This window comes from Variovorax soli NBRC 106424 (genome assembly GCF_001591385.1).
Taxonomy (GTDB): Bacteria; Pseudomonadota; Gammaproteobacteria; order Burkholderiales; family Burkholderiaceae_C; genus Variovorax; species Variovorax soli.
The window spans coordinates 1-53,915 of sequence record NZ_BCUU01000023.1; the positions used below are offsets into that span (position 1 = coordinate 1).

Annotated in this window: 59 protein-coding genes and 1 tRNA gene (1 of these 60 running past the window's edge); 15 read left to right on the plus strand and 45 right to left on the minus strand. The window is 66.8% G+C overall.

What is annotated here, in order from left to right; genetic code table 11:
• Together VSO01S_RS09325 and VSO01S_RS09330 are read left to right on the plus strand one after the other, a co-directional pair.
• Positions 1-675, plus strand: a 675-nt coding sequence (locus VSO01S_RS09325) for a class I SAM-dependent methyltransferase (protein ID WP_068641651.1), incomplete at its 5' end; no start/stop codon positions are given.
• Positions 672-1,100, plus strand: coding sequence for a TfoX/Sxy family protein (locus tag VSO01S_RS09330; RefSeq protein WP_245684157.1), 429 nt, complete (start codon positions 672-674; stop codon positions 1,098-1,100). The genes VSO01S_RS09325 and VSO01S_RS09330, both read left to right, overlap by 4 nt.
• Positions 1,101-1,104: 4 nt before the next feature.
• On the opposite strand, the gene fusA is transcribed toward VSO01S_RS09330, so the two are convergent.
• From fusA to VSO01S_RS09345, 3 genes are all read right to left on the minus strand, one after another.
• Positions 1,105-3,165: an elongation factor G gene (gene fusA, locus VSO01S_RS09335; protein WP_068641653.1), complete on the minus strand. Its 2,061-nt coding sequence runs from the start codon at positions 3,163-3,165 to the stop codon at positions 1,105-1,107.
• 648 nt (positions 3,166-3,813) lie between these two features.
• A complete protein-coding gene (locus tag VSO01S_RS27085; RefSeq protein ID WP_153305192.1) occupies positions 3,814-4,248 on the minus strand; it encodes a hypothetical protein in 435 nt (144 codons plus the stop codon).
• Positions 4,245-5,297 carry a M35 family metalloendopeptidase gene (locus VSO01S_RS09345; RefSeq protein WP_068641656.1) on the minus strand — a complete coding sequence of 351 codons (1,053 nt, stop codon included), beginning with the start codon at positions 5,295-5,297 and terminating at the stop codon, positions 4,245-4,247. The genes VSO01S_RS27085 and VSO01S_RS09345 overlap by 4 nt, the downstream gene beginning before the upstream one ends.
• A gap of 209 nt (positions 5,298-5,506) precedes the next feature.
• On the opposite strand from VSO01S_RS09345, the gene VSO01S_RS09350 reads away from it, so the two are divergent.
• Positions 5,507-6,499, plus strand: a complete 993-nt coding sequence (locus tag VSO01S_RS09350) for a tripartite tricarboxylate transporter substrate-binding protein (RefSeq protein ID WP_068641658.1) — start codon at positions 5,507-5,509, stop codon at positions 6,497-6,499.
• 67 nt (positions 6,500-6,566) lie between these two features.
• Here VSO01S_RS09350 and VSO01S_RS09355 read toward each other — a convergent pair whose 3' ends face one another.
• The 7 genes from VSO01S_RS09355 to VSO01S_RS09385 form a co-directional block, all read right to left on the minus strand.
• On the minus strand, positions 6,567-7,679 hold the full coding sequence (locus VSO01S_RS09355) for an ROK family transcriptional regulator (protein ID WP_068641661.1): 1,113 nt from the start codon (positions 7,677-7,679) through the stop codon (positions 6,567-6,569).
• A gap of 7 nt (positions 7,680-7,686) precedes the next feature.
• A complete protein-coding gene (locus tag VSO01S_RS09360) occupies positions 7,687-8,454 on the minus strand; it encodes an ATP-binding cassette domain-containing protein (protein ID WP_068641663.1) in 768 nt (255 codons plus the stop codon).
• 4 nt (positions 8,455-8,458) lie between these two features.
• Positions 8,459-9,649: a sugar ABC transporter permease gene (locus VSO01S_RS09365; protein ID WP_068641665.1), complete on the minus strand. Its 1,191-nt coding sequence runs from the start codon at positions 9,647-9,649 to the stop codon at positions 8,459-8,461.
• A gap of 73 nt (positions 9,650-9,722) precedes the next feature.
• Positions 9,723-10,745, minus strand: coding sequence for a D-xylose ABC transporter substrate-binding protein (gene xylF, locus VSO01S_RS09370; protein ID WP_068641667.1), 1,023 nt, complete (start codon positions 10,743-10,745; stop codon positions 9,723-9,725).
• 120 nt (positions 10,746-10,865) lie between these two features.
• The gene (locus VSO01S_RS09375) at positions 10,866-11,444 is read right to left on the minus strand and encodes a PIN domain-containing protein (protein ID WP_245684158.1); all 579 of its coding nucleotides are present in this window, start codon (positions 11,442-11,444) and stop codon (positions 10,866-10,868) included.
• Between the two features lie 2 nt (positions 11,445-11,446).
• The gene (locus tag VSO01S_RS09380; RefSeq protein ID WP_245684159.1) at positions 11,447-11,911 is read right to left on the minus strand and encodes a helix-turn-helix domain-containing protein; all 465 of its coding nucleotides are present in this window, start codon (positions 11,909-11,911) and stop codon (positions 11,447-11,449) included.
• A gap of 241 nt (positions 11,912-12,152) precedes the next feature.
• On the minus strand, positions 12,153-14,267 hold the full coding sequence (locus tag VSO01S_RS09385; protein ID WP_068641669.1) for a PQQ-dependent dehydrogenase, methanol/ethanol family: 2,115 nt from the start codon (positions 14,265-14,267) through the stop codon (positions 12,153-12,155).
• Positions 14,268-14,404: 137 nt separating this feature from the next.
• On the opposite strand from VSO01S_RS09385, the gene VSO01S_RS09390 reads away from it, so the two are divergent.
• The 5 genes from VSO01S_RS09390 (at position 14,405) to VSO01S_RS09410 (ending at position 19,342) form a co-directional block, all read left to right on the plus strand.
• Positions 14,405-15,646: a helix-turn-helix domain-containing protein gene (locus VSO01S_RS09390; RefSeq protein ID WP_068641671.1), complete on the plus strand. Its 1,242-nt coding sequence runs from the start codon at positions 14,405-14,407 to the stop codon at positions 15,644-15,646.
• Positions 15,647-15,797: 151 nt separating this feature from the next.
• The gene (locus VSO01S_RS09395; RefSeq protein WP_174544720.1) at positions 15,798-16,769 is read left to right on the plus strand and encodes a thiamine pyrophosphate-dependent dehydrogenase E1 component subunit alpha; all 972 of its coding nucleotides are present in this window, start codon (positions 15,798-15,800) and stop codon (positions 16,767-16,769) included.
• Positions 16,760-17,767, plus strand: a complete 1,008-nt coding sequence (locus VSO01S_RS09400; RefSeq protein WP_245684160.1) for an alpha-ketoacid dehydrogenase subunit beta — start codon at positions 16,760-16,762, stop codon at positions 17,765-17,767. The genes VSO01S_RS09395 and VSO01S_RS09400 overlap by 10 nt, the downstream gene beginning before the upstream one ends.
• A gap of 6 nt (positions 17,768-17,773) precedes the next feature.
• Positions 17,774-18,208, plus strand: a complete 435-nt coding sequence (locus tag VSO01S_RS09405) for a MarR family winged helix-turn-helix transcriptional regulator (RefSeq protein WP_068641677.1) — start codon at positions 17,774-17,776, stop codon at positions 18,206-18,208.
• Between the two features lie 111 nt (positions 18,209-18,319).
• Positions 18,320-19,342, plus strand: a complete 1,023-nt coding sequence (locus VSO01S_RS09410; RefSeq protein WP_068641679.1) for a Bug family tripartite tricarboxylate transporter substrate binding protein — start codon at positions 18,320-18,322, stop codon at positions 19,340-19,342.
• 154 nt (positions 19,343-19,496) lie between these two features.
• Here VSO01S_RS09410 and VSO01S_RS09415 read toward each other — a convergent pair whose 3' ends face one another.
• Positions 19,497-19,820 carry a DUF1840 domain-containing protein gene (locus VSO01S_RS09415; RefSeq protein WP_068641681.1) on the minus strand — a complete coding sequence of 108 codons (324 nt, stop codon included), beginning with the start codon at positions 19,818-19,820 and terminating at the stop codon, positions 19,497-19,499.
• Between the two features lie 3 nt (positions 19,821-19,823).
• Entirely contained in the window at positions 19,824-21,095 is a 1,272-nt protein-coding gene (locus VSO01S_RS09420) for a class I SAM-dependent methyltransferase (RefSeq protein WP_068641683.1), read from the minus strand.
• A gap of 136 nt (positions 21,096-21,231) precedes the next feature.
• Here VSO01S_RS09420 and VSO01S_RS09425 point away from each other — a divergent pair, with 136 nt between their 5' ends.
• Positions 21,232-22,863: an AMP-binding protein gene (locus VSO01S_RS09425; protein ID WP_068641685.1), complete on the plus strand. Its 1,632-nt coding sequence runs from the start codon at positions 21,232-21,234 to the stop codon at positions 22,861-22,863.
• Between the two features lie 129 nt (positions 22,864-22,992).
• Here the strand turns inward: VSO01S_RS09425 and VSO01S_RS09430 are convergent.
• From VSO01S_RS09430 to rplN, 18 genes are all read right to left on the minus strand, one after another.
• Positions 22,993-23,069: transfer RNA gene (locus VSO01S_RS09430), tRNA-Met, on the minus strand.
• Between the two features lie 18 nt (positions 23,070-23,087).
• Positions 23,088-23,486, minus strand: a complete 399-nt coding sequence (rplQ, locus tag VSO01S_RS09435; RefSeq protein WP_068641687.1) for a 50S ribosomal protein L17 — start codon at positions 23,484-23,486, stop codon at positions 23,088-23,090.
• Between the two features lie 106 nt (positions 23,487-23,592).
• Positions 23,593-24,582, minus strand: a complete 990-nt coding sequence (locus tag VSO01S_RS09440) for a DNA-directed RNA polymerase subunit alpha (protein ID WP_068641689.1) — start codon at positions 24,580-24,582, stop codon at positions 23,593-23,595.
• Positions 24,583-24,713: 131 nt separating this feature from the next.
• On the minus strand, positions 24,714-25,337 hold the full coding sequence (rpsD, locus tag VSO01S_RS09445) for a 30S ribosomal protein S4 (protein WP_068641691.1): 624 nt from the start codon (positions 25,335-25,337) through the stop codon (positions 24,714-24,716).
• A 153-nt stretch (positions 25,338-25,490) separates the two neighbouring features.
• Positions 25,491-25,895, minus strand: a complete 405-nt coding sequence (gene rpsK / locus VSO01S_RS09450; RefSeq protein ID WP_068641693.1) for a 30S ribosomal protein S11 — start codon at positions 25,893-25,895, stop codon at positions 25,491-25,493.
• 12 nt (positions 25,896-25,907) lie between these two features.
• Complete coding sequence (gene rpsM, locus VSO01S_RS09455) at positions 25,908-26,273, minus strand: 30S ribosomal protein S13 (protein ID WP_068641695.1); 366 nt, start codon at positions 26,271-26,273, stop codon at positions 25,908-25,910.
• A 29-nt stretch (positions 26,274-26,302) separates the two neighbouring features.
• A complete protein-coding gene (rpmJ, locus tag VSO01S_RS09460) occupies positions 26,303-26,416 on the minus strand; it encodes a 50S ribosomal protein L36 (protein ID WP_068641696.1) in 114 nt (37 codons plus the stop codon).
• A 42-nt stretch (positions 26,417-26,458) separates the two neighbouring features.
• Positions 26,459-27,772, minus strand: a complete 1,314-nt coding sequence (secY, locus tag VSO01S_RS09465) for a preprotein translocase subunit SecY (RefSeq protein ID WP_068641699.1) — start codon at positions 27,770-27,772, stop codon at positions 26,459-26,461.
• Between the two features lie 22 nt (positions 27,773-27,794).
• A complete protein-coding gene (rplO, locus tag VSO01S_RS09470) occupies positions 27,795-28,226 on the minus strand; it encodes a 50S ribosomal protein L15 (protein ID WP_068641708.1) in 432 nt (143 codons plus the stop codon).
• A gap of 24 nt (positions 28,227-28,250) precedes the next feature.
• Positions 28,251-28,433: a 50S ribosomal protein L30 gene (gene rpmD, locus VSO01S_RS09475; RefSeq protein ID WP_068641710.1), complete on the minus strand. Its 183-nt coding sequence runs from the start codon at positions 28,431-28,433 to the stop codon at positions 28,251-28,253.
• Between the two features lie 16 nt (positions 28,434-28,449).
• Positions 28,450-28,971 (minus strand): 30S ribosomal protein S5, encoded by a 522-nt coding sequence (gene rpsE, locus VSO01S_RS09480; RefSeq protein WP_068641712.1) that lies wholly within the window; start codon positions 28,969-28,971, stop codon positions 28,450-28,452.
• Between the two features lie 18 nt (positions 28,972-28,989).
• Positions 28,990-29,355 carry a 50S ribosomal protein L18 gene (gene rplR, locus VSO01S_RS09485; protein ID WP_068641764.1) on the minus strand — a complete coding sequence of 122 codons (366 nt, stop codon included), beginning with the start codon at positions 29,353-29,355 and terminating at the stop codon, positions 28,990-28,992.
• Positions 29,356-29,369: 14 nt separating this feature from the next.
• Positions 29,370-29,903 (minus strand): 50S ribosomal protein L6, encoded by a 534-nt coding sequence (gene rplF / locus VSO01S_RS09490; protein WP_068641714.1) that lies wholly within the window; start codon positions 29,901-29,903, stop codon positions 29,370-29,372.
• 16 nt (positions 29,904-29,919) lie between these two features.
• Positions 29,920-30,315 (minus strand): 30S ribosomal protein S8, encoded by a 396-nt coding sequence (gene rpsH / locus VSO01S_RS09495; RefSeq protein ID WP_068641716.1) that lies wholly within the window; start codon positions 30,313-30,315, stop codon positions 29,920-29,922.
• A 20-nt stretch (positions 30,316-30,335) separates the two neighbouring features.
• Complete coding sequence (rpsN, locus tag VSO01S_RS09500) at positions 30,336-30,641, minus strand: 30S ribosomal protein S14 (RefSeq protein WP_068641717.1); 306 nt, start codon at positions 30,639-30,641, stop codon at positions 30,336-30,338.
• An 8-nt stretch (positions 30,642-30,649) separates the two neighbouring features.
• Positions 30,650-31,189, minus strand: a complete 540-nt coding sequence (rplE, locus tag VSO01S_RS09505; protein ID WP_068641721.1) for a 50S ribosomal protein L5 — start codon at positions 31,187-31,189, stop codon at positions 30,650-30,652.
• An 11-nt stretch (positions 31,190-31,200) separates the two neighbouring features.
• Positions 31,201-31,518: a 50S ribosomal protein L24 gene (gene rplX / locus VSO01S_RS09510; protein ID WP_068641722.1), complete on the minus strand. Its 318-nt coding sequence runs from the start codon at positions 31,516-31,518 to the stop codon at positions 31,201-31,203.
• Positions 31,519-31,531: 13 nt separating this feature from the next.
• Positions 31,532-31,900 carry a 50S ribosomal protein L14 gene (rplN, locus tag VSO01S_RS09515; RefSeq protein WP_068641723.1) on the minus strand — a complete coding sequence of 123 codons (369 nt, stop codon included), beginning with the start codon at positions 31,898-31,900 and terminating at the stop codon, positions 31,532-31,534.
• A gap of 348 nt (positions 31,901-32,248) precedes the next feature.
• Between rplN and proC the strand changes: the two genes are divergently transcribed.
• On the plus strand, positions 32,249-33,097 hold the full coding sequence (gene proC, locus VSO01S_RS09520) for a pyrroline-5-carboxylate reductase (RefSeq protein ID WP_068641725.1): 849 nt from the start codon (positions 32,249-32,251) through the stop codon (positions 33,095-33,097).
• Between the two features lie 35 nt (positions 33,098-33,132).
• Here the strand turns inward: proC and ubiA are convergent, their stop codons facing one another.
• From ubiA to recG, 4 genes are all read right to left on the minus strand, one after another.
• Positions 33,133-34,044, minus strand: a complete 912-nt coding sequence (ubiA, locus tag VSO01S_RS09525) for a 4-hydroxybenzoate octaprenyltransferase (protein WP_068641727.1) — start codon at positions 34,042-34,044, stop codon at positions 33,133-33,135.
• A gap of 15 nt (positions 34,045-34,059) precedes the next feature.
• The gene (locus tag VSO01S_RS09530) at positions 34,060-34,647 is read right to left on the minus strand and encodes a Dps family protein (RefSeq protein ID WP_084241772.1); all 588 of its coding nucleotides are present in this window, start codon (positions 34,645-34,647) and stop codon (positions 34,060-34,062) included.
• A gap of 122 nt (positions 34,648-34,769) precedes the next feature.
• A complete protein-coding gene (locus VSO01S_RS09535; RefSeq protein ID WP_068641729.1) occupies positions 34,770-35,738 on the minus strand; it encodes a LysR substrate-binding domain-containing protein in 969 nt (322 codons plus the stop codon).
• Between the two features lie 44 nt (positions 35,739-35,782).
• The gene (gene recG, locus VSO01S_RS09540) at positions 35,783-37,906 is read right to left on the minus strand and encodes an ATP-dependent DNA helicase RecG (protein ID WP_068641731.1); all 2,124 of its coding nucleotides are present in this window, start codon (positions 37,904-37,906) and stop codon (positions 35,783-35,785) included.
• A gap of 87 nt (positions 37,907-37,993) precedes the next feature.
• Here recG and queA point away from each other — a divergent pair, with 87 nt between their 5' ends.
• The gene (gene queA, locus VSO01S_RS09545; protein WP_068641733.1) at positions 37,994-39,049 is read left to right on the plus strand and encodes a tRNA preQ1(34) S-adenosylmethionine ribosyltransferase-isomerase QueA; all 1,056 of its coding nucleotides are present in this window, start codon (positions 37,994-37,996) and stop codon (positions 39,047-39,049) included.
• Between the two features lies 1 nt (position 39,050).
• The gene (gene tgt, locus VSO01S_RS09550; RefSeq protein ID WP_068641738.1) at positions 39,051-40,223 is read left to right on the plus strand and encodes a tRNA guanosine(34) transglycosylase Tgt; all 1,173 of its coding nucleotides are present in this window, start codon (positions 39,051-39,053) and stop codon (positions 40,221-40,223) included.
• On the opposite strand, the gene VSO01S_RS09555 is transcribed toward tgt, so the two are convergent.
• The 5 genes from VSO01S_RS09555 to VSO01S_RS09570 all read right to left on the minus strand — a co-directional run bounded on the left by VSO01S_RS09555 (position 40,220) and on the right by VSO01S_RS09570 (position 45,189).
• The gene (locus VSO01S_RS09555; protein ID WP_068641740.1) at positions 40,220-41,272 is read right to left on the minus strand and encodes a zinc ribbon domain-containing protein; all 1,053 of its coding nucleotides are present in this window, start codon (positions 41,270-41,272) and stop codon (positions 40,220-40,222) included. The genes tgt and VSO01S_RS09555 overlap by 4 nt on opposite strands.
• A gap of 24 nt (positions 41,273-41,296) precedes the next feature.
• Entirely contained in the window at positions 41,297-41,452 is a 156-nt protein-coding gene (locus tag VSO01S_RS27090) for a hypothetical protein (protein WP_153305193.1), read from the minus strand.
• Positions 41,453-41,598: 146 nt separating this feature from the next.
• Complete coding sequence (locus VSO01S_RS09560) at positions 41,599-42,303, minus strand: phosphatase PAP2 family protein (protein ID WP_068641741.1); 705 nt, start codon at positions 42,301-42,303, stop codon at positions 41,599-41,601.
• Between the two features lie 10 nt (positions 42,304-42,313).
• Positions 42,314-44,278: an MFS transporter gene (locus VSO01S_RS09565; protein ID WP_068641742.1), complete on the minus strand. Its 1,965-nt coding sequence runs from the start codon at positions 44,276-44,278 to the stop codon at positions 42,314-42,316.
• A 32-nt stretch (positions 44,279-44,310) separates the two neighbouring features.
• Entirely contained in the window at positions 44,311-45,189 is an 879-nt protein-coding gene (locus tag VSO01S_RS09570; protein WP_245684161.1) for a hypothetical protein, read from the minus strand.
• Positions 45,190-45,330: 141 nt separating this feature from the next.
• Here VSO01S_RS09570 and VSO01S_RS09575 point away from each other — a divergent pair, with 141 nt between their 5' ends.
• Positions 45,331-46,107: a helix-turn-helix domain-containing protein gene (locus VSO01S_RS09575; protein WP_068641743.1), complete on the plus strand. Its 777-nt coding sequence runs from the start codon at positions 45,331-45,333 to the stop codon at positions 46,105-46,107.
• A 22-nt stretch (positions 46,108-46,129) separates the two neighbouring features.
• Here VSO01S_RS09575 and VSO01S_RS09580 read toward each other — a convergent pair whose 3' ends face one another.
• The 5 genes from VSO01S_RS09580 to VSO01S_RS09600 all read right to left on the minus strand — a co-directional run bounded on the left by VSO01S_RS09580 (position 46,130) and on the right by VSO01S_RS09600 (position 51,937).
• Positions 46,130-47,416, minus strand: coding sequence for an FIST signal transduction protein (locus VSO01S_RS09580; protein WP_068641744.1), 1,287 nt, complete (start codon positions 47,414-47,416; stop codon positions 46,130-46,132).
• A gap of 39 nt (positions 47,417-47,455) precedes the next feature.
• Complete coding sequence (locus tag VSO01S_RS09585) at positions 47,456-48,157, minus strand: PhaM family polyhydroxyalkanoate granule multifunctional regulatory protein (protein ID WP_068641745.1); 702 nt, start codon at positions 48,155-48,157, stop codon at positions 47,456-47,458.
• A 69-nt stretch (positions 48,158-48,226) separates the two neighbouring features.
• On the minus strand, positions 48,227-49,132 hold the full coding sequence (locus VSO01S_RS09590) for a copper chaperone PCu(A)C domain-containing protein (protein WP_068641746.1): 906 nt from the start codon (positions 49,130-49,132) through the stop codon (positions 48,227-48,229).
• Positions 49,133-49,153: 21 nt separating this feature from the next.
• Positions 49,154-51,493, minus strand: a complete 2,340-nt coding sequence (locus tag VSO01S_RS09595) for a TonB-dependent receptor (protein WP_068641747.1) — start codon at positions 51,491-51,493, stop codon at positions 49,154-49,156.
• Between the two features lie 84 nt (positions 51,494-51,577).
• A complete protein-coding gene (locus tag VSO01S_RS09600) occupies positions 51,578-51,937 on the minus strand; it encodes a DUF2946 family protein (protein WP_068641748.1) in 360 nt (119 codons plus the stop codon).
• Between the two features lie 68 nt (positions 51,938-52,005).
• Here VSO01S_RS09600 and VSO01S_RS09605 point away from each other — a divergent pair, with 68 nt between their 5' ends.
• Both VSO01S_RS09605 and VSO01S_RS09610 read left to right on the plus strand, forming a co-directional pair.
• Positions 52,006-52,416, plus strand: coding sequence for a VOC family protein (locus tag VSO01S_RS09605; RefSeq protein WP_068641750.1), 411 nt, complete (start codon positions 52,006-52,008; stop codon positions 52,414-52,416).
• Between the two features lie 16 nt (positions 52,417-52,432).
• Complete coding sequence (locus tag VSO01S_RS09610) at positions 52,433-53,458, plus strand: toxin-antitoxin system YwqK family antitoxin (protein ID WP_084241773.1); 1,026 nt, start codon at positions 52,433-52,435, stop codon at positions 53,456-53,458.
• A gap of 60 nt (positions 53,459-53,518) precedes the next feature.
• Here the strand turns inward: VSO01S_RS09610 and VSO01S_RS09615 are convergent, their stop codons facing one another.
• On the minus strand, positions 53,519-53,915 hold the final stretch of the coding sequence (locus VSO01S_RS09615; protein ID WP_068641754.1) for a Bug family tripartite tricarboxylate transporter substrate binding protein. 581 nt of this gene lie beyond the right edge of the window; only the last 397 of its 978 coding nucleotides appear in the window; the start codon falls outside the window, past its right edge; it ends in the stop codon at positions 53,519-53,521.

Here is a 53,915-nt window from a genome sequence, read left to right on the forward strand (position 1 = left end):
GCCGGCCAGCGCCTGCTCGACGTGGGCTGCGGCACCGGCGTGGTGGCGCTCACCGCGGCGCGGGCCGGCGCGCAAGTCAGCGCGCTCGACCTGGCACCGGCGCTGATCGAGCATGGCCGCAAGCACGCCGCGCTGGCGCAGGTGGAGGTGGACTTCCGCGAAGGCGACGTCGAGGCCCTGCCCTACGACGACGCGGCCTTCGACGTGGTGACCAGCCAGTTCGGCCACATGTTCGCGCCGCGCCCCGAGGTGGCGGTGGCGCAGATGCTGCGCGTGCTCAAGCCGGGCGGCACCCTCGCCTTTTCGACCTGGCCGCCGGAACACTTCGTGGGCCAGATGTTCGCGCTGGTGGGCAAGTACGTGCCGCCGCCGGCCGGCGTGGCGCCGCCGCCGCAGTGGGGCGACCCGAACATCATCCGCCAGCGCCTGGGCGACGCGGTGACTGACATCCGCTTCGACCGCGGCGTCATGGTCTTCCCGACACTCAGCCCGCAGCACTACCGCAAGGGCATCGAGGAAACGCTGGGGCCCGTCGCCAAGCTGGTGGCGCAGCTGCAGGGCGAGCCGGACAAGCTCGCGAGCTTCCGCGCCGAGCTGGACGGCTTCCTTGGCCGCTACCTGGAAGACAACATGGTGCGCCAGCATTTCCTGATGACGCGGGCGACCAAGCGGTGACGCGCGCGAAAACGGCACCGAGCGGAGGACTGGCCGACGAACTGCCCGAGGTGTTCGAGCGCTTCGGCCGCATCGACGTGCGCCGCATGTTCGGCGGCTACGGGCTCTTTCATGAAGACCGCATGTTCGGCCTGGTGGCCGGCGGCCGCGTGTACCTGAAGACCGACGAGGAGAACAGGCCGCAGTTCGTGGACAAGCGGCTGGCGCCCTTCGAGTACGCGCGGCGCGGCGAGATGACCGCCACGTCGTACTACGAGGCGCCGGCCGAGATCTTCGAGGACCGCGACGAGGCCGCACGCTGGGCGCAGCTGGCCTGGGGCGCGGTGCTGCGCAAGGGCAGCGGCGGCAAGCGCAGGGCGGCCGCCGCCACCAAGAAAGCGGCCACCCGGAAGTCCATCCCGAAGGCCGCCGCAAAGAAGGCCTAGCGATTCACTCGTCGCCCTGCTGCTTGTGCTGCCCCATCAGGTTCTGCTGGATGGCCGGCGGCACCGCCTCGTAGTGCGACAGCTCCATGGTGTAGCGGCCCTGCCCGCTGGTGAGCGCGTTCAGCCGCGACTGGTAGCCCGAGAGTTCCGACAGCGGCACCTGCCCGCGGATCGTTCCGGTGCCGGCCGCGCCGCCCGTGGTGCCGCTGACCATGCCGCGCCGGCTCGACAGGTCGCCGGTGATGTCGCCGATGGCCTGCTCCGGCGCCTCGATGTCGATGCGCACCACCGGCTCCAGCACGATGGGGCGCGCCGCCTGGATGGCCGCCACGAAGGCCTTGCGCCCGGCGGTGGCGAAGGCGATGTCCTTGCTGTCCACGCTGTGGTGCTTGCCGTCGTACACCACCACGCGCACGTCCACCACCGGGTAGCCGGCGATGGCGCCGCGCTCCAGCACTTCGCGCACGCCCTTTTCCACCGCCGGAATGAACTGGCCCGGAATGGCGCCGCCGCGCACCTCGTCGACGAACTCGAAGCCGGCGCCGCGCGCCAGCGGCTCGATGCGCAGGAACACCTCGCCGAACTGGCCGGCGCCGCCGGTCTGCTTCTTGTGCCGGCAATGGCCCTCGGCGGGCGCCGTCACCGTCTCGCGATAAGCGATGCGCGGCGGCCGCGTGTTCACCTCGAACTTGTAGACCTCGCGCAGCCGCTCGAGCAGCACGCGCAGGTGCAGCTCGCCCAGGCCGTAGACAATGGTCTCGTTGGTCACGGCCGCATGCTCCAGCCGCAGGCACGGGTCCTCGTCCACCAGCTTGCCCAATATCTCCCACATGCGCTGCTCGTCGCCGTGGCGCTTGGGCTCGATGGCCAGGCCATGCACCGGCACCGGGAAGTTCAGCGGCGCCAGGTGGACCTGCTCGTCCTCGCCCGCGTCGTGCAGCACGGCGTCGAAATGCACTTCCTCCACCTTGGCCACGGCCGCGATGTCGCCGGGCAAGAGGCGCGACACCGACACATGCTCCTTGCCCTGCAGCATGAAGAGATTGCTCACCTTGAACGGCTTGCGGCTGCTGCCGATGCACAGCTGGCCGTCGCGCGCCAGCGTGCCCTGGTGCACGCGGAACACGCCCAGCTTGCCCACGTAAGGGTCCACCGTCACCTTGAACACATGGGCCAGCACATGCTTGCCGGCATCGGGCGCGACGGTCATCGGCCGCGCCGCTTCGCCTTCGCCCAGCAGGAACTGCGGCGGATTGGCCTCCGTGGGGTCGGGCAGCAGCTTCACGATGATGTCGAGCAGCTCGGCCACGCCGGCGCCGGTGCGCGCCGAGACGAAGCACACGGGAATCAGGTGCGCCTCGCGCAGCGCCTGCTCCAGCGGTGCATGCAGCTCGGAGGCGTCCACGTCGCCGTCGTTGAGGTAGCGGTCGACAAAGGCGGCATCCACCTCCACCACCTGCTCCACGAGCGCGCGGTGCGCGGCGTCCACCGGGCCCAGGTCCGATTCGCCCTCGCGGTTGAAGAAGCAGTCCACCACCCGCGCACCACCGTCGGCCGGCAGGTTCAGCGGCAGGCACTCGCGCCCGAAGGTGGCCTGGATGTCTTCCAGCAAGCGGCCCAGCTGCACGCCCTGGGCGTCGATCTTGTTGACGATGATGAGGCGGTCGAGCTGCCGCGCGGCGGCGTACTCCATCATGCGCACCGCCATCGGCTCGATGCCGGTGGCCGCGTTGATGACCACCGCGGCGGTTTCCACCGCCTCGAGCGCCGGCAGGCTCTGGCCCAGGAAGTCGGCGCTGCCCGGCGTGTCGATGAAATGGATGCGGGTGCCCTCGTGGGTGAGATGCATCACCGAGGCATTGAGCGAATGCTGCATCCGCCGCTCGATGGGGTCGTGGTCGCTGACGGTGCTGCCCTTTTCCACGCTGCCCGCCGCACCGATGGCGCCGGCCGCCAGCAGCATGGCCTCGGCCAGCGTGGTCTTGCCGCCGGCGGGCGGGCCGACAAGCGCCAAGGTACGCACCTTCTCCGTTTCGGCCGCGAGGCCGCTCGATCGGCTTGGCATGGGCGTCTCCTTTGCCCGGCGGGCGGGCTCCATGGCCGCACTATCCTCCGGCGGCTCGCGCATCGCAAGCCCGGGCGATTGCTGGGTCGGGCTCGGTGGGGTTTGCAGGGTTGGCGCGGTGCAGTTATGGGCTTTGATTCAGGGGGCGCGCCCAAGCTGACCTGATGTCATCGCTGGATCGGTCCTCCGCAACACGACTGCGTTTTTACGCACAGCGGCTGGGTTGTCACAACAACTGTCTTGTAGGCTTCCTCACGGGGGTAATCACACCAGTGACACGGCTTTCCACTGGAATCGAGTGCCCCTCGCTCAAAGAGCGAACCAGATCAACCACTGCGACCGTCCGCTGTCTGGTTTCCCGCTCGGAAGCAGCATCGCCTTTCCTCGATAGCGCGAACACCGTAACCTCCAAAACGCCCAACGAGCCGTCCCTTCGCTTCACGTACCAATCAACCAAGGAGCGGATTTCTGTCGCCGACAAGTTCACCTCGTGGCTTTGAAAAGCCACCTCATGCTCAAGTCCGACGAGAGAGCAAGCCATAGCGGGTGTTCCGATCCAAGAGAAGAGGAAAGCGAAAACACGCAGTGCTCTCAGGATTGTTGGTTCCATGATGTAAGTGACCAGAACGAGGTCCAAGATCCAGGTGGCTATTGACTCCCTTGAATCTCCAATGCGCAGCAAGACTTGGTCTTCAGACACATCGGCTGAGTGCCCGCTACCACCGTCGAGTAGGCTTCCGCCCGCGGCGTTGCAACGGCTTCGACATTGGCTCGCATAGGAATCGAGCGGCCCTCACTCATTGCTCTGATGAGATCGGCGACAGCCTTGACGCGTTCCTGCGTCAGCTTTGTCGAAACGGGGTCGTTCGGCCTTGAATACGCACTGACATAGGCCTCCAGAACCCCTTCTCGACCATCGCGCTTGTTTAGATACCAGTCGATCAAGGTGCGAATCTCCGATGCGGAGATCGTCGCGCTTCCTTCCTGAAAATTGACCTCATGTTCGAGCCCGTAGACCTTGCAGGCTGTTGCGAGAGGTGCAGCGGCCAGCAAGAAGCATGCAACCAGTATTCGAATCTTCATAGCTTCTGAACTCCAACGATGTACGCAGCAAGACTGTCTGCGTTGACACGCGCCTTCGCAATGTCACCAGTGTTCGCAACGCTTTCCCGCGAGTTCTTTGTTCCGTACCAGCCATCCGACGAATCGAACACGTCGCGGAAGTGCGTCACCTCGTGGACGAGTGTCAGGAGTTGCGAGTCGCCGTCGCGGATTCTCTCCGTGCCAAATACCTTGAAATCTCGAGGCAAATAGCAGAACTGAAGTGCGATAGCTATCGTGCGAGTCTCGGTGTCCGGCTTGCATACTTCAGCGTTCAGCCCAACGTCGGATCGGCTGTTAACGCAGCCTAGGTGCCTGTGCGCCGTCGTAGACCATCGCACAAAGTTCGCTGCTTTCAGACTTCGCAGGACTCGATCGCATGCCGTCAAACCATTTCGGAGATAGACCCGCGTCTCGTGCAAATGTGATCGCACCTGCAGAAGACCAGGACTCCCAAACCATGTGAGGATGCGCTCCTGCGCCCTGGCATCCCAGCGCTCCAGTTCGGCAAGTCGTTCCGTGACAAGAGCGACGGCCTCATCGCGCAGCGCCAAGACCAACTCGGCGAACTCCTCGTTGGCCATATTGGGGCAGATGGTTTCGCTAGGGGCTGTTTCAGCCGGGTGAACCACCTTTTCGTCCACCAGTTTCCGGCTCGCTGCCGTTTCTTCGGCGCTCCACTGCGGCAGGGCGTCCGGCACAAGCATGGTGGCCGCATTGAAGACCGCTGCACCGCCGGCTCCATCGTCATGCGTCGACATGCTCTGCAACGTCGACTTCAGCGGCTGGGGCTTGGGACACTGGCAGACGCAGACGTCGCCCTCCAAGGCAACCTCCGAAATGTAGACCGGTCTGCGCGGACCGCCTGCCTTGGCAATGACGCCAACGCTGTGGCAGCTTTCGCAGTAGACGCGGCCTCCAACCAGGGCCACCTGATGGCCGCCAATCTGAAAACTGAATGGGGGTGTGAACGGCAGGATGCGACCGCCGCAAATGGGCACATCGCCCACGACTAGATGTTTGCGTTGCACTTTCTTTTCTCCCTGATGTTCCTCATGTCGGGAACTCGCAAAAGGATAGCAGTGCCGCCTGGAGGGCTCACGCGATCGCGAAGGATTTGACGAAAGCACCGCTGTAGGACGCCGCGCTACGGGCAACTGCTATTCGAAAGGTCTTCGACAGCCGATAAGATCGCTGTCTCGTTTTGTTACGGTTCCTTGGAACATTGCTCGGAGACTTCATGAAGAAACTGTTCGCCCTGGCCGCCGTGGCCACCGCCGCTGTTGGCGTGCTGGGCACCACCGCCCACGCCCAGAACTACCCGGACGGCAAGCCCATCACCATCGTGGTGCCCTTTGCCGCCGGCGGCCCCACCGACCGCGTGGCCCGCGACCTGGCCGAGGCCCTGCGCAAGCCGCTGGATGGCGTGAGCATCGTCATCGACAACGCCGCCGGCGCCGGCTCCACCATCGGCAACGCCAAGGTCGCGCGCGCCAAGCCCGACGGCTACACCCTGCTGGTCACCCACGTGGGCATGGCCACCACCCCGGTGCTGTACCGCAAGCTCACCTACAACTACGAGACCGACTTCGAATACCTGGGCATGATCAACGACGTGCCCATGACGCTCATCGGCAAGCCGCAGCTCGAAGCCAACAACTTCAGGGAACTGCGCGAGTGGATCGCCAAGAGCGGCGGCAAGGTCAACCTGGGCAACGCCGGCATCGGCTCGGCTTCGCACCTGTGCGGCCTCTTGTTCCAGAGCGAGCTCAAGGCTGAAATGACAACGGTCCCGTACAAGGGCACGGCCCCGGCCATCGCCGACCTGATCGGCGGGCAGATCGACCTTTTGTGCGACCAGACCACCAACACCACGGGCCAGATCGAGGCCAAGAAGGTCAAGCCCTATGCGGTGACGACCATGAAGCAGCTGAACACGCCGGTGCTGAAGGACATTCCGACGCTGGACGAGTCGGGCCTGAAGAACTTCCAGGTGACCATCTGGCACGGCATGTACGCGCCCAAGGGCACGCCCGCGCCCATCCTGAAGAAGCTCAACGATGCGCTGAAGGTGGCGCTGAAGGACCCGGACTTCATCAAGAAGCAGGAAGGCCTGGGCGCGGTGGTGGTCAACGACAAGCGCGTGGAGCCGGCCGAGCACAAGAAGTTCGTGCAGGCGGAAGTGGCGCGCTTCGGGCCGGTCATCAAGGCGGCGGGCGTGTACGCCGACTGACGCTGGAGAGAACCTGGCTGAACAAGCCGCCGCGCCTTCGAGGGCCCGGCGGCTTTTTTCATGGCCCTCAGTTCATCGGCCGCAGGTAGTCGTGCAGCACGAAGGCCGCCGCCCCGACCGCCGGTGCCAGCGCACCGTAGCGCGCGGCACGCAGCAGCGGCGGCGGCATGGCTGCGGCGTCGGCGAATTTCTCGACCGTGCGCATCGCCTGCTCCAGCAACTCCGGATGGATGGCGCAGCTGTTGCCGCCCACCACGATCACGCGCGGATTGAAGGTCACCCACAGGTTCTGCAGGAGCACGCCGAGGAAGGTGCCCGCGCGCAGCGGATCGGCATCAGGCTGCGCCAGTGTCCGTTCGCCGAAGAAGGCTTCGGCGCAGCCGCGCCGCCCGCACGAGCAGCGCGGCCCGTCCACCTGCAGGATGGTGTGGCCGATCTCGCCGGCCATGCCTTGCGCGCCGATGAAGAGGCGGTCGTTGAGCACGATGCCGGCGCCCACGCCGTAGTCGCAGTTGACGAAGACCAGCGGGTCTTCGCCCGCACCGCCGGGCGCGAACTCGAACTCACCCAGCGCGGCCGCATCGGCCTCGTTCTGCAGCTGGGTCGGCACGTCCGGCACGCCGGCGGCGGCGAGCGATGCGGTCAGCAAGGGCAGCAGGTCCAGGTTGCGCCAGCCCAGGTTGGGGGCGAAGCGCACCAGGCCGCTCTGGTCGTCCACGGCGCCGGGCACGCCCACGCCGATGCCCGAGAGTGTCAGCCCGCGAAGCACCAGCTGCGCATGCGCCTGCGCTACCAGTGCTGCAGCCTGCCGGCAGGCGGCCTCGGGCGCCTTGTCGGCCAGCGGCTCGATGGCCGAGCTGAGCACCTCGCCGCCCAGCGAGACTGCCGCCACCCGCACCACCCGCACCGCGATCTCGACACCGATGAGCGCGCGCAGGCCGACGTTGATGGACAGCGGCGTGGAGGGCCGCCCCACGCCATCGCCGGGCGCGGTCACATCCGATTCGGACAACCAGCCGTCGTCGAGCAGCTCGCGCACCAGCAGGCTCACGGTGGACTTGGTCAGCCCGCTTTCCTGCGCCAGCCTGGCGCGGGACAGGCCGGGCTGCGCACGCAGCAGGCGCAGCAGCACGCTGCGGTTGATACGCTTGAGAAGCTGCTGGTCGCCGGTGGTCTTCATCCGGCGCTCATTCGTCCCGCACGGTCTGCGGCTTTCCTTCGGGCCGCTTGCCCGCGATGATCATCCCGAGCACTTCGTCCTCGGTCACGTCGGCCGTGCGGTAGGTGCCCACCAGCCTGCCGTTCTTCATCACCGCGAGCCGGTCCGACAGGCCGAACACATCGGGCATGTCGTGCGTGATCAGGAAGATGCCCACGCCATCGGCCTTGAGCTGGCGCACCAAGTCGCCCACCATCGCCGTCTCTTCGGGGCCGAGCGCCGCGCACGGCTCGTCCATGATCAGGATGCGCGCGTTGAAGTACAGCGCCCGCGAAATGGCCACCACCTGCCGCTGCCCGCCCGACAGGCGCCGCACCGGCACGCGGATGTTGGTGAAGTTCTTGTTCAGCCGCTGGAAGACCTTGCGCGCCTGCACTTCCATGAAGTGGTCGTCCAGGGTGCGCCAGGGCGTCATCTTCTCGCGTCCGAGAAAGAGGTTGGCCACCGAGTCGAGGTTGTCCGCCAGCGCCAGCGTCTGGTAGATGGTCTCGATGCCCTGGGCCTGCGCCTCCGAGGGCGTGCGGATCTGCACCTGCTGGCCCGCGATGATGGTGTCGCCCGAGTCGATGGGATAGGCGCCGGCCAGCATCTTCATCAGCGTGGACTTGCCCGCGCCGTTGTGGCCCAGCAGCGCCACCACTTCGCCCGGATGCAGGTTGACCGACACACCGTCAACCGCCTTGATGCCGCCGAAGGATTTGTGGATGTCGCGCAGTTGCACAAGTGGGGTGGCCATGGCTTCAGTTCTCCCCGAACTTGCGGCGGTACAACACGTCGAACACCACGGCCGCGATCAGCACCTGGCCGATGATGACCATGCGCCGCCCGATGGGCACGTCCAGCAGCAGCATGCCGCTGTCGAGCGACTGCATAATGAGCGCGCCCAGCACCGAGCCGAAGATGGAGCCGCTGCCGCCCGCGAGCGCCGTGCCGCCGATCACCGCGGCGGCGATCACGTACAGCTCCATGCCGGTACCCAGCGAGTTGGTGCCGGCATTCAGCCGTGCGATGGAGACGATGGCCGCCACCGTGACCAGCACCGCCAGCAGCGCGAACAGCATCAGCGTGACGCGCTTGACCGGAATGCCCACCAGCGCTGCCGCATCCGGGTTGCCGCCCATGGCGAACACGTAGCGGCCGAAGCGCGTGCGGTGCACGAGAAAGGACAGCACCACCGCCACCAGCGCCCAGATGAGCACCGGGATGGGCAGGCCCTGCGCCTCGTCCTTGCCGCTGATCCGGTAGCTGTTCATCACCCAGGCAAAGGCGAGCACCACCGCAATGGGCACCGCCAGCAGCGCAAGCTCCAGCCACAGCGGCTCCACCGGCATGCCGTGGCGCAGCCGCGTGCGTCGCCGCTGCAGCATGCGCGCCACGAGCACCACGGCGACGAAGGCCGCGAGCACCCAGGTCCAGGTGGCGCCGATGCCGCCGTCGTAGCCGCCGCCCAGGCGCTGGAAGAACTCGTCATTGACCGGCTGCGTTTTGCCGTCCGCCACCAGGAAGGCCGCGCCGCGAAAGGACATGAGGCCGCCCAGCGTGACCACGAACGAAGGCACGCCCAGCACTGCTGTCAGCCAGCCCTGGTAGATGGACACCAGCAGCGCAACCGCCAGCCCCGCCAGGCACGCCGTCTGCCACGACCAGCCCGAGGTGTATTGCAGATAGGCGATGAGCACGCCGACGAAGCCCATCACCGAGCCCACCGACAGGTCGATGTGGCGCGCCACGATGATCAGCACCATGACGGTGGAGACGATGCCCACCACCGCCGTCTGCTGCGCCACGTTGTAGAGGTTCTCGGGCGAGAGGAACACGCCGCCCGAGAGGATGTGAAAGCCGATGCCCAGTGCCGCCAGCAGCACGCACATGAGCGCCAAGCGCAGGTCGATGCCGACCCGGCGCCAGACGGGCAATGTTGTTGGATTCATTTGAAGAAGACTCCCTGCCGCGGCGGGCGTGCCGCCGCAGCTTTCAGGCGAAAGACTGGCGAGCGGTGCGCCGTTACTTGCAGGCCGCGGGAGCCTTGTCGGCCGACACGCCCTTGCACAGCTCGTCCTTCTTGATCCAGCCGGCCTTCACAACCACGTCCAGGTTGTCCTTGGTGATGGGCACCGGCTTGAGCAGGCGCGAGTCCAGCGCGATCTTCTTCTCGCCGCCGCTCCACTTGGCCGAATTGGGTGCCGGCTTGCCGGCGGCCAGCGCCACGGCGGCCTCGGCCGCTTCCTTGCCCAGCTCGCGCGAATCCTTCCACACCGACACCGTCTGCGTGCCCAGCGCCACGCGGTTGAGCGCGGCGAAGTCGGCGTCCTGGCCCGACACCGGAATGCCGCGGATGCCCTTGGCCGTGAGCGCCGCCACCACGCCGCCGGCGGTGCCGTCGTTGGCCGCCACCACCGCGTCGACCTTGTTGGCGTTCTTGGTGAGGATCTGCTCCATGTTCTTCTGCGCCACCTCGGGCTTCCAGCCATCGGTGTACTCGTCGCCGACGATCTTGATGTCGCCCTTCTTCACCGCGGCGTCCACCACCTCCTGCGCACCGGCGCGCAGGAAGTTGGCATTGGGGTCGGTGGGCGAGCCCTTGATGAACACATAGTTGCCCTTGGGCGCCAGCTTGAACACCTCGCGCGCCTGCATGCGGCCGACCTCGACGTTGTCGAAGGTGATGTAGAACACGCCCGGCGCCTCGATCAGCCGGTCGTACGCCACCACCGGGATCTTCTGCCGCGTGGCCTTGGTCACGGCCGGCAGGATCGCGTCCTTGTCCATGGCCAGCACGATCAGCGCCTTGGCGCCCTTGGAGATGAGCCCATCCACGTCGGCCAGCTGCTTCTCCGGCGAGCCGCCGGCATCGGCGCTGATGTACTTCGCGCCCATTTTTTCCAGCTGCGCCTTGATGGCCGCCTCGTCCGTCTTCCAGCGCTCCTCCTGGAAGTTGGACCAGCTCACACCGACGATGGTCTGGGCCGATGCGCCCAACGCAGCCAGGCCAAGCGCCAGCGCGGACAGGGTGTGGTGCAACTTCATGGTGTGTTCTCCTGAGGGTGTTGTAGGTTCTGACCCGAGTTAGTTCGGGCGTCGAACTATGTTCCAAAACCCCAGGCCACTCCCATAGGGAATACCCCGCCAGAGCAACGCAACGCGCGTCTACAGGATGCCGACGGACTCGGAAAGCCTCACGGCAGTCAGCGGCATGCCTCGCTGCTCGAACAACACGACCAGGCTCTCAGGCGTGTGCTTTGGATTGTTCCAACGCAGACGCATCTCCCTCAGAGCCTTGATGGCGCGAGGGGGATGCAGCGTCAGTTGATTGACGATGAATTGATCGGGCGTCTGCAGATCAATATCGTGCGGCGTCAGTGCCTCCAGGGGAAAGTCTTTGACGTTGTTGGTGACGATAGCGTCCGCATGCCCGACGATGGCTGCTGCCAAGACATGCCGGTCGTCGGGGTCCGGCAGCGTGAGGCACCGCATGAAGTCCTCGTACCCTGTGACCATGCAATCGGGGATCGCCTCGCACATGGCCCGCGCCTTGTTCGCGTTGGCCTGTTCTGTGCCGGGGTACTTCTCAAGCCTCGAGGCTGTCCACTCCCGCTCGATGTCAGCGCTCCATTTGGCCGCAAACAACCCAGCGTGGGCAAGGCTCAGCAGGGCATCGCACTGGAGCTTGGAAACAGGACATTGGCGTCCAGAAGTGCGGTGTAGCGTGCCGCGCCTGCCATACACCCTCAAGGCTCCTCGCCCAACTCCCGGTCGATTTCATGCATCCGTCGCAGCGCCGCTTCGCTGCGCTCGCGTTGGGCCGCCTGGTACCTGACCAGTTCATCAAAATCAATGCGTCGATGCGTGTTGACCATGTGGCAGGTCAAGCGACCGGCGTCAATTTCTTTGATGACAAAGGGGCGCGAAACGTTAAGAAATGCGGCTGCTTCCTGGGTGGTCATCTGCGCCTTCTGGGGCATGAGCAGCATCGGCTCGCGCAGCGCCATTTGCCGCAACACATCAGCAAAGAAGCGCAGTGCCTTGGGCGGTACCTTCAGGACGGGGGCCTTCCCTTCCTCATCAGGAAGGTCCAGGGTGAGTTCAACGTGTTTGGCTTTCGAATGGTCAAGTGCCGCCACCAACAGGGTGCGAGCGGTCGCGGCCATTTCCGCCTCGGCCTGCGTCGCAGGCTCTAGGATTTTCTCGCTCATCGCGTCTCTCCATGTTGCAGTTGCCGGGTTAGTCGACGCCCTCTTGTTATTAGTGGGGCTGATGGAGATAGTACTCCAAACGCAATAAACGCAACACCCGGAGAGGCAAACCTAGGCGAGGCGAAGCGAGCCGAAAAACCCCAGTCCCGCACCGAGGATCTGGCTCTGCCAGTCCTCAGGTGGGGTCTCCCCCTCGGGGGGTGGAGTTACACGACCGAAGGGAGTGAAAAGCCGGGGGGCTTCACTTCGGCCGGATGGCGTCGGCAGTGCCCTGGATGAACGCCTTGATCTTGTCCACATCCTCCATCGACAGCTTGCCCGTGAAGTCCGGCATGCCGCGCTCCATGGCCGGCCCCTTGAAGATGAACTTGTCGAGGTTCTCGATGTACGAGGCGTTCATGTAGCCCAGGTTGGGAATGTTGCCCCCGCGGTCCACGCCGGGCACGCCGTGGCAGAACACGCAGTTGCTCACGTACAGCAGCGTGCCCGCCTCCACCTTGGCCGGGTCGTACTTCACGCCCTGCACCAGCTTGTCCATGCGGTACTGCACGAATTCGGGCGCCGGCGCCTTGCCGCCCAGCACGAAGGTGTAGACCGTGCCGGGGCCCTGGCGCTCGGTGGCTCGCATGGCCAGGCCGTAGACGCCGCCCCAGCCCACCGCGATCGACAGGTACTGCTTGCCATCGACCATGTAGGTGCTGGGCGCCGCCACGACGCCGGTGCCGGTGGGTGTCTCCCACAGCTTCTCGCCGGTCTTGGCGTTGTAGGCCATCATGCGGCCGTCGGCCGTTCCCTGGAACACCAGGTTGCCGGCGGTGGCGAGCGTACCGCCATTCCAGGGCGAGACGTGCTCCACCGCCCAGGCCTGCTTCTGCGCCACCGGGTCCCATGCGATCAGGCGCCCGAAAGGCTTGCTCTGGGGCGGCGCGGCGTTGATGAACATGGCGGTGTTCCAGCCCAGCGCCGAATGCGGACGGGCCGGAGCGTTCTCGTTGAACTTCCACGCCTTGTCGTCCATCAGCGAGACGGGAATGTTCTGCGCCGGCAGGTAGGCCAGCCCGGTCTGTGCGCTGTAGGACATGGAATGCCAGTTGTGCGCGCCGAAGGGCCCGGGAATGCTGTCGCCGGGCTTCTCGTTCTGGCGCGCAGCCGCCACCTCGATCGGCCGGCCGTTCTTGTCATAGCCGGTGGCCCAGTTCACGTCGACAAAATTCTTCGCCGAGATGAACTTGCCGTTGGTGCGGTCGATGACGAAGAAGAAGCCATTCTTGGGCGCATGCAGGATCACCTTGCGCGGCTTGCCGCCCACCTTGATGTCGGCCAGGATCATCGGCTGGGTCGAGGTGTAGTCCCAGTTGTCGCCCGGCGTTTCCTGGTAGTGCCACTTGTACTTTCCGGTGTCGGGGTCGAGCGCGACGATCGAGGCCAGGTACAGGTTGTCGCCGCCCTTGGGGCTGCGCTTGCTGTGCGCCCATGGCGATCCGTTGCCGGTGCCGATGTACATGAGGTTGAGCTCCGGGTCGAAGGCCATGGTGTCCCACACCGTGCCGCCGCCGCCGGCCTCCCAGTACTTGCTGCCCGGGTCCCAGGTCTTGGCGGCACGCGCCATGGCGTCGTTTTCCAGCGGCTTGGACGGATCGCCCGGCACCGTATACCAGCGCCACTTCTGCTCGCCGGTGGCCGCGTCGTAGGCGGTGACGTAGCCCCGCGCACCGTACTCGGCCCCGCCGTTGCCGATGATCACCTTGCCCTTGAACACGCGTGGCGCGCCGGTGATGGTGTAGGAGAACTTGGAATCGCCGATCGTGTCCTTCTCCCACACCACCTGGCCGGTGGCGGCATCCAGCGCGATCAGCCGCCCGTCGTACGCGCCCACGTACACCTTGCCCTGGTAGAGCGCCACGCCACGGTTGACCACGTCGCAGCAGCCCTTGAAGCCTTTGGACTTGTCCACCTTGGGATCGAAGGTCCAAAGCTTCTTGCCGGTGCGCACGTCGATGGCGTGCACCACGCTCCATGACGCGGTGACATACATGATGCCGTCCACCACCAGCGGCGTGGCCTCCACGCCGCGCGTGGATTCGAGGTTGTAGGACCAGGCCAGGCCCAGGTCCTTCACGTTGCCCGCGTTGATCTGGTCGAGCTTGGAAAAGCGCGTCTCGGCATAGTCCAGGCCGTAGCTGGGCCAGTCGCTGGTCTTGGCCGTGTTGGCGCGGATGAAGGCGCCGTCGACCTTGCCGGTGGCGGCCTTGATGTGCTCGGGCGAGCCCTTGCTGCCCTGCTGGGCGGCGGCGCCGGCGGCGGCCAGGCACAGCGCGGCGCCGAGCGCGAGGGCGCGGTGGATCTTTCTTCTCATCGTGCTGTCTCCTGCATCGTTGTGGCGCTGGCAAGAATGGTCCGGCGCGGCGCTTTCTTCACCCTCGGGATTTCCCTAGCGCGCAACTGTTCCATTGCGGAACAGATTTCGAGCCGCCCCACGAGAGGAGTCGACGCATGTTCCTGCCCTCGCCCGCCGGCCGTGCCGGCGACCGCCCGCGCGAGCTGTTTCCGCGCACGCGTGCCGAGCGCGTCGCACTGGCGCGCCAGCAGTTCTTCGACGAAGGCGTGCGTCCCTCGGGCCTGGTGGGCGAAGCCGTGCTGCAGTCGTGGATGCGCTGCAGCCGCACGCACAGCGACAGCCGGCGGGTCATCGCATTCGATGCGGTCACGCCCAGCCGCCTGCATGCCACGCTGGGCCGCAGCCGCGAACTGCTCGAGGCGGCGCGCGGCGAGCTGCAGAACATGGAGAGCTCGCTGGCCGGAACCGATGCGCGCGTGCTGCTCACCGACGCGCACGGCGTGATCGTGCACACCACCCACCACCCCATGGCCGCGGCGCAGCCGGTGATGCGGCAGACGGCGCGGGTGGGCGTCAACATTGCCGAAAGCATGGTGGGCACGACGGCGCCGGGCATCGTGGCCTGCACCGGCCACGCCGCGACGGTGAACGGCGCAGAGCACTATTTCGACGTGCTGCACGAAATGCACTGCGCAGCTGCGCCCATCCGCGACGTGCACGGCCGCCTCGCCGCGGTGCTCGACGTGAGCATGGAGGGACGGCCCTTCAGCTTCGGCGCGGCGCAGCTGGTGGCGACCTTTGCCGCCACCATCGAGAACCGCCTGCTGGTGACCCAGTCGCGCGGCCGGCTGCTGCTGCGCTTCCAGGCGAGCCCAGCGCTGCTGGGCACGCCACTGGAAGCGCTGGCCGGCATCGACGGCGACGGCAACGTCGCCTGGCTCAACGGCGCGGCCGAGCGCCTGATCGGCCAGCTGGCCGACGACACGCCGCCCACCGCGCTGCGCATCTTCGGCATGGACCTGGCCGCGCTGCTGCGCATGACGCGCAGCGAAGCGCCGCAGCCCATTCGCCTGGCCAGCGGCCTGGGCGTGTGGCTGCAGGCCGCGCTGCAGGCGAGCGACGGTGTGGACTTTCGGCATGCCGTGGGATTGGCCGGCACAGGCGCGGCCGCAACGCGAATTGCAGGCGCGCCGAATCCGGCCCCGCCTTCGCAAGATGAAGATGCGCCGGCCGCCCAGGGCGACAGCAGCCTGAGCGGCCACAGCCGCAAGCTGATCGAAGACACGCTCGACGCATGCGGCGGCAACATCTCGCAGGCAGCGCGCCAGCTGCGCGTGTCGCGCGGCACGCTCTACCGACGGCTCAAGCACTGGCAGCAGGAAGCGCCACCACCTTGAGTCCTGCTTTCGATGGACCGGGTTAGTCCGCACACACCCAGATGGTCACGATCGATACGATTTCTGCCCAAGCGCAGTCCACGTCTGCGCTGAAACCGGAATGGACTTGACGACTTCAGCTTTGAACCAGCCGCTGGCGCTGTATCGCACGATGCTGCGCATCCGTGCTTTCGAGAACGCGGCCGAGGCCGCCAGCCAGGGCGGCGTGAGCGCGTACGGCCAGCAGGCCGGCGCCGCCGCCAAGGTGCGCGGCCCCCTGCACCTGTCGACCGGCCAGGAGGCGGTGCCGGCCGGCGTGTGCGCGCACCTGCGCGCGAGCGACTACATCACCTCCACCCACCGCGGCCACGGCCACACGCTGGCCAAGGGCGCGGACCTCACGCGCATGATGTGCGAGCTGTTCGGCAAGGCCACCGGCTTCAACGGCGGCAAGGGCGGCTCCATGCACATCGCCGATTTCTCCGTGGGCATGCTCGGCGCCAACGGCGTGGTGGCGGCCGGCCTGCCCATCGCGGTGGGCGCCGCGCATGCGCAGAAGATCCAGCACCGCGACGCCATCACCACCTGCTTCTTCGGCGACGGCGCCATCAACCGCGGGCCGTTTCTCGAAGCCCTGAACTGGGCCCACGTGTACGAGTTGCCGGTGCTCTTCGTCTGTGAAGACAACCGCTGGAGCGCCACCACCGCCAGCGGCCCCATGACGGCCGGCGACGGCGCCTCCGCCCGCGCAGCGGCCATGGACATCCCGGCACGCCAGGTCGATGGCAACGACGTGTTCGCCGTGCACGAAGCCGCGGCCGAACTCGTGGCGCAGGTGCGCAGCGGCCAGGGCCCGCGCCTGCTGCATGCGCTGACCTACCGCGTGAAGGGCCACGTGTCGGTGGACGTGGCGGCCTATCGCAACCCGAACGAACTCGAGGCCGCGCTGAAGACCGACCCGATTGCCCGCGCGCGCGCCGCGCTCTTGCAGCGCGGCACGCCGGCGCAGGCGCTCGATGCCATCGAGAACGAAGCGCAGGCCGAGGTGGAAGCGGCGCTGGCGGCCGCCGATGCGGCGCCGTGGCCGCAGGCCGACGCCGCCTTCACCGACGTGCAGAACACCGGAGCCGGGCAATGGATCTGACGATGCAGGACGCCGGCGCAGGCCGCTTCGCCTTCGGCGAAGTGCGCGACATGAGCTATGCGCAGGCCGCCGCCATGGCCGTGACGCGCGAGATGGAAGTGGATTCGCGCGTGGTCGTGCTCGGCGAGGACGTGGGCCGCGGCGGCATCTTCGGCCAGTACCAGGGGCTGCAGGCGCGCTTCGGCACCGGCCGCGTGATCGACACCCCGATCAGCGAAGCCGCCATCATGGGCGCCGGCGTAGGCATGGCGCTGGCCGGCCTGCGCCCGGTGGTCGAGATGCGCGTGGTCGACTTTGCGCTGTGCGGCATGGACGAGCTGGTGAACCAGGCCGCCAAGAACCGCTTCATGTTCGGCGGCCAGGGCCGCGTGCCGCTGGTGGCCCGCATGCCCGGCGGCATCTGGGATGCTTCGGCGGCGCAGCACTCGCAGTCGCTCGAAGCCTGGTTCGCGCACATGCCCGGGCTGGTGGTGGTGTGCCCCTCGACGCCGCAGGACAACTTCAGCCTGCTGCGCGCGGCCATGCACTGCGGCGACCCGGTGGCCTACATCGAGCACAAGACCTTGTGGGGCCTGCGCGGCGATGTGGATCCCAGCCAGACCGCCAAGCTCGGCCAGGCGCGCCGCGTGCGCGCGGGCAACGCGATCACCATCGTGAGCTGGAGCCGGCAGGTGCATGTCTGCGAGCAGGCCTGCACCGAGCTGGCCGCGCAGGGCATCGAGGCAGACCTGATCGACCTGCGGACGCTGTGGCCGTGGGACCGCGAGATGGTGCTCGAATCGTGCGCGCGCACCGGCCGCCTGCTGGTGGCGCACGAGGCGGTGCAGACGGCCGGGTTCGGCGCGGAGATCGCGGCCAGCGCGGCCGAGCTCACCGGCTGCAAGGTGGCGCGCCTGGGCGCGCCGCGCATCCCGGTGGGCTATGCGCCGATCCTGGAGGCGCAGTCGCGCATCGACGCCACGCGGGTTACCGATGCGGCCCTGCGGATGCTGGGCTGAAGCGCCATGGGCGACGACGACCTGCTCATCTTCAAGCTGGTGCGGGTCGTCAATTTCACGGCGCGGCCCTTCGAGCAGCGGGTGGGCAAGCCGCTGCAGCTCACGCTCAACGAGTGGCGCGTGATGGCGATGGTGGGCGCACAGCCCGGCTGCAATGCCAGCCAGGTGGCCGAGTACAGCGGCCTGGACAAGATGGCCGTGAGCCGCGCGCTGGCGGGCCTGCAGCGCGCCAAGCGGCTGCAGCGCCATGAAGACCCGACGGACCAGAGACGCAGCCGGCTCTACCTCAGCGCCGCCGGCCGCTCCGTGTATGAAGCGGCCCTGGCGCGCGCGCAGGAGCGCGAAGCGGAGCTGTTCGCCAACATCACCGCGCACGAGCGCGAGCAGCTCAGCGCCATGCTCGACAAGCTCATCGCCTCGGTGCGCATGACCGATGGTTGAGTCGGACGGAAGGCCCCGGGGTTATTACCCGCATCGAATCGCCGCCTTCACTCGTAAAACAGACGCCACGGGGCTGCACGGCCCATTTCGATCGCATTGACTGGAGCGAGCATGCACAAGATTCTTTCCCCCATCCATCGACGCACGCTGCTGCGCGCTGCCGCGGCCTCGTCGGCACTGCTGGCCTTCGGCGGCCCTGCCGCGGCGCAGGCGAACTGGCCGACCAAGCCGGTGCGCATCGTGGTGCCCTTTGCACCGGGCGGCACCACCGACATCCTGGCGCGGGCCGTCGCGCCGGAGCTGTCCAAGGCCTTCGGCCAGCAGTTCATCGTGGACAACCGGGCCGGTGCCGGCGGCAACGTGGGCGCGGAAATCGTGGCGCACTCGGCGCCCGACGGCTACACGCTGCTCATGGGCACGGTGGGCACGCACGGCATCAACCGCGCCCTGTACCCCAAGCTGGCCTACGACCCGATCAAGGACTTCGCGCCCATCACCCTGGTGGCGGCGGTGCCCAACGTGATGGAGATGAATGCCGACAAGGCCAGGCAGCTGGGCATCAACTCAGTCCAGGACTTCATCGCCTACGCCAAGGCGCACCCGGGCAAGCTGAGCATGGCCTCCAGCGGCAGCGGCACCTCGATCCACCTGGCGGGCGAGCTGTTCAAGAGCATGACAGGCAGCTACATGACGCACATCCCGTACCGGGGCTCGGGCCCCGCCTTGCTCGACCTGGTGGCCGGCAGCACGGACGTGATGTTCGACAACCTGCCTTCTTCCATGCAGCAGATCAAGGGCGGCAAGCTCAAGGCCCTGGCCGTGACCAGCGCACAGCGCTCCCCGGCGCTGCCCGACGTGCCCACCGTCGAGGAAGCCGGCGGCCCGTCGCTCAAGGGCTACGAGGCGAGTTCCTGGTTCGGCCTGCTCGCCCCGGCCGGCACGCCGCCCGACATCGTGAACCGCATCCAGCAGGAAGTCGCCAAATCGTTGGGCACCCCCGCCATCAAGGAAAAGCTCATTGCCCAGGGCGCCCTGCCCAGCGGCAACACCCCCGCCGAGTTCGCCAAGCTCATCGACAGCGAGCACAAGAAATGGGCGGCGGTGGTGAAGACCAGCGGCGCGAAGGTGGACTAACCAGTTCTTGAAACCGGACGCGACCTTCGTGCGCCCGTAAGCGGGGCCAGCAACACACCGAGGAACCGGCTTTGCCGGGCCTCAGTTGTGGTCCTCCCCTCGGGGGATGGCGAACTACACCCGCGGGAGCGGCGTGAGAAGCCGAGGGGCCTTTTCAGACCCCCCAGACCACGTCCTTGCCGGCAGCTTGGGCGCGCTTGAACATGTGGATCAGCGGCGCGGCCCGCTGGTGCAGCCCCACATGCACGCGCTCGGCCTCGTCCGCATGGTCCTCGGCGGCGAAAGCATCATGGTTGTGCTTGTTGTTGATGGCGTCCTGCTTCACCGCGTTCTCCAGCGCGGTGATTGCGGCGGGCAACTGGTCCGCCGTGATGATGCCCTTGCTCGAGGCCTTGCCGACGATGTCGAGCAGTTGCCTGGCATTGCCTTCCATCATGACGACGTCTTCGGTGGCCTGTGACTTGAAGCGATAGAGCATGTTTCACCTGTTGTAGATGTGATCCCGGGTGAAAGGGTACTCCGATTGCGCGCCGCGCAGGGTGCCGCTCGACATGTCGCCATCGGGCTTGATGGCCAGCATCTGGTGCAGCGCGATCCAGCCCTGCTCGAAGCTCATGGCCGAGCCGGCCAGGTACAGGCGGTAGGCGCGCAGCACGCGTTCGGCGCGCCCCTCGTCGCCGGTGCTCTGGCGCAGCACCTCGCGCGCCTGCGGCAACTGGGCTTCGAGCGCATCGGACCAGGCCCACAGCGTGCGGGCGTAGTGCGGGCGCAGGTTTTCCGTGTCCACCATCTCCAGGCCCGCGGCGGCAAGTTCGCGCAGCACATGCGTCACGTGCAGCAACTCGCCGCCGGGAAAGATGTACTTCTCGATGAAGTCGCCCATGCCGGCGCCCAGCTGCTGCTGGTCGAGCTGGCCGGAGGTGATGCCGTGGTTCATGGCCAGGCCGCCGGGTTCGAGCAGATCGAAGATCTGCTGGAAGTACGCGCCCATGTTGGCGCGGCCCACGTGTTCGAACATGCCCACCGAGGAGATCTTGTGGAAGCGCTGCGCCGGCTTGAGCTCGCGATAGTCGAGCAGCTCGACCCGCACCCGGCCGCCCAGGCCGCGCTCCTCGATCAGCCGGTTCACATAGGCATGCTGGTTCTTCGACAGCGTGATGCCGGTGGCATCCACGCCGTAGTTCTCGGCGGCCCACAGCAGCAGCGCACCCCAGCCAGAACCCACATCCAGATAGCGCTCGCCCGCCTTGAGCTGCAGCTTGCGGCAGATGTGGTCCAGCTTGGCTTCCTGCGCCTGGGCCAGGTCCAGGGCTTCGTCGCGGTAATAGGCACACGAATAGACGCGGCGCGGGTCCAGCCACAGGGCGTAAAAGTCGTCGGACACGTCGTAGTGGAACTGGATCTGCGCCGAGTCCTTGCGCAGTGAGTGCGCCCCGCGCGACTTGGCCCGGCGCATCAGCTCGCCCCACCAGCCGCTGGTCGTCTCGACCGGATTGCCGGGCAGCAGGCCCACCGCGGCATCGGTCAGGTCGCGCATGGCGCCCTGGATCTGCACCTTGCCCTCCACATACGCTTCGCCGATCGCGCCGATCTGGCGGCTCGCCAGCTTGGCCAGGGCCGACCACTCGCTGAAGGCGAGGGTCACGCGAGATGGCGATGTGGTGCTGACGCGGCGCCCGTCGGGCAGCTCCAATGCGATCGGCACCGGAAGCGTCGCGAGCTGCGACTCGATCTTCGGTATCAGACTCTGCATGGAGCGATTTTTGCCAGGGGGATACACAACCGTCAACCGACCCGGCCTCATGGCCTCGTTGCCAGTATATTGTTTATGTGTAAACTATTTATTCGTGAACCGCTGAATGGCGGCCGTCTCCACGGAGGTTTATTCGATGAGCGCCCCAATTGATCGCTTCGTTTCCGACCGGCTGCCTGCGCGCGACCAATGGCCGAAGTTCGTATACGACGGCCTGTCCGGCGTGGACTTTCCCGAGCAGTTGAACCTGGTCGATGCCCTGCTGGATCGGGCCGAGGCCGCCGGCCACGGCGACCGGCCGATGCTGCGCTCGCCACAGCGCACGCTGACTTACCGGCAGGCACGCGCCGAGATCGATCGCATCGCCCAGGTATTGCTGGAAGACCTGGCGCTGGTGCCCGGCAACCGGGTGCTGCTGCGCGGCGGCAATTCGGTGGAGATGGCGCTGGCCTGGCTGGGCGTGGTGAAGGCGGGGCTGATTGCCCTGGCCACCATGCCGCTTCTTCGGGCGCGCGAGCTGGGAGACATCCTGGAGAAAGCGCAGCCTGCCGCCGCGCTGTGCGACACGCGCCTGATGGAAGAACTGGATGCGGCGCGCGCCCTGCCCGCCGGCGCGAGCCTGCGCGCCGTGCTGCGCTTCAACGCCCCGGACGATGCGGCGTCGCTGGAAGCCCTGGCGGCCGCGAAGAGCGGCCAGGCGGCCTGGCCCGCCACCCAGGCCGACGACATCGCGCTGATGGCCTTCACCTCGGGCACCACCGGCAAGCCCAAGGCACCGGTGCACAGCCACCGCGACGTGCTGGCCGCCTGCGAAGCCTGGCCGCGCCATGTGCTGCAGATCCAGGCGGACGACGTGGTGGTCGGCTCGCCGCCGCTGGCCTTCACCTTCGGCCTGGGCGGCCTGCTCATCTTCCCGATGTGGGCCGGCGCTTCGGTGTGGCTGCCGGGCGCCGGCTACACGCCGGAATCGATGGTGCGCACCATCAACGAGGTGGGCGCCACCATCTGCTTCACCGCGCCCACCTTCTATCGCCAGATGGCGCCGTTCGCCAGACAACTCGGCGTGCCCGGGCTGCGCAAGACGGTGAGTGCCGGCGAGGGGCTGCCCGACGCCACCCGGCAGCTGTGGAAGGAGGCCACGGGCATCGAGATGATCGACGGTATCGGCGCCACCGAGATGTTCCACATCTTCATTTCCTCGGCGGGCAGCGAGGTGCGCCGCGGCGCCATCGGCAAGGCGGTGCCCGGCTACCTGGCGCGCGTGGTCGACGAGCAAGGGCAGGAAGTGCCGCGCGGCACCATCGGCCGGCTTGCGGTCATCGGCCCCACGGGCTGCCGCTACCTGGACGACGCGCGCCAGCAGAACTACGTGAAGCGGGGCTGGAACTATCCGGGCGATGCCTTCATGCAGGACGCCGACGGCTACTTCTTCTACCAGGCCCGCGACGACGACATGATCATCACCGCCGGCTACAACGTCGGCGGCCCCGAGGTGGAAGACGCATTGCTCAAGCACCCGGCGGTGGCCGAATGCGGCGTGATCGGCGTGCCCGACGAGGCGCGCGGCATGATCGTCAAGGCCTTCTGCGTGCTCAAGCCCGGCCACAGCGGCGACGCCGCCATGGTCAAGGCACTGCAGGACCACGTGAAGGCCACCATCGCGCCCTTCAAGTACCCGCGTGCCATCGACTTCGTGGACAGCCTGCCGCGCACCGAGACCGGCAAGCTGCAGCGCTTCAGGCTGCGGCAGATGAAGAACGCGCGCTAGCCGACTGCGAAGGCAACACAGGAAGCAGGGATTGGCACAGGCTGCGCACGTGCCTTGCACGTGCGCAGCGGCACATGCCTTTCGGCCAAAGAAAAAGCCTCCTGGATTTCTCCAAGAGGCTTTTCAATTTGGTTGCGCGAGCAAGATTTGAACTTGCGACCTTTGGGTTATGAGCCCAACGAGCTACCAGGCTGCTCCATCGCGCGGCAGACAGAAATTATAGCTTATTCCGCGGCGTTTTGCTCGTCGCTGCCCTCGGAAATTTCGGGGCGGTCGACCAGCTCAACCAGAGCCATGGGCGCGTTGTCGCCAACGCGGAAACCCATCTTCAGGATGCGGGTGTAGCCGCCCGGGCGGGTCTGGTAGCGCGGGCCCAGTTCATTGAACAGCTTCACGACGGAGTCGCGGTCGCGCAGGCGGTCGAAGGCCAGGCGCTTGTTGGCAACGGTGGGCTTCTTGGCCAGCGTGATCATCGGCTCGATGACGCGGCGCAGTTCCTTGGCCTTGGGGACCGTGGTCTTGATGGCCTCGTGAGCGATCAGCGAGTTCATCATGTTCTGCAGCATCGCCAGGCGGTGCGAGCTGGTGCGGTTGAGTTTGCGAAGGCCGTGACCGTGACGCATGATTTTTTCCTTTCGAGGTTTGTAATAAAGGCAGCCGTGTCAGGTACTGCCCTTTGCGCCATCCACGCTGGAATGGCGCTTGGTTGATTGAATTGACTGGCTTGGCTTAACGCTTGTCGAGGCCGGCCGGCGGCCAGCTCTCGAGCTTCATGCCCAAGGTCAGGCCGCGCGAGGCGAGCACTTCCTTGATTTCGTTGAGCGACTTGCGACCCAGGTTCGGGGTCTTGAGCAGCTCGTTCTCGGTGCGCTGGATCAGGTCACCGATGTAGTAGATGTTCTCGGCCTTCAGGCAGTTGGCCGAACGCACCGTCAGCTCGAGCTCGTCCACGGGGCGCAGCAGGATCGGGTCGAACTGCTGGGCGCTGCGCGGGGCGGGCGCGTCGAAGGCGGCCAGTTCGCCGCCTTCCAGCTGCGCGAACACGGCAAGCTGCTCGACCAGGATCTTGGCCGAGGCACGCACCGCGTCTTCAGCGGTGATGGCGCCGTTGGTCTCGATCTCGACCAGCAGCTTGTCCAGGTCGGTGCGCTGCTCGACGCGCGCGCTTTCGACGGTGTAGCTCACGCGCTTGACGGGCGAGAACGACGCGTCGAGCACGATGCGGCCGATCGACTTGGTCGGCTCATCGGCATAGCGGCGCATGGTGCCGGGCACGTAGCCGCGGCCCTTCTCGACCTTGATCTGCATGTCGAGCTTGCCGCCTTGCGACAGGTGCGCAATGACGTGGTCCGGGTTGATGATCTCGACGTCGTGCGGCGTCTGGATGTCGGAAGCGGTGACCGGGCCTTCGCCGTCCTTGCGCAGGCTCAGCGTGACTTCGTCGCGGTTGTGGAGCTTGAACACCACGCCCTTGAGGTTCAGCAGGATGTTGACCACATCTTCCTGAACGCCGTCGATCGACGAGTACTCGTGCAGAACGCCGGCAATGGTCACTTCGGTCGCCGAATAACCAACCATCGAAGACAGCAGAACGCGGCGCAGCGCGTTGCCGAGCGTGTGGCCGTAGCCGCGCTCGAAGGGCTCGAGCGTCACCTTGGCCTTGTTGGCCGCCAGTTGCTCGACCTGGATGGTCTTGGGTTTCAGCAGGGTGGTTTGCATGCAGACTTCCTCTCAATACCCCCGGTTCGTTACACCGGTAAGGCTGGTGAAGCGCCCGACTGGAATGCCTCCCAGCGGGAACCGAAAAATCAAATACGGGCCGCGATGTGGGCGGCCCGTGGTCTCGCGCTTTAGCGCGAGTAGAGTTCGACGATCAGCGATTCGTTGATGTCGGAAGCGAATTCGTCGCGGTCCGGGGTCTTCTTGAAGACGCCTTCGGCCTTGTCGGCATTCACTTCGACCCAGGCGGGCATGCCCACTTGGGCGGCCAGCTGCAGGGCCTCGACCACGCGGGTCTGCTTCTTCGACTTTTCACGAACGGCAACCACGTCGCCGGCCTTGACCAGGTACGACGGGATGTTGACCGACTGGCCGTTCACCGTGATGGCCTTGTGCGACACCAGCTGGCGCGCTTCGGCGCGGGTGGAACCGAAGCCCATGCGGTAGACCACGTTGTCCAGGCGCGACTCGAGCAGGAACAGCAGGTTGGCACCGGTGTTGCCGCGGCGGCGGTCGGCTTCCTCGAAGTAGCGGCGGAACTGCTTCTCGAGCACGCCGTACATGCGCTTGACCTTCTGCTTTTCGCGCAGCTGCAGGCCGTAGTCGGAGGTACGCTGACCCGAGGTGCGGCCATGCTGGCCGGGCTTGGAGTCGAACTTCGCCTTGTCCTGGATCGAGCGGCGGGCGCTCTTGAGGAACAGGTCGGTGCCTTCACGGCGGGAGAGTTTGGCCTTGGGGCCGAGGTAACGTGCCACGAGATCTTCCTTTGTGTCATCTGCCGAGAAGGACCATCCTTCGCGGGAGCCGCTCGACCCTTGGGACGGCGGCGGTGGGCTTGCTTTTACAAAACAACCAAAAACAAAACGCGCAGACTGCACGAATGCAGGCTGCGCCTTCACGCGACGCGCTTAGATGCGGCGGCGCTTCTGCGGACGGCAGCCGTTGTGCGGCACCGGCGTCACGTCGGAAATCGAGTTGATGCGGATGCCGAGCGCGGCCAGGGCGCGCACCGACGATTCGCGACCCGGGCCGGGGCCCTTGATCTCGACGTCCAGGTTCTTGATGCCTTGTTCCACCGCGGCACGGCCGGCCACTTCGGAAGCCACCTGGGCTGCGAAGGGCGTCGACTTGCGCGAACCCTTGAAGCCTTGGCCACCCGACGAAGCCCACGACAGGGCGTTGCCCTGGCGATCGGTGATCGTGATGATGGTGTTGTTGAACGAGGCGTGCACGTGGGCGATACCGTCCGCAACGTTCTTGCGGACCTTCTTGCGAACGCGCTGTGCTGCGTTGTTGGCAGGAGCTTTAGCCATGCTTTTCTATCCTTACTTCTTCAGGGACTGCGCAGCCTTGCGCGGGCCCTTGCGGGTGCGGGCGTTGGTGCGCGTGCGCTGGCCGCGCATCGGCAGGCCGCGGCGATGACGGAAACCACGGTAGCAACCGATGTCCATCAGTCGCTTGATGTTCATCGTCGTTTCGCGGCGCAGGTCGCCTTCGATCGTGAACTGGGCGATCTGGTCGCGGATCTTTTCCAGGTCAGCGTCCGTCAGGTCCTTGACCTTCTTCGCGTAGTCGATGCCAGCCGCTTCGCAGATCTTGCGAGCGCGGGTGCGCCCGATACCGAAGATGGCGGTCAGGCCGATCTCGGCGTGCTTGTGCGGCGGAATGTTGATGCCAGCAATACGTGCCATGTGCGTCCTCTAAATCTCTTCTTCTCGAATCAACCCTGGCGCTGCTTGTGGCGCGGGTCGGAACAGATCACGCGCACCACACCCTTGCGGCGGATGATCTTGCAATTGCGGCAGATGGTCTTGACCGAAGCCGAAACTCTCATTTGTTACTCCTAAATCTCTCTACGTCGTCTTGTGGGCCCGCATCACGAAGGCTTGAAGTTCGCCTTCTTGAGCAGCGATTCGTATTGCTGGGACATCATGTAGTTCTGCACCTGGGCCATGAAGTCCATCGTGACCACCACGATGATCAGCAGTGAAGTCCCACCGAAGTAGAACGGCACGTTGTATTTCAGGATCAGGAACTCCGGCAGCAGGCAGACGAAGGTGATGTACACCGCGCCCGCCAGCGTGAGGCGAACCAGGATCTTGTCGATATACCGGGCGGTCTGGTCACCCGGGCGGATGCCGGGAATGAAGGCACCGCTCTTCTTCAGGTTGTCTGCCGTCTCGCGGCTGTTGAAGACCAACGCCGTGTAGAAGAAGCAGAAGAACACGATGGCCGCCGCGTACAGCAGCACATAGATCGGCTCGCCCGGACGCAGCGCGCTGGCCACGTCCTTGACCCAGCGCCAGCCGCCGTCACCGGTACTGAACCAGCCCACCACGGTGGCCGGCAGCAGGATGATGGACGAAGCGAAGATGGGCGGAATCACACCGGCCATGTTCAGCTTCAGCGGCAGGTGCGAGGACTGGCCGCCATACACCTTGTTGCCGACCTGGCGGCGCGCATAGTTCACCAGGATCTTGCGCTGGCCGCGTTCGACGAACACCACGAAGTAGGTCACCAGCACGACGATCGCGACGATGAACAGCGCGACGATCGGGTTCATGGCCCCCGTGGTCACCAGCGAAGCCAGGCCACCAATGGCGCTCGGCAGACCTGCGGCGATACCCGCGAAGATCAGGATCGAGATGCCGTTGCCCAGGCCGCGCTCGGTGATCTGCTCGCCCAGCCACATCAGGAACATCGAACCAGCCGTGAGACTGATCATGGCCGTGAGGCGGAAGCCGAAGCCCGGGTTGATGACCAGGCCGGCGGACGACTCGAGTGCCACCGCGATGCCGAAGGACTGGAACAGCGCCAGCGCCAGCGCGCCGTAGCGCGTGTACTGGGTGATCTTGCGGCGGCCCGCCTCGCCTTCCTTCTTCAGCTGCTCGAAGGTCGGCACCACGTAGGTCATCAGCTGCATGATGATCGATGCAGAGATGTACGGCATGATGCCCAACGCGAACACGGTGAAGCGCGACAGCGCACCGCCCGAGAACATGTTGAACAGGCTCAGGATGCCACCCTGCTGGCCCTGGAACAGCTGTGCCAGCTGGTCCGGGTTGATGCCAGGCACGGGAATGTGCGCCCCGATCCGATACACCACCAGAGCGAGCAGCAAAAACACCAGCCGACGACGCAGGTCGCCGAACTTGCCTGTCTTTGCGAGCGTTGCCGCGTTAGTTGCCACGTAGTGCCTTCAGCAAGATGCTTTAAGCGACGCTGCCGCCGGCTGCTTCGATCGCAGCCTTGGCACCTGCCGTCGCACCGATGCCCGTCAGCTTGACGGCCTTGGTGAGTTCACCCGACTTCACGACCTTGACCACCTTGGCCAGCTGGCCCACCAGGCCGGCTTGCTTCAGCGCCAGGACGTCGACTTCGGCCAGGCCCAGCTTTTCCAGCGAGGCCAGCGTGATTTCGGCGTTGTACTTCAGCGTCTGCGACTTGAAGCCGCGCTTGGGCAGGCGACGCTGCAGCGGCATCTGGCCGCCTTCGAAGCCCACCTTGTGGAAGCCGCCCGAACGCGACTTCTGACCCTTGTGACCGCGGCCGGCAGTCTTGCCGAGGCCGGAGCCGATGCCGCGGCCGACGCGACGCTTCGCGTGCTTGGCGCCGGCAGCGGGCTTGATGCCATTGAGTTCCATATCGTCTCTCTCAGCAGCTCTTGTTTAGAGCACTTTGACCAGGTAGCTGATCTTGTTGATCATGCCGCGAACGGCGGGCGTGTCCTGCAGCTCCGACACGGAGTTGAGCTTGCGCAGGCCCAGGCCACGCACGGTGGCGCGATGCGATTGCTTGGTGCCGATCGGGCTGCGGACCAATTGCACCTTGACGGTTTGTTGTTGCGTCATTTGTGATGCTCCGGCTTTAAGCGGCGAACAGCTGCTCGACCGTCAGGCCACGCTTGGCGGCGACTTCCGAAGCCGTCGTAGCGTTGCGCAGGCCGTTCAGCGTGGCGCGAACCATGTTGTAGGGGTTCGACGAACCGTGGCTCTTGGCCACGACGTCGGTGATGCCCATCACTTCGAACACGGCGCGCATCGGGCCGCCGGCGATGATGCCGGTACCCTTGGGGGCCGGGTACATCACGACGGACGAAGCACCGTGGTGGCCGTGCACTTCGTGGTGCAGCGTGCCGTTCTTGATCGCGCCCTTGAACAGGTTGCGGCGGGCCTCTTCCATGGCCTTCTGCACGGCAGCGGGCACTTCCTTGGACTTGCCCTTGCCCATGCCGACGCGGCCGTCGCCGTCGCCAACCACCGTCAGTGCAGCGAAACCGAGGATACGACCACCCTTCACCACCTTGGTGACGCGGTTGATCGCGATCATCTTCTCGCGCAGACCGTCCTCGGGTCCTTCGTTCTGCGTTCTTGCCTGAATCTTTGCCATCTTGAATCTCGTATTCGGTTAGAACTGCAGACCGGCTTCGCGGGCAGCGTCGGCCAGGGCCTTGACGCGGCCGTGATAGGCGAAGCCAGCGCGGTCGAATGCAACCTTCTCGACGCCGGCGGCCTTGGCCTTCTCAGCGATGCGCTTGCCGATCAGCGTGGCGGCAGCAACGTTGCCACCCTTGCCAGCGCCGCCCAGCGACGAGCGGATTTCGGCTTCGGCGGTGGAAGCAGCGGCCAGCACCTTCGAACCGTCTTCGGAGATGACGGTGGCGTAGATGTGCAGGTTGGTGCGGTTCACCGTCAGGCGGGCGATGCCCTGCTTCGCGATGCGAATGCGGGTCTGGCGCGCGCGGCGAAGACGCTGTTCTTTCTTGGTCAACATCATTTTGCTGCCCCTTACTTCTTCTTGGTCTCTTTGATCACGATCTTCTCGTCCGAATAACGGATCCCCTTGCCCTTGTAGGGCTCGGGCGGACGAACAGCGCGGATCTCAGCGGCGATCTGGCCGACGCGTTGGCGGTCGGCACCCTTGATCACGATTTCGGTCGGGGCCGGCGTTGCCACCGTGATGCCTTGGGGCATCGCGATGTCGACCGGGTGCGAGAAGCCAACCGACAGGTTGAGCTTGGCGCCCTGGGCGGCGGCTTTGAAGCCCACGCCAACCAGGTTGAGCTTCTTCTCGAAGCCCTTGGTCACACCGACCACCATGTTGTTGACCAGCTGGCGAATGGTGCCGCTCATCGCATTCGCTTCACGCGAATCGTTGGCCGGCGTGAAGCTCAGCTTGCCGTCGTTGTTCTTGACGATGACCAGCGGATTGCTGGCCAGCGACAGTTGACCGCCAGCGCCCTTGACGCTGATCTGGTCTTCCTTGATCGACACATCCACGCCTTGCGGGATGGCGACCGGGCTCTTACCTACTCGGGACATTCTTCTTGCTCCTCGATCAGGCGACGTAGCACAGGACTTCGCCGCCAACGCCGTTGGCGCGCGCCTTGCGATCGGTCATCACGCCCTTGGGCGTGGTCACGATGGCAACGCCCAGGCCGTTCTGCACCTGCGGGATCGCGGCGCTGGCCTTGTAGACGCGCAGGCCGGGACGGCTGACGCGCTCGATGCGCTCGATGACCGGGCGACCGGCGTAGTACTTCAGCGAAATTTCCAGCTCGCTCTTGCCGGCTTCGGTCTTGACCTGGAAGCCGTCGATGTAGCCCTCGTCCTTCAGGACTTGTGCGATCGCGACCTTCACCTTGGAAGACGGGACCGACACGGTGGGCTTGGCGACCATCTGCGCGTTGCGGATGCGCGTCAGCAGGTCGGCAATGGGATCACTCATGCTCATGTTGTTTGCTCCTGCCTGGCTTACCAGCTGGCCTTGGTGACACCGGGGATGTCGCCGTTGAAAGCCAGCTCGCGGATCTTGGCGCGTGCCAGACCGAATTGACGGAAGGTGCCGCGGGGACGACCCGTGATTTCGCAGCGGTTGCGCTGACGCGTGGGGTTGGCGTTACGCGGGAGCTTCTGCAGGCCCAGGCGGGCGGCAGCGCGCTCTTCGTCGCTCTTCTTCGCGTCGTTGGCGATCGCCTTCAGTTCGGCGTACTTGGCGGCGTACTTGGCGGCCAGTTTGTCGCGCTTGAGTTCGCGCTGGATCAAAGCTACTTTAGCCACAGATCACCTCAGTTCTTGAACGGGAAACGGAAGCCGGCGAGCAGCGCCTTGGCTTCTTCATCGGTCTTGGCGGTCGTCGTGATGCTGATGTTCAGGCCACGCAGCGCATCCACCTTGTCGTACTCGATTTCCGGGAAGATGATCTGTTCCTTGACGCCGATGTTGTAGTTGCCACGGCCGTCGAACGCACGACCCGAGATACCGCGGAAGTCGCGAACGCGCGGCAGGGCCACGGTCACGAAGCGGTCCAGGAATTCGTACATCTGAACGCCGCGCAGGGTCACCATGCAGCCGATGGGCTGTTGCTCACGGATCTTGAAGCCTGCGATGGCCTTCTTCGACTTGGTGACGACGGGCTTCTGGCCGGCGATCTTGGTCAGATCGGCCACGGCGTTTTCGAGCACCTTCTTGTCGGCCACAGCCTCGCCCACGCCCATGTTCAGCGTGATCTTGGTCAGGCGCGGGACCTGCATCGGGGACTTGTAGCCGAACTTCTCGGTCAGGTCCTTGGCGATCTTTTCGCGGTAGTGTTGTTGGAGTCGTGCCATGTGCGTACCTCTTAGGCGGCCTTGATTTCTTCGCCGCTGGACTTGAAGACGCGCACGCGCTTGCCGTCCGTGACCTTGATGCCCACGCGATCAGCCTTGCCGGTCGCGGCATTGAAGATCGCCACATTGGATTGGTGAATCGGCATGGCCTTTTCAACGATGCCACCGGTCGTGCCCTTCATGGGGTTCGGCTTGGTGTGCTTCTTGACGAGGTTGATGCCTTCGACGACGACGTGGTCGTCATCCTTGCGCAGCGTCACCGTGCCGCGCTTGCCCTTGTCGCGCCCGGCCAACACGATGACCTGGTCGCCTTTGCGAATCTTGTTCATGGCGTTGTTGTCCTTAGAGAACTTCGGGGGCCAGCGACACGATCTTCATGAACTTCTCGGTACGCAGTTCGCGCGTGACCGGTCCGAAGATGCGGGTGCCGATGGGCTCATGCTTGGCGTTGAGCAGCACGGCGGCATTGCCGTCGAACTTGACGAGCGAACCGTCGGCACGACGGATGCCCTTGGCGGTGCGAACCACGACGGCGGAATAGATTTCGCCCTTCTTGACGCGGCCGCGCGGCGCAGCTTCCTTGACGCTCACCTTGATGATGTCGCCAACGCTTGCGTAGCGGCGCTTGGAGCCGCCAAGCACCTTGATACACAGGACGGATTTCGCGCCCGTGTTGTCGGCCACTTCGAGCCTGGATTCAGTTTGGATCATTTGTCTTAGTTCCCAACTTGTACTGATCGCAGCAACCGTGAAGCTGGCAGGCATTGCACCCGCCCATCTCTTCCTTCGGCAACCGACTTCAGTCAGTCTTGGGCCCGCTGTTGACGCCTCGAACCACTCGAAACGCCGCCAATTGGGCTGAAAGCTCCGCCTCTTTTCAAAGCGAAGCCCGTGATTGTGGCATGCCTGCGCAGGGCTGTCAACCGCGCCTTTTCGAAAGATTCCGCAGGTGCGTGCGCGCCGAGTCTCGACGCAATGCGCATTTTGCCCAGGTGAAATTCAGCGCAAGGGCGAGAAGACCCAGGAAACCAGTCTTTCGCAATCCGTACACTCGCCGGCATGACCTCCTCCCAAAGCCCGAACACCGCCGATTCCGCAGCCCCCGTCGCCTTCATCGGCGGCGGCAACATGGCCAGCGCCATCATCGGCGGGCTGATCGAGCGCGGCATGGCGGCGACGGCCATTCATGTGGTCGAGCCTTTCGAGCAGGCAAGGGAACAGCTGAAGAAGCAGTTCGGCGTGGTCGCCAGCGCGGCGGCCAACGAGGACTTGAAGGCGTGCCAGGCCGTGGTGTGGGCCGTCAAGCCGCAGACCTTCAAGGAAGCCGCAGCGCCGGTGGCCCCGTTCACGCAGCAAGCCCTGCACCTGAGCGTGGCGGCCGGCATCCGCGCGGGCAGCGTGGCGCGCTGGCTCGGCGTGCAGCGCGTGGCGCGCGCCATGCCCAACACCCCGGCGCTGGTCGGCAAGGGAATGACGGGCCTGTATGCCGGCCCGGCCGTGAGCCAGGCGGATCGGCAGCGGGTGGAATCGCTGCTGCGCCCCACCGGCGACCTGCTCTGGCTGGAGCGCGAGGAGCAGCTCGACGCCGTGACAGCGCTGTCCGGCTCGGGGCCCGCCTATGTCTTCTATTTCCTGGAGGCCATGGTGAAGGCCGGCACGCAGATGGGACTGAGCGAATCGCAGGCGCGGCAGCTGGCCGTGGGCACCTTCAGCGGCGCTTCGGCGTTGGCGGGCAGTTCCGGCGACGCGCTGGAGACCATGCGCCAGCGGGTCACCTCCAAGGGCGGCACGACGCATGCGGCCATCACCACCATGGATGAAGGCGGCGTCCAGGCCCTCTTCATCCGGGCCATGCAGGCCGCCCAGCATCGCGCGGACGAAATGGGCGAGGAGTTTGGGCGCCAGTAGCTGCGGCGAGGCGGCGTGGCCGCCCTTCCCGTCGCTCAGCGAAGCAGGTAGCCGGCCACCACGCCGGCAAACACCGTGAAGCCCAGCCAGTGGTTCAGGCGAAAGGCCTTGAAGCAGCCCTCGCGCGTACGCATGCGGATCATTTGCCAATGCCATGCGGCCTGGAGCACCGCGGCCACGATGCCCAGATAGAAGACGGCGCCCAGGCTGCGGCTGGCGCCGGCCCATGTCCAGACCGCCAGGAACAAGGCATAGCTCGCCATCACCGCCGCCACGTCGAAGCGGCCGAAGGTGATGGCCGAGGTCTTCATGCCGATCTTCAGGTCGTCGTCACGGTCGACCATGGCGTATTCGGTGTCGTAGGCCAGCACCCAGAACAGGTTGCCCACGAGCAGCAGCCAGGCAAAGCCGGGCACGCTGCCCTGCACGGCGGCGAAGGCCATCGGAATACCGAAGCTGAAGGCAATGCCCAGCACCGCCTGCGGAATGGCGAAGAAGCGCTTGGCAAAGGGATAAAAGAGCGTCACGGCCAGCGCCGCGAACGACCACAGCACCGTGGGCAGGTTGGTCGTGAGCACCAGGCCGAACGCCACCAGCGCCAGCACGGCGCCCAGCAGCAGCGCCTCGCGCACCGACACCTCGCCACTGGTCACCGGCCGCGCGGCGGTGCGCTTGACGTGGCGGTCGAAGTCGCGGTCGGCCACGTCGTTGACGCAGCAGCCGGCGCTGCGCATGAGGATGGTGCCCAGCACGAACACTGCCAGCAGATGCCAGCCGGGCCAGCCGTCCGCGGCGAACCACAAGGCGCTGAGCGTCGGCCACAGCAGCAGCAGCCAACCGGCGGGCCGGTTCCACCGGATCAGGTCCAGATAGGCGGCCAGGCGCCCGCGCGGGCTCGCAGGCGGGGGCGATGACGGCGCTGGCTCGCGGCCAGCGGCCGCCGGCATCGACAGGGACAAGACTCAATCCTCCAGCAGCGAGCGCAGCATCCACGCGGTCTGGTCGTGCACCGTGCAGCGGGCCGTCAGCATGTCGGCGGTCGGGTCGTCGCCGGCCTCTTGCGCCACCGGTATGAACTCGCGCGCGATGCGCGACACGGTTTCGTGGCCCTTGACCAGGATGCGCACCATTTCCATGGCCTTGGGCGGATGCTGCGGCACGTCGGGCACGGTGGCGATCTTGCTGAACTCCGCATACGAGCCCGGCGCGTAGTGGCCCAGGGCGCGGATGCGTTCGGCCAGCACGTCGGTGGCGCCCCACAGCTCGGTGTACTGCTGCATGAACATGGCATGCAGCGAGTTGAAGTGCGGACCCGTCACGTTCCAGTGGAAGTTGTGCGTCGTCAGGTACAGCGTGTAGGTGTCGGCCAGCACGCGCGAGAGCCCTTCGGCAATGGCGGCGCGGTCTTCGCGATCGATGCCGATGTTGATGATGGGCGCACTGCGGCTGCCGGACTCCTGCGCGACGCGGGTGCCCCCCTTGATCGGCACCTTGCCGGCAGACGATGCGGGCGACTTTGCTGCGGAAGACTTCGCTTTTGCTTTGGCCATGACGTGGCGGTCCCTTCTTCAGATCAATGGTTGTCGACGAAAAGGAACTGTAGAAGCCCATGCGGGCATCTGCAACAACTCCTGGCTATCACCGTCATGCATAGCGCATGCGGCATGCGCTGCTACGACAGGCGCTGAACCCCCGGCAGCTCGCAGGCATAGATGGCATTGCGCAGCGCCGCGATGGCCTCGTAGCGCGTGAAGCTTCGCCGCCAGGCCAGCACCACGCGCCGGGTGGGCGGCTCGCGCCCTTCGGAATCGCGCACCGGCAGGTAGCGCACCAGCGCCTCGGGCTCGCGCCGCGTCTTGGACTTGGGACTCTTGAGCGCCTCCGGCGGCACCGACAGGCGCGGCACCAGCGTCACACCCATGCCCGACGCCACCATGTGCTTGATCGTTTCCAGCGACGAGCCTTCGAAGCTCTTGCGGATGCCTTCGGCATTGCTGGAGAAGCGCGCGAACTCGGGGCAGACCTCCAGCACGTGGTCGCGAAAGCAATGGCCGGTGCCCAGCAGGAGCATGGTCTCGTTCTTGAGTTCGTCGGATGTGACCGATTCCTGCTGCGCCAGCGCATGATGCGTCGGCAGCGCCGCCACGAAGGGTTCGTCGTACAGCGGCGCGATGGCCAGGCCCGCGTCGGGAAAAGGCTCCGCCATGATGGCCGCGTCGATCTCGCCGGCGCGCAGCATGTCCAGCAGCTTGGCCGTGAAGTTCTCCTGCAGCATCAGCGGCATCTGCGGCGTGCGCGCGATGTTCTGGCGCACCAGGTCCGGCAGCAGGTACGGGCCGATGGTGTAGATCACGCCGAGCTTCAGCGGACCGGCCAGCGGATCCTTTCCGCGCTTGGCAATTTCCTTGATGCTGGCGGCCTGGTCGAGCACGCTTTGCGCCTGCTGCACGATCTGTTCGCCCAGGGGCGTGACGGTCACTTCGCCGGCGCTGCGCTCGAAGAGCTTGACCTCCAGCTCGTCTTCCAGCTTCTTGATGGCCACCGACAGGGTGGGCTGCGAAACGAAGCAGGCTTCTGCAGCCTTGCCGAAATGCCGCTCGCGCGCCACTGCAACGATGTATTTGAGTTCGGTCAGGGTCATAGCTTGCGTCAATTATGCGCAAGCACCGAAGCCCTGCGGGAATTTCAGGCCTTGAGGTACTCGGAGCGGCTGCCCAGCCAACGATCGATGTGGCGCTGCGCCAGCTGCGCATGCGACTGCAGCATGCGCGGCGCGAGTTCGCGTGCCCATTCCAGCAGCCGGGTGTCGGTGGCCAGGTCGGCGAAGCGCAGCAGCGGCGCACCCGACTGGCGTGCGCCGAGGAATTCGCCGGGCCCGCGGATCTCCAGGTCGCGCCGGGCGATCTCGAAGCCGTCGCTGGTCTCCGCCATGGCGCGCAGGCGTGCACGCGCCGCCTCGCCGACGCGGCCGCCCTCATTGGGCGAATAGAGCAGAACGCAGGCCGATGCCGCGGCGCCGCGCCCCACGCGCCCACGCAGCTGGTGCAACTGGGACAGGCCGAAGCGCTCGGCATGCTCGATCACCATGAGCGAGGCATTGGGCACGTCCACGCCCACTTCGATGACCGTGGTGCTGACCAGCACGTGCAGCTGCCCTGCGCTGAACTCGGCCATCACCGCCGCCTTCTCGGCCGTGGGCATGCGCGAATGCAGCAGGCCCACCCGCACCGCTTCGCCCAGTACGTCGGCCAGTTCGTCCCGCGTGGCGGTGGCGTTGCGCAGGTCGACCGCCTCGCTTTCCTCGATGAGGGGGCAGACCCAGTAGACCTGCCGCCCCTGCTCGAGCTGCGACTGGATGCGCTCGATGACCTCGTCGCGGCGGTGGTCGGCCACCAGCTTGGTCACCACCGGCGTGCGGCCCGGCGGGAGCTCGTCTAGCGTGGACACGTCCAGGTCGGCGTAGTAGCTCATGGCCAGCGTGCGGGGGATGGGGGTGGCGCTCATCATCAGCAGGTGGGGCTCCAGCCCGCCCTGCGCCTTGCCGCGCAAGGCCAGCCGCTGAGCCACGCCGAAGCGGTGCTGCTCATCCACGATGGCCAGCGCCAGGTTCTTGAAGCGCACCTTCTCGGAGATGACCGCGTGCGTGCCGATGACCAGCGCCGCCTCGCCACTTTCCAGCGCGGCCTCCATCGTCTCGCGCTCCTTCTTCTTCTGGCTTCCGGTGAGCCAGGCCACGCGCAGGCCGCGGCGTTCGAGCAGCGGGTCGAGCCAGCCGACCAGCTTGCCGAAGTGCTGGGAGGCGAGGATTTCGGTGGGCGCCATCAGCGCGCATTGGTATCCCGCGTCGATGCACAGCGCTGCGGCGAGCGCCGCGACCACCGTCTTGCCCGAACCCACATCCCCTTGCAGCAGGCGGTGCATCGGCACCACCTTGGCCAGGTCATGGCCGATTTCCTCCACCACGCGGCGCTGGGCGCCGGTGAGCGCAAAGGGCAGAACGGCCATCAATTGTTCGACCAGCGAATCGTTGCCGGCACGCCGGGCGAGAACCGGCGCACGCTGGGCGGCCCGTTCGCCCCGCGCCTGCAGTTGCGACAGCTGCTGCGCCAGCAGCTCTTCTGCCTTGATGCGCTGCCATGCGGGGTGGCTGTGGTCTTCCAGCGTTGCCATCGCCACGTCCGGCGCCGGATAGTGCAGGAAGTTGAGCGAGCGGCGCAGGTCCCAGGCCGGCTGCCAGGCGTCGCCCTGCGGCAGGGTTTCGTCGAGCAGCGCGCGCGCCAGGCCCGAGCGCACCTCGCGCCGCAGGACCGGCTGGGCCAGCCCGGCGATGGTCGAGTACACCGGCGTCAGCGCCTGCGGCAGTTCGGTGCCGGCCGCCTTGACCGTGGGATGCATGATGGTGCGGCCCATGAAGCCGCCGCGCACCTCGCCGCGCAGGCGCACGCGCGCACCCACCGCCAACTGCTTCTGCTGCGAGGGATAGAAGTTGAAGAAGCGCAGCTGGCAGGTGTCGCTGCCGTCATCCACCGTCACGATGAGCTGGCGGCGCGGGCGATAGACCACCTCGCTGGCAGTGACCACCGCCTCGATCTGCGCCGTCTCGCCGTCGCGCACGTCCGCCAGGCGAACGATCTGCGTCTCGTCCTCGTAGCGCATGGGCAGGTACAGGGCGAAGTCGATGTCCCGCAGCAGCCCGAGCTTGCGCAATGCCCGCTGCACCGCGCTCAGGCCGGCGCCGGGCGTGCCCTTGGCCGGGGCGGCGGCCGTCGGGGACTTTTCGCGCGATGCGGGCTGGGATGCGGCGGGCATGGGACAATTCTGCCTGCGCCCGCCCGGGCGCTTTCTTCATTCATCTTCACGCCAGCCTTGGCACGGGCCCGTCCGGCCCTCAAGTACATGCGCAGCTTCACGCTTTCCGATTTCGATTTTTCGCTGCCGCCCGAATTGGTGGCGCAGCATCCCGCGCCCGAGCGCAGCGCCTCGCGCCTGCTCGACGGCACCGGCCCGCAGCCGGTGGACCGCATCTTCAACACCCTGCCCTCGCTGCTGCGGCCCGGCGACCTGCTGGTATTCAACGACACGCAGGTCGTCAAGGCGCGCCTCTTTGGCGAGAAGCCGACGGGCGGCAAGCTCGAGCTGCTGGTCGAGCGCGTGCTGCAGGGGCATGAAGTGGTGGCCCACATGAAGGTGAGCAAGAAGCCGTCGGTCGGTACCGTGCTGGAGATGGTCGGTGGCTTCCGGGCGACCTTGCTGGGCCGATGGCCTGACGAGCATGGGGCCCTCTTCCGATTCGCCTTCCAAAGCGATTCAGGCGAAGACCCGTACGCCCTGATGGCCCGCTGCGGCCACGTGCCGCTGCCGCCCTACATCACGCACGCCGACTCCTCGGACGACGAACGGCGCTACCAGACGGTGTTCGCCCGCGTGCCGGGCGCCGTGGCCGCGCCCACCGCCGCGCTGCATTTCGACGAAGCGCTGCTGGCCGAGCTGTCGGCACGCGGCATCGAGCGCGCCAACGTGACGCTGCACGTGGGCGCCGGCACCTTCCAGCCGGTGAAGACGGAAAACATTGCCGAGCACACCATGCATGCCGAGCGCTACCAGGTGCCGCAGGCGACGCAGCAGGCCATTGCGCAGTGCAAGGCGCGCGGCGGCCGCGTGGTGGCGGTGGGCACGACGACCGTGCGCACGCTCGAATCGTGGGCGGCGAGCGGCGAGGCCGAGGGCGACACGCGCATCTTCATCACGCCCGGCTTCGCCTTCCAGCACGTCGACCTGCTGATTACCAACTTCCACCTGCCCAAGAGCACGCTCATGATGCTGGTGAGCGCCTTTGCCGGCTACGAGCACGTGATGGCGCTCTATGTCCATGCCATCCGCGAAGGATACCGATTCTTCAGCTATGGCGACTCCATGCTGCTCGCCCGATCGCACGACAACAACAAGGACTGACATGCTGGACTTCAAGATCCTTACCGCCGACGCCTCCAGTCACGCGCGCCGAGCCACGCTCACGCTCAATCACGGTGTGGTGCAGACGCCCATCTTCATGCCCGTGGGCACCTACGGCACCGTCAAGGGCGTGATGCCGCGCAGCCTGGAGGAAATGGGCGCGCAGATCATCCTGGGAAACACCTTCCACCTGTGGATGCGCCCCGGCCTGGACGTGATGGCCAGCTTCGGCGGCCTGCACCAGTTCGAGAAGTGGAACAAGCCCATCCTCACCGACTCGGGCGGCTTCCAGGTCTGGAGCCTGGGCGCCATGCGCAAGATCAGCGAGGAAGGCGTGAAGTTCGCCTCGCCCGTCAACGGCGACAAGCTCTTTCTCACGCCCGAGGTCTCGATGCAGATCCAGACCATCCTGAACAGCGACATCGTCATGCAGTTCGACGAGTGCACGCCCTACGACACGCACGGCAAGATCACCACCGAGGCGCAGGCGCGCAGCTCGATGGAGCTGAGCCTGCGCTGGGCCAAGCGCTGCCAGGCGGAGTTCGCGCGGTTGAACAACCCCAACGCCCTGTTCGGCATCGTGCAGGGCGGCATGTTCGAGAACCTTCGCGAGGAATCGCTGGCGCAGCTGGTGGACCTGGACTTTCCCGGCTACGCCATCGGCGGCGTGAGCGTGGGCGAACCCAAGGACGAGATGCTGCGCATCATGGCGCACACGCCGCACCGGCTGCCGGCGAACAAGCCCCGCTACCTGATGGGCGTGGGCACGCCCGAAGACCTGGTGCAGGGCGTGGCCGACGGCGTCGACATGTTCGACTGCGTGATGCCCACGCGCAATGCACGCAACGGCACGCTCTTCACCCGCTACGGCGACCTGAAGATGCGCAACGCGCGCCACAAGAGCGACCCGCAGCCCATCGACCCGAGCTGCACCTGCCATGCCTGCGCGGGCACCTCGGGCGTGTCATGGAACGACGGCGGGCGCGAGGGCTTCTCGCGCGCCTACCTGCACCACCTGGACCGCTGCGGCGAAATGCTCGGCCCCATGCTCACCACGGTGCACAACCTGCACTACTACCTGAACCTGATGCGCGAGATCCGCGAAGCCCTCGACGCGGGCCGCTTTGCAGAGTTCCGCGCGCAGTTCAAGGCGGACCGCGCGCGCGGCGTCTAGCCTCCCTGCGCCTGCGCCTGCGCCGGCGTTCCGCAGGCGTGGCAGAACTTGGAGAAAGCGCTCTTGCGCGCATCGCACTTGCCGCAATGGTCGAACAGGCCAATGCCGCAATGCGGGCAGAAGTCGATCTCGGTGTTCTTCAAGTCCACCGGCCGCTCGCAGCCGGGGCACACGCCCTTGGCCAGGCGAGCCAGTGCCGTGTCGTAGCTGAGCTCGTCGCGCCGCACCTGGTCGGGCTGCTGCTCGGCCAGCTTCTGCCGGGCCAGGTAACGGTTGAGCGCCACGATGGCATAGCGCCCCACCAGCACCGTGAGGACGATGCCCACCACGTAGCGCACGTAGCCGCCGTAGCTGGGCAGGTAGGGCACCAGCTCCACGAAGAACGCAAAGAGGGCGAAGATGATGAAGCCCCATACGAAGGGCCAGTAGGTACTCTTGCGCTTCTTCGCAAAGAGCCAGCCCGCCACCAGCAGCAGCGGCAAGGTCAGCGCCAGCCGATAGAGGAACACGCGCAGCTCGACGCGGCGCGCCTCTTCCTGCATCTTCTTGCTGGCCGCGCGGTTGAGTTCCGCCAGCTGCTCGCTCGCCCGGGCCTGCGCCTGGCGCGCATCGAGTGCCGCCTGGCGCTGGGCCAGCACCTTCTTCTGCGCATCGTCCTCGGCGGCCTTGAGCGCATCGAGCGCCTTGGTGCGGGAAATGAGTTCGCTGTCCTGGTCCGGCAGCTGCGTGGCGTGCCGCGTGGACAGCCAATTGGAGAACGTCTCCCGCGCGTTGCGATTGGCCTGGCGTGCCGCTTCCAGCCGCAGCTGCGCCTGCTCGAGGGCGGCCTGCGCGGCCTTCTGGCTTTCCTCGGCCTTGGCCACCGTCTCGCGCAGGGGCAAGGCCGCGGCGCGGTCGATGAAATCGTCGAGCTGCAGCGGATGCTCCACCCGCGGCAGGTCGCCGACGATGGTGCTGCCCAGGCCGGTCAGGAAGCCGGCGAAGACAAGGGCCACGACCCACAGGCCGCGGCGAAACCACTTTTCCGAAAGACGCAGGGATTTGCTCATGGGCGGGAGAAGAGTCGCGGCGGGCTACTGTAGTGGAAACACATAGAGGCCCGCCGCCATGGTGGCCAGCGTCAGCACCGTCACATTCAAGGCCATCGCTGCCAGGCGAAGCAGGCGGGAAGCCTGGGGCGCCGAGGCCGCCTCGTCGTCCGCGCCGGGCGTCTGGACGTGGCGGCTCACTTTCGAATCCCCAAGGAAAACATCGGGCAGCAGATCTTCTTGTTCATTCGCGGCTCCTGAAGAAGGAATGGGTCAACGGGCGCGAATGATCGACAGCGATCGGCTCCAGGCCATCACCCGAACAGGTGAGTGCCGAGAAAAAAGTCTCAAAGTACCGGCACGCGATACCCCAGCCGGGCCGCCCCGGCTGGTCGGAGCAGGTCATCCCGTGTATACGGGCGCTCGGTGCCTGCCAGGCGCATGGCCATGCGCTCGATCAGGCCGTGGGTGGGCGCGGCATGGCCCGGTTGCATCTGCAAGAGCGGCAGCAGGAGGCTGAGCGCCACCAGCGACGCGCGCAGCCGCGGATGCGCCATGTGCCGCTGCATGGCGAGGAAGCCCGCGCTGGCCGCCAGTCCCAGCAGGTAGCCGGCCGCGACCTCGGAAGCGGAATGCGCGTAGATGGCCAGCCGCGATACGCCGATGCAGGCCGCCAGCAGCCATCCGAAAACGGCCAGGCCCAGGCGCAGCCTGTGCGAGCCGCGCGATGCCAGCAGCCACAGGGCGACCGGCCAGACCGAGGCGGACAGCATGGTGTGGCCGCTGATGCCCGTGAAGTTGAATCTGGCGCTGCCCACGCCCCAGCCCAGGAAGGCCAGCTTGGACACCAGCACCAGCGTGCTGGCCGCACCGAAGATCACGATCCACAACGCGGCGGCGGGCCAGGTGCGGCGCGACGAGGCCAGCCACAGCGCGATCAGCACTGCCGCCGGCAGCAACAGGCCGCTGTCGCCGAACCAGGTCACGCCCCACCAGGCGCTTTGCGGCACGGAAAGAATGGCTTGCCAGATGGCTTCGCGCAGCAGTTCCATCGCGTTCCTCTCAGCCTTCGTTCAACAGCTCGCCGACGCGGCGATGCAGGAACTCCGGCTGGGCCTGCGCCTGCGGCACCGGCGCCCCGACGTTCAGGCCCACGCGGCTCCAGGCCCCGCGGCGGAAGGGCCGCACCATGGCCACGTTCTGGCCGTCGCGCACCTCGACACGGCTGAAGAACGAGCCCCACAGCCGGGTCAGCGCCATCGGCACCACCGGCACCTCCAGGCCTTCGGCATGGGCGGCGTCGAGGATCTTCTTGACGCCGCCCTTGAAGGGTTGCAGGTGCCCATCCCGCGTGATGGCGCCTTCCGGGAAGATGCCCAGCAGATCGCCCTCGCGCAGCACCTGGGCGGCCTGCGCAAAGGCTTTCTCGTAGGCCTCGGGGTCTTCCTTTTGCGGCGCGATCGGAATTGCCTTGGCCAGCTTGAAGAGCCACCCCAGCACCGGCACGCGGAAGATGCGGTGGTCCATGACGAAGCGGATGGGCCGGGGGCTGGCGGCCATCAGCAGCACCGCGTCGACAAAGCTCACGTGGTTGCACACCAGCAGCGCCGGCCCCTCGGACGGAATGTGCTCGTCGCCCCGCACCTTGAAGCGATAGACCAGCCGCGAGAGCACCCAGGCATAGAAGCGCAGCAGGTACTCGGGCACCAGCATGAAGATGTAGAAGCCCACCACCGCGTTGGCAATGCCGGTGAAGAGAAACACCTGCGGAATGCTGAAGCCCGACGCCAGCAGCGCACCGGCGATGACGGAGCTGCCGATCATGAACAGCGCATTGAGGATGTTGTTGGCCGCGATGATGCGCGCCCGGTGCGTGGGCTGGCTGCGCAGCTGGATCAGCGCATACATGGGCACGCTGTAGAGCCCCGCGAACAGCGACAGCAGCCCCAGGTCGGCCATCACGCGCCAGTGCGCCGGCTGGGCCACGAAGGCGGCCAGGCCCATGGACGGCACCTGCGGCAGCGCACGCGACGCAAAGTACAGGTCGATGGCGAACACGCTCATGCCGATGGCGCCCAGCGGCACCAGGCCGATTTCCACCTGCCGGCGGCTGAGCGTCTCGCACAGCAGCGAACCCACGCCGATGCCCACCGAGAACACCACCAGCAGCAGCGAAGCCACCTGCTCGTCGCCGTGCAGCACGTCCTTGGCGAAGCTCGGGAACTGGGCCAGGAACACGGCGCCGAAGAACCACATCCACGAGATGCCCAGCAGCGAACGGAACACCACCACGTTGCTCTTGGCCAGCTGGAGGTTGCGCCAGGTCTCGCTGATCGGATTCCAGTTGATCTTCAGTGCCGCATCGGTCGCCGGCGCGAGAGGAATGGCCTGCGCCACGCCCCGGCCAGCCAGCGCCAGCAGCACGCAGGCGATGGCGACGGCCTCGTGGCCGATCTGCGGCATGGCCACCAGCAGCCCGCCGGCGACCTGCCCGAGCAGGATGGCGACGAAGGTGCCCATTTCCACCATGCCGTTGCCGCCGGTGAGTTCGTGCGGATCCAGCACCTGCGGCAGGTAGGCGAACTTGACCGGCCCGAACAGCGTCGAGTGCAGGCCCATCAGGAACACGCAGGCCAGCAGCACCACGGCATCGGCACGCACGAAGCCCCAGACGGCGATCAGCATGATCGCGATCTCGAGCGTCTTCACGAAGCGGATCACCCGCGTCTTGTCGAACTTGTCCGCGATCTGGCCGGCGGTGGCCGAGAACAGCAAAAAGGGCAGGATGAACAGCGCCCCGATCACCAGGCCCGCCATGGCCGGCGGCATCCAGCCCAGTTGCAGCTGGTAGGTCACCATCACCGTGAAGGCGAACTTGAAGAGATTGTCGTTGGCCGCGCCGGCGAACTGCGTCCAGAAGAAAGGGCCGAAGCGGCGCTGGCCCAGCAGTGCGAACTGGTTGGAATGAGGCGCGGCCGGCACCGGCTCGGCGGTGGCGGACGACGAAGCGTTCGTGAGCGTGTTCAAGGCAGTGCCCTTTTTCTGTTCGACGAGCCGTATCAAATCGTGACGGCAGCCGCGCGCGGATTGTGCATCAGGGGTGGGCTTGCCAGCTGCCTCAAGGCACCGATTACCGGCAGCGCCGCCAGCGCCGCCGCCACATGCTTGAGCGAATGCCCGGACACCAGGTGCTGCGTCAGGTCGTACACGGCGCCATCGGCCAGCTCGAAGGCCTTGGCCAGCCCGTAGGCGGCGATGATCCAGCCCAGCTTCAGGTGCAGGGGCCGCGTGGCGCCGCGCACCGGACGCAGCGCGGCCATCCACAGCACCAGCGCGATGCCGCCGAACTGCACCACCGCCCACGGCGTGACGTTGCCGGTTTCATGGAACACGGCCACCGCCGGCAGCCCGGCCGCCAGCGTGATGCAGGCGGCCGGCCAGCCGGCGCGCTGGCTCACCCGGTCGCACACCGCCAGGCCGATCACGCCGGCAAAGGTCACCGCCATCGCGGCGCGGTCGCCGGCCAGGCGCAGCATGTCGTCGGGCTGCAGGTGGTAGAAGGCCGAAGCGGCCGCCACCAGCAGCAGGCCGGCGAAGAAGAGCCAGGCGCAGTCCAGCGCGCTGCCGGGGAGTTCGTCGTGGGCCAGGCACCTTGCATGCCCAGGGTGGTGGTCATGCCTGCGCTCCACGCGGTGCAGAAGCAGCAGGCCCCAGATGCCCGCCAGGAGGAACGGCAGGTTGCTCAGCACGTCGATGGCGTTGGGCAGGCCCATGAGCGTGCGGACATCGCTGAGCGAGGCACCGCCCGAATAGGCGTCAGCGGCGAGATCGGGCGCCGCCAGCCCCAGCGCCAGCAGGACGGCGGCGGCGCCGGCCAGCCAGCCTTCACGGCGCGTGAAATGGCGCGTCCTTGCTTGGGTCGGCATCGAGGCATTCATGTGCAGCTCCTTATGTCACGGGTGTGTGGCGCCGCAATGTAGGTCGCTGGTCCTGCGTTGGGATCAACAATTGATACGAGGCGCGATCTCTGCACTTTCGGTATTGTCTGGCTATACCAACACAGCCGAAAGCCCTCCGGAATGAGCACCACCATCGATCTGATCCAGGCACTGAAGAACGAACTCAAGAACGCCCGCATGACCTATGCCGACCTGGCCCGCTCCCTGGACATGGCCGAATCCAGCGTCAAGCGCATGCTGGCCAAGGGCGACATGCCGCTGACCCGGGTCGACGCCATCTGCCGCGCGCTGAAGATCGACTTTGCCGAGCTGGCACGCCGGGTGGCCGACGCCCAGCCCCTGCTCAAGGAGCTGACGCAGGAGCAGGAGCGCGCGGTCGTCAAGGACAAGAAGCTGCTGCTGTGCGCCATCTGCGTGCTCAGCCAGTGGACGCTGGAGCAGATCGTGGCCGCCTACCGCATCAGCGAGGCCGAATGCATCGTCTGCCTGGCGCAGCTGGACCGCATCGGCATCATCGAGCTGCGCCCGCAGAACCGCTACCGCCTGAAGCTGGCCAAGACCTTCCGCTGGCGCCCGCACGGCCCGGTGATGGAGTTCTTCAGGGAGCATGTGGTGCTCGACTACTACCGCGGCGGCTTCGACGGGCCGGCCGAGGGCCTGCTGCTGGTGCACGGCGAGATCAGCCGCTCGCTGGCGCCGGCCTTCCTGGAGCGGCTGCAGCGCGTGGCCCAGGACTTTGCCCAGCAGCACCAGACCGACCAGAAGATGGCGGCGCGCGACCGCGAGGGCTACACGCTGCTGCTGGGCATGCGCAGTTGGGAATTCGAGGCCTTTGCGCAGCTGCGCCGCCCCGACGCGCCGGCGGCAGCGCACCCGAAGATGGCGCGCCTTCGCTGATGACGCACGGTCAGTCGCCCAGTCAATCGGCCACGAAGACCGTGAGCACGCCGGTGTAGCCGTACAGGTGGTGGCGCGCGATTTCGCCCGCGGCGAAGAAGCCCGCCAGCGGCACGTCGCCCAGGGCATGGCGCACGATCTGCATCTCGGCGCCCGGCGCACCGAAGTGCGGGCCGCCGCGCCCCGAGCAGCTGACGTACACGGCGCCCGCGATGCGGCGCGCCAGATTCGGCGCGGCCTCGGCTTCGCCGGCGGCCAGGGCGCTGGCCACTTCCAGCGTCTGCTCTTCCGGCTCGAGTTCCTCGCGGATCTCGGCGCAGATGCGCATCAGGTCGGCACGCGCAGCTTGCGCGTTGCGGCGCACGAAGCTCATGCGCATCCCCGCCTCGGCCTGGTCGGCAATGGCCACGCCGCGCCGTGTCGGATCGAGCCCGATGATGTGCCGCACCAGCACATCCGCGCCGAGGTTGCCGGTGCGGCGCACGCCTTCGCTGCCGGGGCTGGACAGCCCGACCAGCGTGGCCCGCACCGCCTCGATGGCCTCCTGCGGCTGGTCGAGCGACACGCCCAGGTCCGACAGCAGCACGTCGAGCGCCGGCTGGCCGTCGATGGCCAGCAGCAGGTTGCCGTCCGCCTCGGTGATCTGCCGCTCGGCCGAGACCGGCTGGCAACCCTGTGTGACGCGCGACACCAGCCGCACACCCTTGCCGAAGACCACGCCGGACAGCCCGCCCCAGAACACGCCGGTGGCGGCGCCCTGCCCGCGGATGTTGCCGTTGCCGCCGATGGCGAATTGCGGCGTCGGCCCGCGGCCAGACGACAGGCCGCCGAACAGGTAGCCGGTCTCGGTGCGCGCCGACAGATCGCCGATCAGCTCTGGCAATTCGTGCGTCGACGGGTCCGCATGGACCAGCGCGGTATGCGCCTGGAAGTGCTGGTTGGGTCCGCCCGCGCGCGGCGCATCGCCGTTGCCCAATGGCGCGACGCCGGAGAACACGCGGTACTGGTCGCTGGGCAGCTCGCACAGCATCACCGACATGGCCGGCTCGTCGAAGTACTCGGCGTTGTTCGCGGCAATGCCGATGCCCGTGGTGCCGGACCAATCGGTGATCTCGGGCAGTTCGGCGCCCAGGTGCTCGAGGATCTCCTGTGCATTCGGCACGAAGAGGTCGGTGATGTAGAGCAGGCCCAGCGTTGGCGCACTGGCGTAGTCGGGCTGCGTCATCTGGGCGCGCAGCTGCGCCAGGACAAGGTCCGCGGCGGTCCGCCATTGCGGATGGGTCGCGTGACCGGAGGGAAAGAGCTTCATAGCGTCCGTGAACGGGGAACGGCCCCGTTCACCCCCCGATTACAGCACCGAACGGCGACGTGCAGTGCCGCTGGCGCGCTTGCGCGCCGGGGCCTTTTTCGCGGCCGTGCCGCCCGCGCTTTTTTTCGCCGGCGCAGGTGCCTTGGCCTTGCCGGCCACCATGCTGGGCATCTTCAGCTGCGCGGCATCCTGCAGCGCGGTGGCGGCAATCTGCTGGAACTGCTGGGTGAGCGCGCCCCACAGCTGCATCGGGTCGACCGCACCGGTGGCCGCCGGCTTGGCCGTCGCTTCCTTGGCCGGCGCCGCGTCCTCGCTTGGCTTGGCCTTTTCCCTGGCCGGCTCGGACCGGGAAGCCTGCGACTTGCCAACGGCCGCCGATGCGCCGCCGGTGAAGGCCTTGGCCAGGTCCTCCATCCGGAGATTCATGCCCTGCAGCGTGGACAGCGTCATGCGCTGGACTTCCAGTGCCTGGATGGTGGCCTTGAGCGCGTGCAGGTTCTGGTCCAGCCAGAACTGCACCGCCTTGAGCTCCTGGATGCGCTTGTCCACTTCCTCGACGCTGAGCGTGGGCGCAACCCAGCTGGAGATGCCAGGTATGCCAGGAATGCCCGGCATGCCGGGCAGCCCCGCCTTGGCCGCCGGTGCGCCGGCCCCGCCGGTGCTCGCGCTGTTGGCCAGGTTCTTCAGGAATTCGAAACCAGGTACGAACTGGTCGAAAAAGAAGGGCTGCTTCTCACTCATCGGGTACCTCCCACGTGACCGGTGGTGTTGGACTGGCCCGAGCTTATACCCCCGGCCCTGCGGCGCAACTCAATGCTTGTGCTGATGCTGGTGCTCGCCGCCGGACGCCGCGCCGCCGCCCGGTGCGCCGATGGCCACCGGCACCTGCAGCGTCTGCTCGCTGGCCACGCCCTTCGCGTCGACGAAGCGCAACGTGACCGGCACGGTGGTGCCGACGTTCACGGGCTGCTTCAGGTCCGTCAGCATCAGGTGGTAGCCGCCGGGCGTGAGCTCGACGGTCTGGCCGGCCGGCAGTTCCAGGCCCTGGCTCAGCGGACGCATCTTCATGGTGTCGCCTTCCATCTTCATCTCGTGCACCTCGGCCACGCCGGCCACCGGCGTGGAGGCGCCGACCAGGCGCATGGCCTCCGGCGCCTTGAGCTTCATGAAGGCGCCGGTGCCGCTCTGGCCCGGCACGGCGCGGCGCACCCAGGCGTCGCTGACCTCGACGGGCGCGGCGCTGCCGGGTGCCAGCACCATCAGGCGCGCGGCGGGAAACTCGGGCTTGGCCGTGTCGCTGGCCGGAATCTGCGCCCAGTCGGCACTGCCCACGTCGCAGGTCTGCAGCACCTTGAACCAGAGCGGGCCGGGCTTGGCGTCGAGCTTGCCGCGCACGATGAACTGCGCCTTCTCGCTGGCCGGCAAGGCGGCCTGGGGCGAGTTGGCCTTCCAGCTGATCTCGCTGCCGGTGGCGTTGAGGGTCCAGCCATCGCGCGGCTCGGCCTTCTGCACGGCGAAGCCCGCGGGCACGCGCACCGTCAGGCCGGTGGTGCTCTTCGCATCCTTGCAGGCGTGGCCGACGCGAAAGGCCGCCGCGTAATCGCTGCCGGCTGTGGCGCTGCCCTCGGCCAGCGTGACGTGCGCGACGGCGGCGCCAGCGGCCAGCAGGCTGGTGCCGGCCAGAAGGCTCATGCGGATGAAGTGCGAACGGTTCATGTCGATGTTCTCCAGGACAAATCAAAGATCGAAACGCAGCTGCGCGGTGTAGGTGCGCTGCGGATAGGGGTGGAAGTTCCAGTACTGCTCGTTGTTCAGGTTGTCGATGCCGAAGGCGGCCGACCACTGGCGGTTGATCTGGTAGCGCACGCGCACGTCGACCACGAAGTACTTGCTGGCGCCGAAGTACGCGTCGGCATTGACGTCGCTGTTGTCCAGGGTCGAATACTGCTGGCCACTGTAGCGGGCCGCCCCGGTGAATGCCCAGCGGCTGTCGGGCCGCCAGGTGGCGTAGACGGTGGAGCGCCAGCGCGGAACGCGCGGCTGCCACTTGCCCACGCTGGCCGGGAAGGCATCGTTTTGCACGATCTTCGAATCGGCAAAGGTCAAGCTCGCGCCCAGCTCGAGGCCCTTGATCCACACATCCTGCCCGCTGTAGGCCAGCTCGAAGCCGGTGGTGCGCACCTTGTCCACGTTCTGCACGCGCGTGACGACCGGGCTGGTGCCCGGCACCTGCTGGCTGTAGAGCGCGTCCTGCGTTTCCTCATGGAAGAGCGTGGCACGCGCCAGGCCGTTGCCCAGGTCCTGCTCGGCGCTCAGCTCACCCGTCCAGGACTTCTCCGGCTTGAGGTTCGGGTCGTTGACGAAGGCCAGCGCACCGCCCGACGTGGCGCCGTACAGCTCGCCCACTGTCGGGTAGCGCACCGCTCGGCCGACCGAGCCCTTGAGCACGGTGCGCTCGGCGAACTGGTAGGCCAGCGCAGCCTTGGGCGAGATGTCGGATTCGCTGCGCCGCGCATAGTCCAGCCGGCTGCTGGCAGTGGCGCTTACGCCGTGGCTGGCGTTCCAATCCTCCCAGCGCAGGCCCAGCACCGCCTTCCAGCGCGGCGCGAACGACCAGGCGTCCTGCGCCCAGGCGCTCCAGGTCTCGGTGCGCCCGCCCACCTGGCTGATCAGGCTGCCGGCCGAACCCGACAGCCAGTTGCCGGCCACTGTGCTCTTCAGGATGCCGAGTTCGTAGGCGTCGCGTCCAATGCCGAAGTCGACGATGTGTGCGCCGCCCGCTCCTTGCGGCCTCCAGGTGCCCTTGGCCGCCAGCGTGTTCCAGCCGGTGCCGCCCTGGTCCTGCAGCGTACCGGCGCCGCCCATTTCGGCCTGCGGCAGCGCCACGGCAGGGGCGCGCTGCTGGTCCCTGGCGTAGTCGTACAGGCTGGCGGCCACTTCCCAGTCCCAGGTGCCGCCGGTGCGGCTTTTCGCCGACAGGCCGTGCATGGAGTGGGTCTGGCTGTCGTCCGTGAGCGGGAAAGCGGTGGGCGCCAGGTTGTAGCGCCGGCCTTCGATGCTGATCGGCCCGCTGTACACCGGCTGGCCGGCGGCGTTGCGCGGGTAGCTGTCGGGGCGGCCTTCCGAACTGTTCTGCCACCAGCCCAGGGTATAGGTGGCGCGCACGGTGCCCGAAAAATCGTAGGCGAGCTTGAGCTTCGCGTGGTCCTGCACCGTGTGGTACTGGGTGCCGGTGCCCAGGATGTACCAGGGCTGGTTGGTGGTGTTCAGGCCCCGCACATAGCCAGTGACGGGCACGCCGCCCCCGCCCGGCACGCCCGAGGCCACGGTCGCGGTGGTGAAGGTCTGGGGCTGGCCCTGGCTGTCGGTGTGGTTCAGGTCGATCCACCACGACCAGTCGCCGCTCTTGCTGCCCAGCGACGCGCTGGTCTGCCAGCTGTTGAAGGTGTCGTGCGTGTTGTAGAGGCGGTAGGGCTGCGAGGAGAAGCCGGCCGACACATGGGCTTCGAGCTCGGTGGGCATGCGGGTCACGTAGTCCACCACCGCGCCGGCCGAATTGCCCGGGTAGGCCGCCGAAAAGGGGCCGTACATCACGTCCACCCGCTCGATCTCCTCGGGCGTGACCATGCCCCAGCGCGGCGCGTAGTTGGTGCCGTTGGCAATGCCGTTGCCCAGGTAGTTGGACAGCAGGATGCCGTCCGCATACACGGCGGAGCGCGCGCTGTTGCCGGTGCCCGAGGCGCGCGTGGACAGGATCGCGTGGTTGTAGTCGCCGATGTAGCGCTTGCGCACCAAGAGGCTCGGCAGGTACTTGAGGGCGTCTTCGCTGTCGGTGGCGTTGATGCGCACGTCGATGTCTTCGCGCGTGATGCCTTCGATGGTGGTGGGGATCTGCGTGGGCAGCGAGGTCGGCTGGCCGCCGGTGACGGTCACCACGCCCAGCGACTTGCTTCGCTCGGCCGCATCGGCCGCGCCGGCGCCCGCTTGCGCCCAGGCCAGGCCCGGAAAGGCGGCGACCAGCGCCAGCCAGAGATTGGATCGGTTGTTCTTCAAGAGAAATGCCTTCGCCGGTGCCATGCCCGGCACCGCGCCTGGAAGAAGGGCCGCAGGCGCCCGGCCCCGTTCGATCAGGGCCCGGCGCGGCGGAACTCGGTCAGGAAATCAGGCGAGCGAAGGCGGCCCGCGCGCCGGCAGCGGCGCGGCGGTCGCGGCCGCCAGACGGGCGGCCACGATGGGCTGGAGCGCATGGCCCAGCGGCAGGGGATGCGCGAACTGCGGCGCATCGGCAGACGGCGGCGGCGCGCCCGCAATCGCGCAAAGCGGGCAATCCATGTGGCTGGCACCCAGCTCGCGGGCGCCGTCGTCGGTCTTGACCACGACCTTGATCGCGCCGGCGCTGGAGCACACCAGCTCCATCGGCTGCGGATTCACCAGCGGTGATGCCACGGCCACACCCAGCGACAACGCAAACCAAAGCAGCACAAGGCGGCCGATTTGCGTGAGTTGTCGAAAGGGTTTCATGGCCGCGGAATTATCCGCGAATGCTCACAACGTTAGACAATGACGCGACAAACGAAACGAAAACTCACATGTCGATCTTCCATCTCGCCTTCCACGTTCGCGACCTCGACGAGGCGCGCCGTTTCTACGGCGGCGTGCTGGGCTGCACCGAAGGCCGCAGCACCGACACCTGGGTCGACTTCGATTTCTTCGGCCACCAGATCTCGCTGCACCTAGGCGAGCCGTTTGCGACCACCCGCACCGGCAAGGTGGGCGACGCCCTGGTGCCCATGCCGCATTTCGGCCTGATCCTGCAGCTGGAACAGTGGCAGGCCATGGCCGAGCGCCTGAAGGCGGCCGGCACCGAATTCGTGCTGGCGCCGCAGGTGCGCTTCGAGGGCCAGCCGGGCGAGCAGTGGACCATGTTCTTCTGCGACCCCTTCGGCAATCCGATCGAGGTCAAGGGGTTCCGCTCGCTGTCCAGCGTCTACGCCACCTGAGGTGCAAGGCGGGAACATGAAGCAACTTGCTGCCGGGGTCCTGATGGCTTCGATGTGCGCTGCGGCGGCCGCGCAGCCTGGGCAGGTCTGCGAACTGGGCGGCCGGACCGTGCAACTCACCGACCCCGCCAGCACCGCAGGCAAGAGCGGCCTGCTGCGCTGCAAGGACGCCGCCACCGGCCGCGTGCTGCGCGAATCCACCTACGACGGCGGCCAGGAGTTCGGGCTGGTGCGTGCCTTCCACCCCGACGGCAAGCTGCGCCGAGCGGCCTATCGTGCCGAGCCGGGCGGCGAGCGCGCGGTGGTCGAATTCAGCGCCCGCGGCCAGCTGACCTTCCTGCGCTGCGCCGACAAGCCGCTGCTCGCCCCCGCGGCGGACGACAGGCAACTCTGCGGCTTCCAGAAGACTCCCTCCACCGTGGAGCTGTTCGACGACAACGGCGTGCTGCGCTCGCGCCTGGTCTACCTCAATGGCCGGCGGCAGCGCGCCGAAAGCCTCTACGACAACGGCAAGGTCGCGTCGGTGGAGGAAACGAGCGGCAAGCAGCGCATCGAGCGGCAGTTCTCCTCGGCCGGCGTCAAGCGCAGCGAATCGGTGTCGCTGCTGCTCGATCGCGGGCGCTCGGTGCGCCAGCGCACGCTCGAATATTCGGAGCGCGGATGGCTGGTGCGCGAGCAGCGCTGGGACGCCAACGGCGATCCGCTGCGCGACGACACCTACTACACGCAGAACGGCCAGCCCAAGTACAAGCAGGCCTTCAGCGGCAGCGGCCCGGAGCGGGTGGTCGACATCATCGAGTACTTCGAGAACGGCCAGCGCTCGGCCGAAGGGCGCTTCTCCGCACCCGTCCACGCGCCGCTGCTGCCGGTGGGCATGCACCGGCGCTTCAACGACCGCGGCACGCTGGTGGCGGAGATGAACTACGACGGCAAGGGCCGGCTGCTGGAAGAGCGCCGCTGGGACGATGCCGGCCAGCTGCTGCGGCCTGACGAGCCTGCCCTGGCCCCCTCGGAGGCGGCGGGCAAGCCCGCGGCCCAGTAGCTCGAGCGGCCCGCAAGTGCGGCGGCGCCGGATCGGGCGCCGCCTCGCCATCCGTCGCTATCAGTCCAGCTTGACGCCGGTGGCCTTGATGATGGGGCCCCAGCGCTGCGACTCGGCGCGCGCCAAGGCGAAGAACTGCTCCGGCGTGCCGGGCATCGCCTCCATGCCGAAATCGGCAAAGCGCTTTTGCACGGCCGGCGTGCCGAAGGACTTGTTGAGTTCCGAGTTCAGGCGCTGCACAACCGGGCCCGGCAGGCCGGCGGGGCCCACGATGCCCTGGAAGGCGAACACCTCGCTGTTGGGCACGCCCACCTCGGCCAGCGTGGGCACGTTGGGCAGCAGCTTGGAGCGCTGGCCCGAGCCGATGGCCAGCACCCGCACCTTGCCCGACTGCATGATCGACAGGCCCGAGGCCAGGTCCAGGAACATGCACGGCACCTGGCCGCCCATGACGTCG

What these genes read in the sequence shown, in the direction of transcription:
- VSO01S_RS09610 (WP_084241773.1), top strand. Translation starts at nt 52,433, where the DNA reads ATGAAGCAACTTGCTGCCGGGGTCCTGATGGCTTCGATGTGCGCTGCG.
- rplR (WP_068641764.1), bottom strand. Translation starts at nt 29,355, where the DNA reads ATGTTGACCAAGAAAGAACAGCGTCTTCGCCGCGCGCGCCAGACCCGC.
- rpsM (WP_068641695.1), bottom strand. Translation starts at nt 26,273, where the DNA reads ATGGCACGTATTGCTGGCATCAACATTCCGCCGCACAAGCACGCCGAG.
- proC (WP_068641725.1), top strand. Translation starts at nt 32,249, where the DNA reads ATGACCTCCTCCCAAAGCCCGAACACCGCCGATTCCGCAGCCCCCGTC.
- VSO01S_RS09365 (WP_068641665.1), bottom strand. Translation starts at nt 9,649, where the DNA reads ATGAATCCAACAACATTGCCCGTCTGGCGCCGGGTCGGCATCGACCTG.
- VSO01S_RS09580 (WP_068641744.1), bottom strand. Translation starts at nt 47,416, where the DNA reads ATGAAGCTCTTTCCCTCCGGTCACGCGACCCATCCGCAATGGCGGACC.
- ubiA (WP_068641727.1), bottom strand. Translation starts at nt 34,044, where the DNA reads ATGCCGGCGGCCGCTGGCCGCGAGCCAGCGCCGTCATCGCCCCCGCCT.
- VSO01S_RS09360 (WP_068641663.1), bottom strand. Translation starts at nt 8,454, where the DNA reads ATGGCCACCCCACTTGTGCAACTGCGCGACATCCACAAATCCTTCGGC.
- rpsH (WP_068641716.1), bottom strand. Translation starts at nt 30,315, where the DNA reads ATGAGCATGAGTGATCCCATTGCCGACCTGCTGACGCGCATCCGCAAC.
- rplQ (WP_068641687.1), bottom strand. Translation starts at nt 23,486, where the DNA reads ATGCGTCACGGTCACGGCCTTCGCAAACTCAACCGCACCAGCTCGCAC.
- VSO01S_RS09575 (WP_068641743.1), top strand. Translation starts at nt 45,331, where the DNA reads ATGAGCACCACCATCGATCTGATCCAGGCACTGAAGAACGAACTCAAG.
- rplE (WP_068641721.1), bottom strand. Translation starts at nt 31,189, where the DNA reads ATGGCACGACTCCAACAACACTACCGCGAAAAGATCGCCAAGGACCTG.
- VSO01S_RS09350 (WP_068641658.1), top strand. Translation starts at nt 5,507, where the DNA reads ATGAAGAAACTGTTCGCCCTGGCCGCCGTGGCCACCGCCGCTGTTGGC.
- VSO01S_RS09410 (WP_068641679.1), top strand. Translation starts at nt 18,320, where the DNA reads ATGCACAAGATTCTTTCCCCCATCCATCGACGCACGCTGCTGCGCGCT.
- VSO01S_RS09415 (WP_068641681.1), bottom strand. Translation starts at nt 19,820, where the DNA reads ATGCTCTATCGCTTCAAGTCACAGGCCACCGAAGACGTCGTCATGATG.
- VSO01S_RS09585 (WP_068641745.1), bottom strand. Translation starts at nt 48,157, where the DNA reads ATGAGTGAGAAGCAGCCCTTCTTTTTCGACCAGTTCGTACCTGGTTTC.
- VSO01S_RS27085 (WP_153305192.1), bottom strand. Translation starts at nt 4,248, where the DNA reads ATGAAGATTCGAATACTGGTTGCATGCTTCTTGCTGGCCGCTGCACCT.
- rpmD (WP_068641710.1), bottom strand. Translation starts at nt 28,433, where the DNA reads ATGACGCAACAACAAACCGTCAAGGTGCAATTGGTCCGCAGCCCGATC.
- rpmJ (WP_068641696.1), bottom strand. Translation starts at nt 26,416, where the DNA reads ATGAGAGTTTCGGCTTCGGTCAAGACCATCTGCCGCAATTGCAAGATC.
- rpsK (WP_068641693.1), bottom strand. Translation starts at nt 25,895, where the DNA reads ATGGCTAAAGCTCCTGCCAACAACGCAGCACAGCGCGTTCGCAAGAAG.
- VSO01S_RS09420 (WP_068641683.1), bottom strand. Translation starts at nt 21,095, where the DNA reads ATGCAGAGTCTGATACCGAAGATCGAGTCGCAGCTCGCGACGCTTCCG.
- rplN (WP_068641723.1), bottom strand. Translation starts at nt 31,900, where the DNA reads ATGATCCAAACTGAATCCAGGCTCGAAGTGGCCGACAACACGGGCGCG.
- VSO01S_RS09385 (WP_068641669.1), bottom strand. Translation starts at nt 14,267, where the DNA reads ATGAGAAGAAAGATCCACCGCGCCCTCGCGCTCGGCGCCGCGCTGTGC.
- VSO01S_RS09595 (WP_068641747.1), bottom strand. Translation starts at nt 51,493, where the DNA reads ATGGCACCGGCGAAGGCATTTCTCTTGAAGAACAACCGATCCAATCTC.
- rplO (WP_068641708.1), bottom strand. Translation starts at nt 28,226, where the DNA reads ATGGAACTCAATGGCATCAAGCCCGCTGCCGGCGCCAAGCACGCGAAG.
- VSO01S_RS09405 (WP_068641677.1), top strand. Translation starts at nt 17,774, where the DNA reads ATGGGCGACGACGACCTGCTCATCTTCAAGCTGGTGCGGGTCGTCAAT.
- VSO01S_RS09605 (WP_068641750.1), top strand. Translation starts at nt 52,006, where the DNA reads ATGTCGATCTTCCATCTCGCCTTCCACGTTCGCGACCTCGACGAGGCG.
- recG (WP_068641731.1), bottom strand. Translation starts at nt 37,906, where the DNA reads ATGCCCGCCGCATCCCAGCCCGCATCGCGCGAAAAGTCCCCGACGGCC.
- xylF (WP_068641667.1), bottom strand. Translation starts at nt 10,745, where the DNA reads ATGAAGTTGCACCACACCCTGTCCGCGCTGGCGCTTGGCCTGGCTGCG.
- VSO01S_RS09530 (WP_084241772.1), bottom strand. Translation starts at nt 34,647, where the DNA reads ATGGCCAAAGCAAAAGCGAAGTCTTCCGCAGCAAAGTCGCCCGCATCG.
- VSO01S_RS09440 (WP_068641689.1), bottom strand. Translation starts at nt 24,582, where the DNA reads ATGCAAACCACCCTGCTGAAACCCAAGACCATCCAGGTCGAGCAACTG.
- rplF (WP_068641714.1), bottom strand. Translation starts at nt 29,903, where the DNA reads ATGTCCCGAGTAGGTAAGAGCCCGGTCGCCATCCCGCAAGGCGTGGAT.
- rpsE (WP_068641712.1), bottom strand. Translation starts at nt 28,971, where the DNA reads ATGGCAAAGATTCAGGCAAGAACGCAGAACGAAGGACCCGAGGACGGT.
- VSO01S_RS09555 (WP_068641740.1), bottom strand. Translation starts at nt 41,272, where the DNA reads ATGAGCAAATCCCTGCGTCTTTCGGAAAAGTGGTTTCGCCGCGGCCTG.
- rplX (WP_068641722.1), bottom strand. Translation starts at nt 31,518, where the DNA reads ATGAACAAGATTCGCAAAGGCGACCAGGTCATCGTGTTGGCCGGGCGC.
- VSO01S_RS09380 (WP_245684159.1), bottom strand. Translation starts at nt 11,911, where the DNA reads ATGAGCGAGAAAATCCTAGAGCCTGCGACGCAGGCCGAGGCGGAAATG.
- VSO01S_RS09600 (WP_068641748.1), bottom strand. Translation starts at nt 51,937, where the DNA reads ATGAAACCCTTTCGACAACTCACGCAAATCGGCCGCCTTGTGCTGCTT.
- VSO01S_RS09570 (WP_245684161.1), bottom strand. Translation starts at nt 45,189, where the DNA reads ATGAATGCCTCGATGCCGACCCAAGCAAGGACGCGCCATTTCACGCGC.
- VSO01S_RS09395 (WP_174544720.1), top strand. Translation starts at nt 15,798, where the DNA reads ATGCTGCGCATCCGTGCTTTCGAGAACGCGGCCGAGGCCGCCAGCCAG.
- VSO01S_RS09355 (WP_068641661.1), bottom strand. Translation starts at nt 7,679, where the DNA reads ATGAAGACCACCGGCGACCAGCAGCTTCTCAAGCGTATCAACCGCAGC.
- VSO01S_RS09400 (WP_245684160.1), top strand. Translation starts at nt 16,760, where the DNA reads ATGGATCTGACGATGCAGGACGCCGGCGCAGGCCGCTTCGCCTTCGGC.
- VSO01S_RS09535 (WP_068641729.1), bottom strand. Translation starts at nt 35,738, where the DNA reads ATGACCCTGACCGAACTCAAATACATCGTTGCAGTGGCGCGCGAGCGG.
- tgt (WP_068641738.1), top strand. Translation starts at nt 39,051, where the DNA reads ATGCTGGACTTCAAGATCCTTACCGCCGACGCCTCCAGTCACGCGCGC.
- VSO01S_RS09590 (WP_068641746.1), bottom strand. Translation starts at nt 49,132, where the DNA reads ATGAACCGTTCGCACTTCATCCGCATGAGCCTTCTGGCCGGCACCAGC.
- queA (WP_068641733.1), top strand. Translation starts at nt 37,994, where the DNA reads ATGCGCAGCTTCACGCTTTCCGATTTCGATTTTTCGCTGCCGCCCGAA.
- fusA (WP_068641653.1), bottom strand. Translation starts at nt 3,165, where the DNA reads ATGCCAAGCCGATCGAGCGGCCTCGCGGCCGAAACGGAGAAGGTGCGT.
- VSO01S_RS09425 (WP_068641685.1), top strand. Translation starts at nt 21,232, where the DNA reads ATGAGCGCCCCAATTGATCGCTTCGTTTCCGACCGGCTGCCTGCGCGC.
- VSO01S_RS09560 (WP_068641741.1), bottom strand. Translation starts at nt 42,303, where the DNA reads ATGGAACTGCTGCGCGAAGCCATCTGGCAAGCCATTCTTTCCGTGCCG.
- VSO01S_RS09390 (WP_068641671.1), top strand. Translation starts at nt 14,405, where the DNA reads ATGTTCCTGCCCTCGCCCGCCGGCCGTGCCGGCGACCGCCCGCGCGAG.